Origin of the sequence: Arthrobacter gallicola, from assembly GCF_014836775.1 — a bacterium.
GTDB lineage: Bacteria > Actinomycetota > Actinomycetes > Actinomycetales > Micrococcaceae > Arthrobacter_B > Arthrobacter_B gallicola.
This window is the reverse complement of record NZ_JACSQD010000006.1, coordinates 285405-333536: the sequence shown is the minus strand read 5'-3', so window position 1 is coordinate 333536 and position 48132 is coordinate 285405. Positions and strand designations below refer to the sequence as shown.

The window sequence follows — 48132 nt, the reverse complement described above, 5'->3', positions numbered from 1 at the left end:
CGCAGCGCCGATGGTACTGCACCTGGGAGGGTGTGGGAGAGTAGGTCACCGCCGGACAATCATTAGAAGACCAGGTTCCTTCCTGGCCCGTTTCAGGCCCCGCACCTTTGGTGCGGGGCCTGAAGTGTTTAACACCCAAAACGCCCGCGGGCCCGGTACCAGGGCGGTTGGCGGACCTTGCCCTCGGCCGACCTTCGATGTGCAGCTATGGCGGGCTCCAGACAATTTAGGTCACCATACCTGCACATCCAGCGCGGGCGAGAGCCGCGGAAGCCGCCATACCTGCACATCCAGCGCGGGGCCTGCCGGCTGTCGCCGCCATACTTGCACTTCGCACAGTGCAACCGGCTCTGCAGTGTCCTATGCGGCCCTACGTCAGGACGATGGTCCGATTACCCTGAAGGAAGACACGCCCTTCGCAGTGCCATCGGACTGCGTTGGAAAGCGCTTTGCATTCCGTGTCTCGGCCAGCGGCCACCAGGTCCTCAGGGCCGAAGGTATGGTCCACTTCCACGACCTGTTGGCTAATGATCGGACCCTCATCAAGCTCAGCATTCACGTAGTGGGCCGTAGCCCCAACAGTCTTGACCCCGCGGACGTGGGCCTGATGGTACGGGCGGGCGCCTTTAAAGCTAGGTAGGAAAGAGTGGTGAATATTGATGGCACGGCCGTCCAGACGGCGGGTGAGATCATCACTGAAGACCTGCATGTACCGGGCCAGCACCACGAGCTCGACGTCGAACCGGTCAAGGATAGCCATCAAGTTCGCCTCCGCCTCCGGTTTCGTTGCAGCCGTGACGGGCACATGGAAGAACGGAATCCCGTGCCACTCCACGATCCCCCTGTGGTCTGTATGGTTCGAGACCACACCAACAATTTCTATGGGCAACTCGCCGATTCTGGCACGGAAAAGAAGGTCGTTGAGGCAGTGTTCGAACTTCGAGACCATGATCAGGACCCGGTGTTTCGTGCCGTGTGCCCTCATTTGCCACTGCATCCCATAGGTCTCGGCGACTGGTAGGAATGCGCCCTGCAGCTTGGCCAACTCCGCCGGTTCGCCGGCGGGCGCACCTGCAGGCTCACCTACCGGCTCTTCCCTCACAGGGTCGACCGCGGCAAAATGGATCCGCATAAAGAAATGGCCATCGAGCCTGGAACCGAATTGCTTGCTGTCCAGGATGTCGCAGCCCTGGTCCAGGAGGAAGCCGGTCACCGCATGGACGATGCCCTGTGTTTCGGGACACGCGAGGGTTAGGACGTATTCGCTGGGGTTCGTGTCCATGGCTCCACTCCCGATGGCATTCACTGACAGGCCTCCGAGGGAGGTTTCGTTGTACTCGGTTTTCATATCTGCTCCTGTCTGAGGCGACGTGCTCAGGGGACCTCGTCGGACGCGTACTCACGCATGGCGTCCAGGAGCCAGCGGCCCAGGAACTGTGAGAACGACGCCCGCGGAAGAATGCGGTAGGTTTCCTCGTCGGTCTTCCACAGAATGGCCGGAATGCCGCCAATCTCGGTCGACAGAGCTGTCCCGGTGTTGAAGACCCGGGAATGGAGGTCCAGGGAGCACCCCTTTTCAAGAACGGATCGCGCCCGGCGGCCGGAGAGTTCGAACGTAGTTCGATTGGCGGACAGATCAACAACCTGCCCTGCGCCGGATCCGAGGGTATCGATCAGTGCGCGGGGAAATTCGCCCCCCAGGCTGTCATGGGATTCCGGGGCTGCCACCAGGAGGAACTCTGCCGGTCCCAGCCAGAGGACGGAAGTGTCGCCGCTGGTTCGGACTATTCCGGATGCGGCGGGCAAGCCACCCGTGAAGGTGCCCAGATCCATCCCGGCAGCGGAGGCGGGATCGACCCGGATCCCCACCATGGTCAGGAACGGCAATTCGCGCAGCTCCACGGTCCCGGCAACGGACCCGGCATCAAAAGCGGCAGACAGAAGGGCTGCGGGACTCTGCCGGAGGGTTTGGATTTCGGCGGTGCTGAGTGCTGCTGTATCAGCCATCTTTACGGGCTCCTTCTGGGTCGAAAAGCACTGTCTCTGCCACGACTACGTCCAGCAGCTGATCGCCGACGGCGGCGAGCAGGGTTTCGCCGAGCCGGTTTCGGCCGTTCTGGATCAGCGCCAGGGCGAACGAGCGCCCCAACGCCGCACTGTGATAGCTCGAGGTGACGAATCCCTGCATGGGAACCGGGCTCAGCGCTGGATTGATGCTGATGCCCTTTTCCACCAGCTGGGTGCCTTCGGGAAGGCGGAGGCTTCCGTCCGCGGGGAGGATGCTGACCAGGTGTTTGCGGTCGGTGCGGCTGGCGTCCCAGCGCAGGTAGGAGCGTTTGCCGATGAAGTCCTTGACCTTGGACACGACCCATTCCATGCCGGCATCCTGCGGAGTGACCGTGCCGTCGGTGTCCTGGCCGATGATCGGGTAGCCCTTTTCCGCCCGCAGCACGTGCATGGTTTCGGTGCCGTACGGGGTGATGTTGAATTCGGCGCCGGCTTCCGCCACGGCTTCCCAGACCGTGAGACCGTACCAGGATGGAACATTGATTTCGTACGCCAGTTCACCGGAGAAGGAGATCCGGCAGATCCGCGCTTGGATCCCGGAGGCGAGAGCCGTTTCGCGGAAGGTCATAAAGGGGAACGCCTCGGCATCGAGGCCTCCGTCCGCGGCTAGGTCCGGGGCCAGCTTTGCGACGACGGCCCGGGCTTTCGGACCGACGACGGCGATGGTGGACCACTGCTCGGTGACGGAGGTGCAGTGCACATCCAGTTCCGGCCATTCGGTCTGCAACCATTCCTCCAGCCAGTCCAGGACGTTGGCTGCCCCGCCGGTGGTAGTGGTCATGAAGAAGCGGTCCTCGTCCAGGCGCAGGGTCACGCCGTCGTCGAAAATCATCCCATCGGGGGTGCACATGACGCCGTAGCGGGCCGATCCGGGGGCCAGTTTCTTGAATGCGTTGGTATATACGCGGTTCAGGAATTCACCGGCGTCCTTACCCCGGATTTCGATTTTGCCCAGAGTGGTGGCGTCCATGAAACCGACCGAGTTTCGGACTGCGGCGCATTCCCGCAGGACGGCGGCGTCCATATCCTCCTGGCCCTGCGGGTAGAACCAGGGCCGTTTCCACTGCCCAACGTCCTCGAATAACGCGCCGTGGGCGACGTGCCAGGGGTGAATGGAGGTAAGGCGGGCAGGGTCGAAAAGCTCTCCGCGCTGCCGTCCGGCCAGGGCTGCGAACGCCACAGGCGTGAATGGCGCACGATACGAGGTGGTGCCGATGTCACCGACATCCGTGTGTTTGAGGGCTGTGGCTATGACGCCGATCGCGTTCACGCCGGAGGTTTTGCCTTGATCGTTCGCGGTGCTGATTGAGGTGTAGCGCTTGACGTGTTCAACGGAGCGCATGCCGGCGCCGGTGGCACGCAGGACGTCGGCCACGGACTGATCACGTTGAAAATCAACAAAGTGGTGGTGCCAGTCTTCTGCGCTGCCCTGCTGACCGGGGACCAGCCAGAGCTGCCGGGTCGGTGCAGCGGCCACGGGTTCTCCGGGCGCAACCGGTGCCACATCAGATTCGAAACCCGCAGCGATGACCGCCGCGGCACCGGCGGAAATTCCCTCCTCTACGCAATCCGGAAGCCGAAAACTGCCGCGTCCCGCTCCGATCACCTGCTGGTTGGGGACCACGCTGCTGGGCACAAATGCTGCCAGGTTCTCATCCCAGCGCAGCCTGCCTTGCCGCTGCGAGTGCAGATGCACCACGGGGGACCAGCCGCCAGAGACAGCCAGCAGGTCACAGGGCAGGTGTTCGACGTCGGCGGTGAGGTTTCCGCCGTCGTCGATGCCGCGGATGGAAACGCCGAGAATCCCTTCCTCGCCGGAGGTTCCAGCTACGGTGCTGCCGGTCAACACCCGCGTTCCGGCCGCTGCTGCCGTGGCAGCGGTGTCACTAAGCTGTGGGCGGGCGTCCACGACTGCTTCGATGCTGATGCCGGCGGCGCGGAGGTCTGCGGCGAGCAGATAGGCGCTGTCGTTGGTGGTGGTGATGACGACTTTGGACCCGGCAGCCACGGCGTACCGGTTGAGATAGCTGCGGACCGCGGAGGCGAGCATGATCCCGGGCCGGTCGTTATTCTCGAAGACCAGTGGGCGTTCGTGGGCTCCTGGAGCGAGGATGACCTGGGCGGCGCGGATGTGCCAGATCCGCTGCCGGGACACACCGGGTGCCGCGGGCGCTGGGAGATGGTCCGTCCGGTTCTGCGCTGCGAGGACGTAGTTGGAGTCATAGGCACCGAAGGCCGTGGTGCGGTTCAGCACGGTGCACTCCGCAGCGGAGATCAGTTCGGCTTCAACCGCTGCCACCCATTCCAGGGCCGGCAGGCACTCGATGGTATCTGCGAGGTCCGGATGCGGGGAACTGGACAAGAGCGAGCCGCCAAGCTCTGGCTGGTCGTCGATAAGAATGACCCGGGCACCCGAGCGCACGGATTGCCGGGCCGCTGCCAGGCCGGCAGGTCCGCCGCCAACGATAAGGACGTCAGCATGAACGTATTTCTTGTCGTATTCGGCGTGGTCCTCGTTCGGGTCCAATCGGCCCAGGCCGTTGAGAAGCTCGGCGTCGAGGCCATCCACCAGCGAGACAGTGGTCGCCGGGAGCATGGACTCCGCCACATGGCCCGGGAACCTGGCCGCGATTTTGACGAGGGCGTTGGGTTCCTCCACACCGGCGGACATTATGCCGCGCGGCCGGTCCTCGTAGAGGGAATTGCCGGCACGCACCCGCCCGTTGGCCAGCATGGCGGAGGCAAGGGTGTCCCCGGGGTGGCCTGTGTATTCCTGGCCGTCCACCGTGAAGCGCAAGGTCACGCTGCGGTCGATGCGTCCTCCGCTGCTGAGGCGGGCGGATTGCCGTTGCACGCTCACTTGACTGCTCCTTCCGGGGAAACGGGGGTGGGGAGTATCGGGGCTGTCGGGCCCGCCGCGGGGCGGAGCTGACCCATCGGATAAACGGCCTGGATCTCGTAGGTGGAGGTGTCCCGGAGCATGTTGAACCACTGCCGGCAGCTGGTGCTGTGCAGCCAGCGCTCAGCGAACGCGCCTTTGGGATTGTCACGGTAAAACAGATACTCGGCCCATTCCCGGTCGCTGAGTTCCGCCGGATTTTCGGGGTAGGCAACGTGGGCCTGTCCGCCATAGCGGAATTCGGTTTCGTCTCGGGGCCCGCAGTTCGGGCAGGGAATCAGGAGCATGTCCTTAACTCTTTCTAGTGGGCCACGGCAGCGGCGCCGTGTTCATCGATCAGGGCACCGGTTTCGAAGCGCTCGAGGGCAAACGGTTTGTTGAGCTCGTGGGGTACTCCGGTGGCGATGGTGTGGGCAAACGTCAGGCCGGCTGCCGGAGTGCCCTTGAACCCGCCCGTGCCCCAGCCGCAGTTGACGTACATGTTCTCCACGGGAGCCGCCCCAATGATGGGCGAGGCATCGAGAGTGGTGTCCACAATCCCGCCCCAGGTCCGCAGCACATGTGCCCGGGCAAAGATCGGAAAGAGTTCAACGGCGGCTGCCATCTGCTGCTCGATCACGTGGAAGGAACCGCGCTGGCCGTAGCCGTTGTAGGAGTCCACCCCCGCTCCCATCACCAGTTCGCCCTTATGTGCCTGGGAAACGTAGACGTGGACGTGGTTGGACATGACCACCGTCGGGTGTACGGGCTCGTGGAGTTCGGAGACCAGCGCCTGCAGGGGGTGGGACTGGATGGGAAGCCGGAAACCCGCCATTTCCGCGAGCACCGAGCTGTGTCCGGCGGCACACAGCCCGACCTTTTCGGTGTGGATGGTGCCCAGGTTGGTCTTGACCCCGACGACGCGGTTTCCGCCCTTAAGGAACCCGGTGACCTCGCAGTTCTGGATAATGTCCACGCCGAGCTCATCGCATTTCCTAGCGAACGCCCACGCGACGTGGTCGTGCTTGGCTATCCCTGCGCGCGGCTGGTAAGTGGCACCCATAACGGGATAGCGGATGTTATCGCTGATGTTCAGGATGGGGCAAAGGTCCTTGACCTGGCCGGGGTCCAGCCATTCGGCGTCGACGCCGTTGAGCCTATTGGCACCCACCCGGCGCATGCTCTCGCGGACATCGCCCAGCGTGTGGGCCAGGTTCATGACTCCACGCTGGCTGAACAGGAAGTCGTACTCGAGTTCTTCGGGGAGGAGCTCCCACAGCTTCAGGGATTGCTCGTAGATCGCGGCGCTTTCGTCCCAGAGATAGTTGGAACGGATGATGGTGGTGTTGCGGGCCATGTTGCCGCCGGCCAGCCAGCCCTTTTCAAGAACGGCGATGTTGGTCATGCCGTGGTTCTTGGCGAGGTAGTAGGCAGTGGCGAGACCATGGCCTCCGCCGCCAACAATCACGGCGTCGTAGGAGGACTTGGGCTCAGGGTTGCGCCAAAGGAAGTCCGGGTGCTCCGGAAGCTGTTCCGCGCTCATTTTGCTGCTCCAATCAGTTCTGCCTCGGGCCTGCCCGGGCAACCGCCGGTGTACTTGTTCGTCAGGACGGAGCCCTGAGCTTCCATATCGGAGGCCGGGGATGACCGTCAGGGCAGTCTCTTTTCTTCAAGAAATCGATGCAACGGAGTTGCGCTGGCTGCAACTCTAAGCTCACATTGGGGGTGCGTCAATCACCCTTTGCCGAATTTGTAACGCACATGTTAATTCCATTTAAAGGGCCGATTTCGCCCTTGACTGTGGCCTGGGCCACCCATAATCTGATGCAACCGCGTTGCGTTCAATGCAACCCCAAATTTCATTGGTGGACATATGAGTAACGAAGTAAATACGGCGGCCGCTGGTCCCGAAGCGGGAGGAAGCCCCGGCCCCAACAGCGGAACCCCGGTTGACAAGGAGACCCGCCGAAAGGTCCTGGCTGCAAGCTTCATCGGCAACTTCGTCGAGTGGTTTGATTACGCCGTCTACGGGTATCTGGCCGCAACCATAGCCGCGGTGTTCTTCCCGGAGTCCGACCCGCAAACCGGGCTGCTGCTGACTTTTGCACTGTTTGCGATTTCGTTCCTCGTCCGTCCGATTGGAGGCTTCGTTTGGGGCCACATCGGTGACCGGGTTGGTCGCCGGACCGCTCTCTCCCTGTCCATCCTGATCATGTCCGGCGCAACGTTCTGCATCGCGCTTATTCCCAGTTACGACACCATCGGCATCGCGGCGCCCCTCCTGCTGCTGGCGTTCCGTGTACTCCAGGGATTCTCCGCGTCCGGTGAATATGCCGGAGCCTCAGCGTTCCTGGTGGAGTATGCACCCGCCAACCGGCGTGGTCTTTATGCGGCAGTGGTGCCCGCAAGTACGGCCACCGGACTCTTGCTCGGTTCACTGCTTGCCGGCGTGATGACCGCCCTGCTCAGCACCGAAGCCATGGAAAGCTGGGGGTGGCGCCTGCCCTTCCTTCTCGCCGCTCCGATGGGGCTGATTGGACGCTACATCCGCACCAAACTGGAGGACACCCCGGTCTTCCGTGAACTGGCCGCAGAAGATCAAGCGGTCAAGGCTCCTGCCTTCAGCCTCTTCCGGACTCATTGGAGGCTCCTGGTTAAGGCCTCTGGGGCCGTGCTTCTCAATGCCGTGGGTTTTTACGTGATCCTGAGCTACATGCCGACGTACTTGTCGACAGAACTGGGCCTCGGAGCCACCGAGTCCTTTATGGCAACCACTATCGCGTTGCTGACCTACATCGGCTTCATCTTCATCACCGGCATGCTCTCGGACCGCTACGGCCGCAAGAAGGTGCTGATGTCCGCGTCCGTCAGCTTCATCGTGCTGACGGTTCCGGCCTTCGCGCTGCTGGGGACCGGGGACTTCCTGATCATCGTCCTGGTCCAGATTCTGCTGGGTGCCATGCTCACGCTCAACGACGGTACGCTCCCCAGTTTCCTCGCCGAAATGTTCCCCACCCGGGTCCGTTACAGCGGCTTTGCCGTCAGTTTCAATCTCTCCAACGCGATCTTTGGCGGAACAGCCCCCTTCATGGCGACCCTCCTGATTGCCTCCACGGGCAACGACCTGGCGCCCGCCTGGTACCTCGCCGGTGCCGCCCTGGTCTCCCTCATCGCCGTCGCACTTTCCCGCGAAACGTGCAAGGAGTCCCTGCGCCACGAGTAGGCCGGCCATATTGAATTCTTCTTCGATTTTCTCCCGAATTTCTCCGTCAAGGCGGCACATCAGAAAGGCAATAACAATATGACCAGTGCGGCAATCCCCATGGCCACCTCTATCTCGGAATTGGAACGGCTGAAAATCCTGCACAATGGACAAAAGGAGAAGCTGACTTTCACGGATGCGGAATTCGAGCGCCGGCTTAGCGGTCTTCGGCGCATCATGGCGGAAAAGGAGCTCGACGCCGTCGTCCTGACCAGCTACCACTCCATCAAGTACTTTTCCGACTTCCTCTTCACCTACTTCGGCCGCTCCTACGCCATGGTCGTCACCAGCGAGGACACCGTCACCATCACCGCGAACATCGACGCCGGAATGCCCTGGCGCCGCAGCTATGGCGACAATGTGGTCTACACAGATTGGCGCCGAGACAATTTCCTCTTTGCCCTCCAGGAAGCGCTGCGCAGCCGCGGCGTCAATCCCCAGCGGATCGGCGTCGAAGACGATGTCCTCGCGCTGGACAACCGCAACAGGATCCAGGCTGCGTTCGAATCGGCCACCCTTGTTGATATTGGGCAGGCCGCTATGCGGCAGCGCATGATCAAGTCAGCCGAAGAGATCGCTGTGATCAAGCACGGCGCCCGGATCGGCGACTTGGGCGGCGAAGCCATCCGCAGCGCCATCACGGCCGGAATCACTGAATACGAAGTTGCCCTGGTCGGCACCGAGGCCATGGTCCACGAAATCGCCCGGACCTTCCCGGACTCCGAAATCAGGGATACCTGGGTCTGGTTCCAGTCCGGCATCAACACCGACGGTGCCCACAACTGGGCTACAACCCGCAAAATCCGGGAACACGACATCCTGTCCCTGAACTGCTTTCCCATGATCTCCGGGTATTACACCGCACTGGAGCGCACCCTCTTCTATGGAGAGCCGGACGAACGGTCCCTGGAGCTTTGGAACATCAACGTCGAAGTCCACAGACGCGGCATCGAACTCATCAAGCCTGGCGCGGTATGCCGGGACATTGCCGCCGAGCTGAATGAAATCTATGTTGGGCACGGCCTGCTCGCAAACCGCACTTTTGGCTATGGACACTCCTTCGGAGTCCTCAGCCACTACTACGGACGGGAAGCGGGACTGGAGCTCCGGGAGGACATAGACACGGTGCTGGAGCCGGGAATGGTGGTCTCCATGGAGCCCATGATCACGGTTATGGATGGGCAGCCGGGCGCCGGCGGCTACCGGGAGCACGACATCCTGGTGGTCGGAGAGGACGGAGCGGAGAACATCACAAAGTTCCCCTTCGGTGCGGAACACAACATCGTGGGAGTCTGACCACTTTGTATGCGGCGGCAGCGGCGCCACGGAGCAAGTGGCGCCGCTTTCCCGCCCAGTACGGAATGATGATGAACATCATGAGCGAAACTACCGAGATCAACCGAAGCGGTGACGCCAAGGGGGCGTCCGTCATCGTCAACGCGATCGCCGTCCTCCGGACCTTCACGGCCGGCGAGCCGCTGCTCGGAGTCACCGAGATAGCCAACCGGGTCGGGCTGCATAAAAGTACCGTTTCCCGGATTCTGGCCACTCTGGAGCAGGAACGCCTGGTGGAACGGGATGCTGAGACCCGGCGTTTCCGTCTCGGCCTCGGCCTGATCGCCGTCGCCGGTCCGCTGCTCGCCGAGCTCGAGGAACGGCGGGTGGCCTACCCGGTCTTGCAGGAGCTTACGGAACGGACCGGTGAAACCAGTGCCCTGATGGTTTGGAACGGTGCCGAATCCATGTGCGTGGAACAGATACCCAGCCACCAGCAGATCAAGCACACCACCCCATTGGGGGCTCGGTACAAGGACGCCATGAGCGCATCGGTCCAGGTCTTCCTTTCGGAGGCGCCCGCTGAACGCGTTCGTGAGCTGCTGCGCAGCGGCGCCATCACAGCCACGGGGGTGGACGATGCGAGCCTGGACGCCTACCAGACCAGGCTCGACGACGTGGTCCCCCGGGGATGGGCGATCAACTACGGAGAATCATCCCTTGACGAAGTTGGTGTGTCTGCCCCTGTCTATGACCACCGCGGCGCCGTGGTGGCTGCCGTCTTGATCCCGGCTCCACGGTTCAGGGTCTCCTCTGAACGCCTGCAGGTCCTGGGGGAGGCCTGCGCGGCGGCTGCCCGCCAGGTGACAACGCGTTTGGGAGGTCGCCCGCCGAAGCGCGGGGAGCCGTCGCACCGCTAGGGACAACTGCACCACCCACCGCATCGTCGCGTCACCCGGCGCCCGCCTGGCGGGGACGGATGCCGGCGGTTACTCACCCCGCCCGGCCAACGGCCGACCGTCGATGTGCAGATATGGCGACCTCCAGACAATTTTGGTCGCCATACCTGCACGTCCAGCGAGGGCGAGAGCCGCTGAAGTCGCCATGCCTGCACATCCAGCGAGGGCGAGAGCGGTTGGTATCGCCATATCTGCACTTCCAGCGAGGGCGAGAGCGGCTGAAGCCGCCATACCGCACGCGACCACACGCAGAACAGGGCCATTCACGCGCCGGACGCTGGAGTGCGGACAGCGCCTGCCCTACCGTGAATGGTGAAAACACCCCCTCCGGACCGGATGTGGAAGGGCAATGCGATGAGCGATGCGGCAGAGGTCGGCACCCGGACAGGAGGGGTGCTGGCAGCAACCTGCATCTCCACACTGGTGGTCAACGCGAACACATCGGCGGTCAGCATCCTGCTCCCGGCGATATCGGCAGATACGGGGACGTCGGTCACGACGCTGCAATGGGCGGTGACAGGCTACTCCCTGGTCGGAGCGGCGGTGATCGTTACCTCCGGCTCGCTGGGCGACGTTTTCGGCCGGCGGAAGGTCTTTCAGCTCGGGCTGCTCCTTTTCGTCCTGTCCTGCATCTTGATCGCGCTTGCCGGATCCGGAGGAATGGTGATCGCCGGCCGCGTGATCCAGGGAGCGGCCGGCGCGACGATCCTGGCCTGCGGGCTCAGCCTCCTTTCGGTGGCAAACACCGGCGACGCCCAGGTGCGGGCGGTATCCCTCTGGGGTGCTGCGGCGGCAGTGGGCGCCGCGGCTGGCCCGCTGGTCGGCGGCCTGCTGGTCGACGCCACCGGATGGCAGGGGCTTTTCTGGATTGATGCCGGAATCGCGGCCCTGTGCATGGTCCTGACCGCCCTAACCGTTCGCGAATCGAGGGATCCAAACCGCCCGAAAACCATCGATTATGCAGGCACAGTACTGATTGCGCTGGTGCTGACACCGCTCATTCTCGGTGTAACCCAGAGCGGGGAGTGGGGCTGGCTCTCGCTCGCAACGCTCGGCTGCTTCGCAGTCTCGGTGGGAGCCGGGTATGCCTTCATCGCCGTCGAGCGCCGGGTAGCGGTCCCGCTCGTGGACCTTGCCCTCCTGCGCAACCGCGTCCTGGTCGGTTCGACCATCGCCATCCTGATCGGGGCGGGCACAATCAACGCCCTGATGTACCTGCTGAGCCTGTACTTTCAGGATCCGGCCACCCTGGGACTCAGCCCGCTGGAGGCTGGACTGGCCACCCTTCCGGCGACGGTCGGACTGGTGCTGGTGGCTCCGCTGGTGCCCCGGCTGGCGGCAAAGTTCGGTGGCCGGCAGACGATCGGGCTGGGCTTCGCCCTGACTACCGGAGGCTTTGTGATCGTGGCCCTGGTCAACGCGTCGTGGACCTATACCGCGTTTTTGCTGCCGTTGATCGCCATCGCGGTTGGCATGGGACTGTCCAACGGCCCCGCCTCGGCGGGGGCCACGGCGGCGGTGCCGGAAAATCAGGTCGGCGGAGCCTCAGGGATCTCCAACATGGCACGGTACGTTGGCGCCGCGGTGGCCACAGCCCTGGCCGCCACCATCTACGGCAACGTGATCAGTGCCCAGACCGACGACGGCGCCCTGCCGGATGCGGCCCTGGCCTCCGGGCTTTCGGTGGCCTCATGGGTGATGGCAGTCTTCAGTTTTCTCGGCGTCCTCATGGCGTTCGTCATCGCCCGCCACCGTGCAGCGAAGGGAACGCTGGCTGATGCAGCAGCAGCGGCCGCAGCGCAGTCGTTCACGCTTCCTACCTCGGCGACACCCGGCCAGGACGCCCCGGAAAACGTGTAAGCGCCCGGCGCCCCGCCTCGGCGCCCGCAGCGAAGTTCCGGATTTCAGAGGCATTTCCGTCTCCGGGGTTAGCGCAGCGTAGATCGCCGGTTTCATACTTTGTTCACCGCCTGATCATCTGACCCTCGTCGGAGGCACCCATGATTACTGCAGTGCTCCATCGGGAGGCGCCATGAGCGCCGCCGACATTCCGGCAGACGGTGAGGCAGCCGTCCCCGCCGCACGGACCCGCGTGACTAATACCCAGTGGATCTCCTGGATCGCACTGGCGATGATGACCACCAGCTCCGTGGCCAGCCTGCGGGCGGCGCCCACCATGGCTGTGTACGGCCTGGCCTGCGTCTTCCTTTATCTGCTCCCGGCCCTGGTGTTCCTGCTGCCCACGTCACTGGTTTCCGCGGAGCTTGCCTCCGGCTGGACCGGCGGCATCTACAAGTGGGTTTCCGAAGGCATCTCCAAGCCCATGGGCTTTCTGGCAGTCTGGTGCCAGTTCGCGATGACCATCTTTTACTACCCCAGCCTGCTGGGGTTCGTGGCCAGTACGCTCGCCTACGTCATCAATCCCCATCTAGCCAGCAGCGGGGTGTGGACGGCCTGCGTAATTATCGTGGTCTACTGGTCCGGCGTCTGGGTCTCCTCGCGCGGGACCAAGGGAGTCGCGGGCCTCGCCAGCGGCGGCCTGATCATCGGAACGCTGATCCCGGGCGTTGTCCTGGTGACCCTCGGCGTCGTTTTCCTGGGTCAGGGCAACGTATCGGCCGCGCCGATGACGGCGGAGAACCTCCTCCCGGCCTGGGCCGGACTGTCCAGTCTTGTGCTCATCGTCAACAACTTCCTGTCCTACTCAGGGATGGAGATGAACGCCGTCCATGTGTCCTCGCTGAAGAACCCCGCGAAGGAATACCCCAAGGCGATGTTCCTTGCCATGGGCCTGGTTCTGGCGATCTTCATCCTTCCCGCCCTCGCCATCAGCTGGATTGTTCCGGCGGAACAGCTTTCCCTCACGGCCGGTGTAATGCAGGCGTTCGACGCCGTTTTCGCCAACTTTGGATGGCAGTGGCTGACCCCGATCGTCGGGATCATGCTGGTCACCGCTTCGCTCGGCGGCATGCTGACCTGGCTGGCGGGGCCATCCAAGGGGCTGCTCCTCATATCCCGGCAGGAAGGCTACCTCCCCCCGTTCCTGCAGAAGCTCAACAAGAACGGTGTCCAGCAGAACATCCTGGTGGTCCAGGGAATCGTCACCACGGTGATCGGCCTGGCCTACGCGCTGCTGCCGAACGTCTCCAGCGCGTACTGGATCTTCTCGGTCATCACCACCCAGGTGTACCTGATCATGTACCTGCTGATGTTCGTGGCCGCGGTCCGGCTCCGCCAGAAGCACCCGGATCACCCGCGGGGATTCCGGGCCCCCATGCTGCTGGGCCTGTGCGGCGTTGGCTTTGCTGCCTCCCTGGCCGCCCTGCTGGTCGGCTTCGTCCCGCCGTCGCAGTTCGCGTCCGGCAACCCCGGGATCTACGTCCTGATTGTCGGCGGCGGCGCGTTGGGCCTGGGCCTGCTGGTGCCGTTCCTGTTCTACCGGTTCCGTAAGCCCGCTTGGAAGCAGGAAGGGACGGTGGCCCCATGAGTACGCCGGCAGAGCATGAACCCAAACGGGAACGCACCTGGATCTACGTGGTTGCCTGCGTGCTTCTCGCCGGCCTCGCACTGTGGGGGATTCTCGCCTTCGGTGCGGCCAGGAACTCGCAGCAGGCACAGGAGAAGGCCGAACGCTTTATCACGCTGCTTCAGGCGGCCGGGGTAAACCCCCCTGACCAGGATCAGGTCGTACGAGTACTGGGCGACGACGGCGGTGCGGCCTGTGCGAATCCGAACGCAGCGCTCAGCCGGGCAACGCTGAATTCGATGCTGACCAACGGGGCCACCGGTCCCGGCGCCCGGCCGGTCATCTCGGACAAACGGGCGATAAAAGGACAGCTGCTCATCATTGAGGTCTACTGCCCGGATGAACTGGACGACTTCAACGCCTCTATTGAAGACCTCAAGACCGACAGCGTGACGGGAAGCTGATTATGGAGCTGCGAGAGCGCGTAGCCGGCCTTATGCCGCAGGCCCAGAAGGAACTCACCGAGTTGGTGGCCCTGCGGTCCGTGGCGGATCCCCGGCAGTTCCCTCCGGAGGAGTGCCAGCGTGCGGCGGAATGGGTAAGGGAGAAGTTCGCGGAGCTTGGCTTCGCCGATGCCCGCCTGGAACCGACCCCGGATGGAAGCATGGTGGTCATCGGGGCCAGGCCCTGCTCGGATCCCCAGGCCCCCACCGTGCTGCTCTACGCGCATTATGATGTCCAGCCGCCCCTCGACGACGCCGCCTGGCGGACACCGCCCTTTCAGCTGACCGAGGTGGACGGCCGGTGGTACGGGCGTGGAGCGGCCGACTGCAAAGGCAACATCATCATGCACCTGGCTGCGCTCCGCGCCCTCGGCGAAGACCTGCCGGTGAACCTCAAACTGGTGGTGGAAGGTTCGGAGGAGCAGGGTACCGGGGGATTGGAGGCTTTCGTCGAAGCCCATCCGGATCTGCTGCGCGCCGACGCCATCCTGGTCTGCGACACCGGCAACGCCGCAGTGGGCCAGCCGGCGGCCACGGTAAGCCTGCGGGGCATGGTGAACGTCGTCGTCAGCGTGGAGGCCCTCGCCTCCGAAATCCACTCGGGGATGTTCGGCGGCCCGGCGCCTGACGCGCTCGCCGCCCTGGTGGCCATCCTGTCCACCCTCCGCGATGACCAGGGGAACACCACCATCACAGGCCTGGATGCCAGCCGCACCTGGTCCGGCGCGGAGTACCCGCCCGAGCAGTTCCGCTCCGACGCCGGGGTGTTGGAGGGAGTCTCACTGCTGGGGGACGGCACCGTCTCAGACATGCTGTGGGCGCGTCCCGCGGTGACGGTCCTGGGCATCGACGCTCCTCCCGTCGTCGGGTCCACGGCTGCCATCGTTCCGCGGGCAGCCGCCCGGCTCAACCTCCGGATCCCGCCCGGCGTCACCCCGGAAGCTGCCCAATCAGCCTTCGTTGGGCATCTGCAGGCCGCCGCGCCGTGGGGTGTGCACGTCACGGTGGAGGTCGAAGCGGCCGGGTCTCCTTTCGAGGCAGCCACCGACGGTCCCGCCTACGCAGCCATGGCGGAAGCAGCCCAGGAGGCCTACAACAAGCCGATGACGAGACTGGGGCAAGGCGGCTCAATTCCGCTCTGCAACGTATTCGAGCAGACCTACCCTGACGCGGAAATCATCCTGATCGGCGTCGAGGAACCGCTCGCCCTCATCCACGCCCCGAATGAAAGCGTGGATCCCCGGGAAATCGAATCAATGGCCCTCACCGAGTCCATCTTCCTCACCCGCTATCCGGCATCGCGGAGGTCCTCCGCCTGACCCCGGTGGTCGCAGGCCCCCGAATCTTACGTTATGATTAATGAGCATCACCGCCGCAGGCAGGAACAGCTGAAAAGCTGCCAGGCCCGCGGTTAGTGACCCAAGATTTTCCCGTGAAAGCGTGGATATAGGGTTACGGCGGTCATAGCGTGGGGGAAACGCCCGGTCCCATTCCGAACCCGGAAGCTAAGACCCACTGCGCCGATGGTACTGCACTCGGGAGGGTGTGGGAGAGTAGGTCACCGCCGGACATTCTCTGGTGATAAGGACTCGTACAAAGACGTACGGGTCCTTATCTGTTTAACCGCCTCCACCGTGGCCCGCCCGGACAAGGCAGGCCACACTGGCCCTGTGCCGGAGAAACAGAACCCTTTCAGGCGCCGGCTGGATTCCGGGCCGGACCTCGACCGCACCGTGTTCTTCAGCGACGCGGTCTTCGCGATCGCCATGACGCTGCTTGCCGTGGATATCCGGGTTCCCCAGGTTCCCGCCGATCAGCTGGGCCAGGCCGTCCTGGAGCAGCGCCAGGAGTTCTTCGCCTATGCCCTGTCCTTCGCCGTCGCCGGTGCATATTGGCTCAGCCATCACCGGCTTTTCCGGCTGCTGAAGGGCTACACCGGTGGCCTTCAGCGGTTGAACCTGCTGCTGCTGTTCTTCGTGGCGCTGCTGGCCTATGCCACCGACATGCTGGCCCTGCACGATGACCAGCCCCTCGGCGTCGTAATTTATGCCGGAGCTCTAGGCCTGATCGGGACGGTGAACTGGCTGCTCTGGGTTTACTGCGGGTGGCGTGGACTGTTCCGGGACGACGTCGATCCGCGGCTGCTGGCCTACGCCCGGGTCCGCGCGCCCATCACGCCGGTGGTGTTCCTGCTCTCGATCCCCATCGCGTTTCTCAGTCCAAGTGCGGCCGAGCTGTCCTGGCTGTCGATCCTGGTGATCAACCTTGCTGTGCGCGGCTGGGGTCGGGGACACCTGGCCGCGTCCGGGGGTGCGTGAGGTGCCGATTCGGTAATTGAGCCGGTATCCGGTAGTCTTGTATCTGCTCTTGACGAGCAAAGCCTGGAGGATTCGCCTAGCGGCCTATGGCGCACGCCTGGAACGCGTGTTGGGTTAACGCCCTCGGGGGTTCAAATCCCCCATCCTCCGCCAGATGAGAAATCATCAGGGAAATGCCCCGGTCCTCGGACCGGGGCATTTCTGTTTTTCGGCGGAGTTAGGTCCGTTGCGCGGGACGCAGGGCAAACTGGGTGGCCGCCGCGATCGCACCGAGGCCAAGGACAGCAGCTGCGCCGATGAGCGCCAGGAACACCCCCGGTTGGATGGTTGGCAGCGGCTGCCCCGAGACGCTGAGCGCAATGCCCATCAGCGGCGGCAGGGCCAGGACCGTGCCCAGAATAATGGCGGGCACAACAAGCAGCACCGATTCCGCTCCCGTCATACGGCGGAGCTGGGCGTTGGTGGCACCCAGGGTGCGCAGCAGCTCCAGCTCCGGACGCCGTCGTGCCGTGGCCATGATCAGCGTGTTCGCAACCGAGACAGCCAGATAGCCCAGCAGGATCAGCATGGCGATGACGGAAACCCAGGACTGGGCGTTCCGTTCGCCGGCGCCGGCGGCGCCGAAGTCCTCCCGGTCCAGAACGGTCAGCCCCAGTCCGTGCAGGGCTGCCGCCACCGCTCCGGCATCGGCACCCGGTTCCACCGTGAGCAGCAGATAGTCGTTCAGGCCCGAGGTAGTGTGCTGGAGCAGCGTCCCGTTATCCACAGCGACGTCGCCGAATCCCAGCCCGCGCTCGTAGGTGGCGACGACGACGGCGGCCGCTTCCGTTCCGTCCCCGTAGGAGAACCGGAAGTCATCCCCCGGTTCCACGCCGGCTTCGTGGGCCAAAGCAGTGCTCAGGGCGACGGTTCCGGGCTCGGACAATCGGTCTAGGGAACCCTTCCGGACGGCCAGGTCCAGCGCCCCGTCCAGGGTCCCGGCGGGGAGGCCCTGAACGGCGTAGGGCTGCACCTCGTCCTCCAACCCCAGGAAACGGGTAGTGGTCAGGACACTGGAGCGGGCCACCGGAGCTGCGGTTTCCACGCCGGACAGGGCAGCAACCCGGCCGGCCAGATCAGTGGAAATGCCGCCGGGCCCGCTGACCAGATAATCGGCCACGACGCCGTCGCGGGACTGCTGTGCCGCCTCGGCTTCCACGGTGGTCGGCATAAAGAACTGCACCGACCCCAGCGCGATGGCCAGCGCCAGGGGAACCATCCCCGCGGCCAGCCGGCGGGGAAAGGCGGACGCGTTGGCGTCCGCGAGCACCAGCGGCGCCGAGGTGCTGCGGCGCAGGACCGGCCGGGCGAATCGGAGGACAGCCGTCACCAGCAGCGGGCCAAGGACCCCGGCACCGATGACCAGAAGCAGAATGCTTGAGCCTGCCGCGGCCAGGCCACCGTTACCCGGCACAACCACCGGCAGGACGGCGGTCAGGGCGCCCGCGCCCAGGAGCGCCAAACCGGTAATGATCCGGCCGCGGCCCAGCTGCGGTGCTTCGGTCACCGCCCCGCGCAACGCCGTCGTCGGGGCCGTGCGCACCGTTCCGCGGGCTGCGGTGAGTGAGGCACCCACCGCTGCACCAACGCTGATCAGGACGGCGGCCAGTGCGGGCAGCGGGCTGAAAGCCAGTTGGAAGTTCCCGGGGATAACACCGGCCCCGGCAAACTGGCCGCCCAGGAACCCTGCCAGCCAGAAACCGGGTACCGCTCCCAGCACTGCCGCGGCGGCCGAGACCAGGAGGACTTCGCGGACCACCAGGCCCAGGGTCTGGTTGGCTCCGGCTCCAACCGCACGCAGCACCGCGAACTCGCGCCGGCGGGACAGGATGGACAGGGACAGGGTCCCCGCGGTCACAAAGACGGCGGTCATCACGGCCACGCCGGCGAGTGAACTGCTGAGCAGCAGCAGCATGGACCGTGCTCCGGCTCCGCCAAGGTTTTCCACGTCCCCGCGCCGGTCACCGGTATAGCCGACGACGCCGGCCACGCTGGCCTCGATGTCGGCTGCCAGTTGGTCCGGGTTCACCCCGGGCCCGGCGATGACGCCCACAACGGCGACCGTGTCACCGTGCGGCCAGAGCGCGCCGGCGCCGGCGGTGGAGAGGAAGACCGCGGGAGCCGCTGCTTCGCCTGTGGCCGCGGAGGCGGTCGCTGCAACGCCGGACACGGTGTATTCGGCCGGCACGCCGCCGTGGCTCAGGACGATCCGATCGCCCGGTGCGGCCGCGAAGGACTCATCCACCACCACATCCGAGGCGCTGCGCGGCGGCGCACCGGACATGAGGGTGTAGGGGGTCAGGGCCGCGGACTCCCAGGCCGCGGCCGGGACGCTCCGGCCATCCGCTGCGGCCAGCGGAATGCTGATGCTGCCAATGGCGCGTTCCACCCCCGGCACGGCTGCGATGTCAGCCACGGCCGAGGCGGGCAGCAGGACCCGTTCCGTAAAGGGAACGGCAAGGTCCTCGGGCACCGGCAGCTCCTGGGGTGCGCCCACCACGACGTCGGCGCCCTGCAGCCGCTGCGGGGCGGTACCGCCGCGCAGCCCCGATTCGATGAGGACGCCCATGGCGGTGATCAGCGCGGCACACAGGAACACGGCCACGAACACTCCGGCGAATCCGCCGCGGTGGTGCCGGATGGAGGCTTTGGCGAGGCTCAGCATGTCAGCGCTCCCCGAGGTAGGCCATGCGGTCGGCGACATCGCGGGAACTCGCGTTGCCCAGGCTGCCGTCCAGCTGTCCGTCGGCCAGGAAGATCACGCTGTCCGCGTGGCTGGCAGCAATCGGATCGTGGGTCACCATCACCACGGTCTGGTTCAGGGCTGAGACGGTGTGCCGCAGCAGGTCCAGGACCTGGCGTGCGGTTCCGGAGTCCAGCGCACCGGTGGGTTCATCAGCGAAGACAACGTCGGGGCGGGTGATCAGTGCCCGGGCGATGGCGGCCCGCTGCTGCTGCCCGCCGGAGAGCTCCTGCGGTTTTCGTTCGCCGAGCCCGGCCAGGCCGACAGCTTCCAGCACATAGTCCAGCCATTCGTGATCCGTTTCCCGTCCGGCCAGCAGCAGCGGCAGGGTGGTGTTTGCTGCCACGGTCAGCTGCGGCAGCAGGTTGTAGGACTGGAACACAAAGCCCACGTGGTCGCGGCGGAACCGGGTCAGGGCGCTGCTGCGCAGACGGGAGATCTCGGTGTTTCCGAGCAGGACCTTGCCGCTGTCCGGGGAGTCCAGACCGGCAGCGCACTGCAGCAGCGTGCTTTTCCCGGAGCCCGACGGGCCCATCACCGCGGTAAACGTGCCGGCCGGCACGGCCAGGGACACGTCGCGAAGAGCAGGAACAGCGGTGCTGCCGGAGCGGTAGCTTTTCGAGATGCCCTGCAGCTGCAGGGCAGCGGAGCCGGGAAATTCAGCGGCATTCGAGTACATTGTTTTTCCTTAGAACGAGGCGGTGAAGATGCTTTCTTCGACGCTACGGATTCGGAAAAACGGACGACATACAGCCAATAACCCAATTCAAGGTATAGCTGGCTATACCGACTGGCGTTCCGGCGTCGGGCATAATTCAACGGGTGAGAGCCCCCAGCCGAACCAGCCTGGCAGCCCGTGCCCGGGATGCGGCGTTCCTCCTGCGTGAGGGCGGCTACTGGGCGGCGTCGCTGGGCGTGCTGGTGGCCGGGCTCGCGCTGCTGCCGTTCCTGCCGCTGGGTGTGGGGTTATACGCAGTTCCGAAGCTGCTGGAAAGCGTGAACCTGCTGGCCGCGAAGGCGCAGGCCCGGTCTGCGACGTTCGCTTCCGCGGTGATCCCCTTTGACCGGCGCCGGCTCGCCGGCCGGTATTCCTTCACGGAACTGGCCGCGCTGCTGAGCGCTCCCGAAACCAAGCGGGACCTCTCCTGGCTCCTGTTTCACACCGCCTTCGCGCTGCTGGCCGGCGCCGTTGCCCTGGTGCTGCCGCTGGGCGCCGTGCTGTATGTGGTGGCGTCCCCGCTGTGGCCGCTCTTTCCGCCCGAAACGCCGCTGGAAATGACCATTGCGATCACCAGCTGGAGCGATGCGGCCTTCACCATGGTCCTGGGCGTGGCCTACGGTGTGCTGGCCTGGTTCCTGCTGCCGTGGCTGGCGCGGCGGATCAGCGAGGGCACGCTCGGCATCCTCTCGCCCCGGAGGTATGCGGAGCTCTCCCGCCGGATCCAGGACCTGTCCGCCGCCCGCGCCAATGCGCTCGCCGCCCACGCGGCCGAGCTGCGCCGGATCGAACGGGAACTGCACGACGGCGCGCAGAACCGCCTGGTGGGTGTTGTGATGATGCTTGGCCTGGCCCAGCGGGCGGCCGAAACCGACCCGGCCGCTGCGGTTCCGTTTATTGGCCGGGCGCAGGACGCGGCGTCCGAGGCCCTGGCCGGCCTCCGCGCCGCGGTCCATGATATTTATCCGCCGGTCCTGGACGAGCTGGGCCTGGGCGGAGCCGCCTCGGCGCTGACCAGCAGGTCACCGGTTCCGTGTTCCCTCGACGTCGAGGGGCTGCAGCGGGCCCCCGCAGCCGTGGAGTCGGCCGCGTATTTTGTGCTCGCTGAAGCCCTCACGAATGCGGCCAAGCACTCCAGCGCCTCCCGGATCGAGGTGGTTCTGCGGACCGAATCGACCCCGCGGGAGGATGTGCTGGTGATCGAGGTGGCGGACGACGGCCGCGGCGGGGCCGAGGTGCCTTCGCGGGCCAGCGTCACCGCCGGGAGCGCCACCGCTGCAGGCACCGATGCGGGCGCAGGCACGGTCACGGCGGCCGTCGACGTCGGAACCGGCACCGGCCTTGCCGGAATCGCCCGGCGGGCCGCTGCATTCGGCGGCAGATTGATACTGGTGAGTCCGGCGGGCGGACCGACAAAGCTAAGGGTGGAACTGCCATGCGCCTTCTAATCGCGGAGGATGATGCCCTGCTGCGGGCCGGCCTGGAGCTGCTGCTCAAGAGTGAGGGCTTTGAGGTGGCGGGCTCCTGGGACAACGCGGACGATCTCCTGGCCGCCTTCGAACCCGGCAGCGCGGACGCCGCGGTGCTCGACGTCCGGATGCCGCCCACCTTCACCAATGAAGGCCTGCGGGCCGCGCTGGAACTCCGCTCCCGGGTACCTGATTTCCCGGTGCTGGTCCTCTCTGCCTATGTGGAGGACCGCTATGCCACCCGGCTGCTGGCCTCCGGTGCCCAGGGTGTGGGATACCTGTTGAAGGAGCGCGTGGGTAACGTCGGCGAGTTCGTGGACGGTCTGCGGCGCGTGGCGGCCGGCGGAACGGTCATGGATCCGGAGGTCATAGCCCAGCTGTTCAGCCGCCGCGGAACCCAGGATCCCATCCGGTCGCTGACCCCGCGCGAGTTTGAGGTGCTGGGCCTAGTCGCCGAGGGCCTGGGGAACACCGCCATCGCGACGTCGATTTCCGTGTCGGAAACCGCGGTGAGCAAACACATCGGCAACATTTTCGCGAAGCTGGGGCTCGCGCCGTCGGACAGCGGACACCGCCGGGTGCTGGCAACCCTGGCGTACCTGCGCTCCTAGCCTCCCTTCCCCCGCACTGCCCGCCGTCCCTTCCCGGAAGCCAACGCGGAACCGCAGACGTGTCCGGGCACCCTTGACGCACGCACCCCGCAGGATCAGGATTTACGGACCAAGGGGGTCCGTTGCACACCGGCCGAATCCGGCCCTAACAACGGCTCCGCGCGGCTTCCGGACCTCCCGGTCCGGACCGCAGCCCGAATCGAGACGCCGGCGCCGCGTACACGGTGCGGAAGGTTGCCCGTGGAACACGACGGCAAGATTGCCCTGATCACCGGAGCCTCGCGCGGCATTGGCCGCCGGATCGCGGAGCGGCTCGCGGCGCAGGGAGCGCAGGTGGTGGTTGGCTACCGCAGGAACGCGGACCTCGCGAAGGAAACGGTCGCCGAGCTGCAGCGGCTCGGCGGCGGCGGGCTGGCGGTGCAGGCGGACATCGAAAACCCTGAGGACATCATCAAACTGTTCGACGCGGCCGCCGCCGAATACGGGCGGCTGGACTACTACGTCAACAATGCTGCGGCCGCCGCGTTCAAGAAGGTCGTTGACCTCAAGACCCACCATTTGGACCGCGCCTATGCCGTGAACGTCCGGCCGTTCGTCCTGGGCTCGCAGGAGGCGGTCAAACTGATGGACGACGGCGGCAGGATCGTCGCGCTGACTTCCTACGGCAGCGTCCGGGCCTTCCCCACCTACGCGGCGCTGGGCTCCTACAAGGCCGCCGTCGAGTCCTTTGTCCGGTTTATGGCCGTGGAGTTCGCCGGTTACGGGATCAACGTCAACGCGGTCAACGGCGGCCTGATCGATTCCGATTCGCTGGAGTACTTCTACACCATGGACGGCATGGCACCGATGGACAGTGTGATCTCCCGGATCCCGAAGGGCCGCCCGGGAACCGTGGATGAGATGGCCGCCGCCGTGGAATTCCTGCTCTCACCCGGCGCCGAGTACATTACCGGGCAGTCGCTGGCCGTGGATGGGGGTCTGTCCGTGATTGCCCCGCCGTTCTTCAGCGAAACCACGGACCCGGTGGCCCTTCCCGACCGGCCGCAGCGGCGGCAGGATTCCTGAGAAAGGATGAGCTGCAATGCAGTACGATCCAGGGCGGTTCAAGGAATACTTCGAGCACCAGATGACCTACGCGGCCGGGTTCCGGCGCAACGTCGCGCGCTACCGGAACTCAGTGGCCCTGATCGATCCGCCCAGCGGCCGGACCTGGACCTACGCGGAGCTGGGGGCCGACGTCGAGCGCTGCGCTGCGCTGCTGGCCGCCCGGGGTGTAGGGCGCGGGGACCGGGTGATGTACCAGCTGTTCAACGGGCCCGAGTTCGCGCTGCTCTACCTGGCCACCCAGCGGCTTGGCGCTATCAGCGTGCCCGTGAACTACCGGCTCGCGCCCGGAGAGACCGCGCACATCCTCCGCGATAGCGAGCCGCGGGTGCTGATTGTCGACGCCGAGTGCGCGGCCGCCGCTGCGCAGGCACTGGAATCCGCAGATGTCCGCCCGGCGCTGCTGGCGGTCGGGGCGGCGGAGGTCCCAGCGGGCTGGGAGGACTTTGCCGAGGGCCTGGCGCAGGCTGCCGGAACCCCGCCGGCGCTGCCGACGGACTTCTCCATCTATGAGGAGACCACCCGCCTGTATACCTCCGGCACCACCGGCATGCCCAAGGGGGTGGCGCTGCCGTCGATCGCCGAGGTGATGAGCGCGCACGACGTGATCATGCACTTCCCGCTGTCTCCCACCGACCGGACGCTGAACATGACGCCGTGGTTCCACCGCGGCGGACTGCACTCGGGCGGGCCCACCCCGGCCTTCTATATCGGGGCAGGCGTGGTGCCGCTGCGCAGCTTTTCCCCGGGAACGGTGCTGGACTGGGTGGGGGAGTACGGGCTGACCTTCCTGATCGGCGCCCCGACCACACTGGAGATGATCGCCGCGGAGCAGGAGAAACAGCCGCGGGATCTGGGCACGCTCAAGGGCATTGTCACTATGGGCGCACCGCTGGACCGGGCCGCAGCGCTGCGGTACCAGGAGCTGCTGACGCCGCGGATCTTCAATGGGTACGGCACCACCGAGGCTTTCTGGAACACGTTCCTGCGCCCGGAGGACCTGCCGGAACGCGCCGGCACCGCGGGGCGGTCCTGCACGGATGACGACGTCGCCGTCGTGAAGGTCTTTCCGGACCGGCGGGGACGGCCGGAGGAACTGGCGGCGCAGGACGGCACGGAGGCCGGAGAGGTCATCATGCGCTCGCCGAAATCCGGGTACAGCTACGTCAACCTCCCGGCGGTGGAGGAGGAGAAGTTCCACGACGGCTGGCTCTATCCCGGGGACATGGCCACCTGGGACGAGGACGGGTTTGTCACCATCCTGGGCCGCAAGGACGACATGATCATTTCCGGCGGCGAGAACATCCACCCGGTGCAGGTGGAAGGGGTCCTCGCCGAGCATCCGGGCGTCCTGGATGCCGTGGTGGTCGGTGTCCCGGATGACCAGTGGGGCCAGCGGGTGGTGGCGTACGTGATCCGCAGCGGGGACGCCGACGCCGGCAGCCTGGACGCGTTCTGCCTGGCGCATCCCGGGTTGGCGGACTTCAAACGCCCGCGCGCCTACCGGTTTGTCGACGAGGTCCCCGTGACGGCCACCGGCAAGAAGATGCACTTCAAGCTGGCGGAGACCGCGGTGCAGGACCTGGCAGCCGGAAACTTCACGGCACCAGGAGCGGTACCGGGGGCGGACGCGGCCGTAACAACGGAACGAACGGCGGCAGCGGAATGAAGGTGGTCTGGTAGTGAGCACCGAACGCGTAGTCATCACCGGGATGGGGGCGCAGACCCCGCTGGGCGGATCCTGGCCGCTGACCTGGGAGGCACTGAAGCAGGGCAAAAGCGGGATCGACCGGATCACGGCGTTCGACGCGTCGGACTTCCCCACCCGGATCGCCGGGGAAGTGAAGGGCTTCGACCCCGCGGCGTGGCTGCCGGTCAAACGGATCAACCGGTCCTCCCGGGCCTCGCAGCTGGCCGTCGCCGCGGCCCGGGAAGCGGTGACCGACGCCGGCCTGGGCCCCTCGCTGGAGGAGACGGACGCCGCCGTCGTCATTAACAGTGCCGTGTCCGGGTATCCGGAGATCCAGGACGCTACGACATTGTTCGAAGCCAGTGGGATCCGGCCGATCAGTCCGAGTTTCGTCGCGTCCTCGCTGACCAACATGCCCGCCTGCGAGGTGGCGATCGACCTGGCCGTGCACGGTCCGGTTAATGCCAGCGCGCTCGCCTGCGCCAGCGGTACGCACGCCCTGCTCGAGGCGCGGCGGCTACTGCTGGCGGGGGACGCCGACGTCGTGATTGCGGGCGGAACCGACGCCGCGATCACCTCGGTGATGTTCGCGGGACTGACGGCGATGCGCGGGCTCTCGCGGAACAATGACGTGCCGCAGGAGGCCAGCCGCCCGTTCGACGCCGACCGCGACGGTTTCGTCTTCGGCGAGGGCGCGGTGGTGTGCACGATGGAGACGCTCGCGCATGCCCGGGCACGCGGGGCGCGGGTGTATGCGGAGGTGCTGGGCGGGGCGATGACGTCGGACGCGTTCCACATTGTGGCGCCGGAACCCAGCGGCACGTACGCTGCCCGGGCGATTTCCCGGACGCTGGAGCAGTCCCGGCTGGATCCGGCGGACGTGGACCTGGTGTGTGCGCACGGAACGTCCACCAAGGCCAACGACCGCACGGAAACCATGGCCCTGCACACGGTCTTTGGCGCGCATGCCCCGGAGCTGGCGGTAACCGCACCGAAGTCGATGACCGGGCACCTGATCGGTGCGGCCGGGACCCTGGCGTCGCTGCTGTGCGCGATGTCGATCGTGGAGGGCGTCATTCCGCCGACCATCAACTACGCCACCCCGGACCCGGAATGCGACCTCGACTATGTGCCCAACACTGCCCGGGAGCAGGACGTGCGGTACGCCGTGACCAATGCGTTTGGCTTTGGCGGGCAGAACTGCGTGGTGGCGTTTGGCCGGGTGTAGCCGGCTAGGCCGTCTTCAAAAGGCGTCCGCCTTCACGGCCGCCTGTCCTTAGAGGGCTCGCGGCCCTCGACAGCGGGTCGCGACATTTAGAAGAGCGCGTCACCGAAAGAGGGCGCGTCACCGAAAGGGGACGCGCCCTCAGCCCGAGGCCGGTGTCAGTTGGCGACGGCCTCGTCCAGCGGTTCCTGGAGTTCGGCGTAGTCCACCGATTTCAGCTGCAGCATCTGGCCGTCCAGGATCAGGGTGGGGGTGCCTTTGACCTGCAGTGCCTTGGCATCTGCCAGGTCCTTCGCCACGCGGGCCTTGATGGCCTCGGAGGAGTAGTCGGCGCGGAACTTCTCCACGTCCAGGCCCAGATCTTCGGCGTACTGGGCAAAGATGTCATCCGGGTCGATCTCCGCGGCCCAGTCCTCCTGATGCTCGAAGATGGTTGCCGCCATGTCCTGCAGCGCGCCCTGCTCCGCGGCGGCTTCCACGGCCTGGGCAGCCGGCTCCGCGTTCAGGTGCTTGGACAGCGGGTAGTTCCGCACGAGGATGCGGACCTCGTCCCCGTAGTCTTCTGCGGCCTGCTGGATCAGTGCGTCCATCTTGGCGCAGTAGGGGCACTCGTAGTCGGTGAAGAGGACCAGGGTGGCCTTGGGATCTGCCGGGTTGGTGATCGCCCGGGCGTCCGCCGGCGCCACGATGTCCAGCTGCTCCGCTGAGAAGGAGGGTGCTGCCGATGCCGTGGCGGTCGTTTCGGGTGCCGATTCCGGTGCCGCGCAGGAGGCGACACCGCCCAAGGCGAGTATTGAAGCGATAACCAGGGAAGGGACAGTCCTGCGCATAGTTCCTTTCTGTGAAGGGAAGGCTGCTTAGCGGATTTATTTACAATTCTTCCACCGGATTCCGGGGGATCGGAAGCCCGTTTCCGTGTGATTTCGGTCAGGCAGGGGTGTGGCCGGGGCTACGGCTGGGTCCCTGCTGCTTCGGCTGCTGGGCGCCCTGCTGCAACCGCCGGCCAGTCTCCTGCCCGGAAGCCTGGCGCTGGGCGGCTTCCAACCGGGCGATGCGCTCGCGGGCGGATCGTTCGGACGGGCCCATGTTTCCGAGTCCGAACCGGATCACCCGCAGCACCAGTTTCACCGGGCCGTGCACCGGCAGCTTGAAGGGGCCGATCCTGGGCTCCTTCAGCCCCAGCAGTTCGCGGTGCCGCGGTTCCAGGGAGGCGACGGCGCCGGCGAACAGGACGCGGTAGCCGATGAGCTGGTTCTTCGGCAGTGGAGGGTGGCGAAGAAAATGCACCACCTCTTCGACGGTGGGGCTGGAACGCAGCTCGGGATCGAACGCTGCCATCTGCTTCCGCAGACCGGCCAGGTCCCGGGGCGGGTTCTCGATCTGCATCAGTTCACCGGCGGCGGCCCACTCGGCCACGTACTGGTCCGGTCCGCCGGGAATGGGCCCGCCGAACTCCATGTGCGAGGTCAGGAACGCGTCGGTGAAGGCCAGATGGACCCAGCGGGCGAGCTCGGGATCGTTCGCCGAGTACGGCCGTACGGTGCCGGCGGCGTCTTCGTATGTGCCCTGAACCCGTTCGTGCAGCCGCAGCACCCAGTTCGAGGCGCTGCGGGCCGCCGTCGTATCCCCGTAGGTGACGGTGAAGATCCAGCGGATGGTGCCCGCCAGCCGGCCGAGCGGGTCTTCTTTGTAATTGGAGTAGTCGCGCACTCCGGCCATCGCTCCCGGGTGCAGGGCCTGCAGCAGCAGGGCGCGGATTCCGGCGATGATCGTGGTCATGGATCCGTGCACGGCCCAGACCGCCGAGTCCGGTCCGTAGTAACCCGGATCGGTGCCGTTGGCGAGCTCGAGTTCCCATTCCGGGATGGTCTCGGAGTTGTTGCTGAACGTGCCGACGAGCTGCCGCCGCCAGGAAGAAAGAAGCTTGCCCATTTGTCCAGTATGGTCCCGGAGGCTGGAGGTGTCAGCACGGGGTTCGCCGGGCGGCGCCAGCCGACGGCGGCACCTAGCGCGGGGAGAGAACAGCTGCGGCGCGCTCCAAGGCGCCAGGGACAATGGAGTAGTACGCCCAGACACCGCGCTTTTCACGGTGCAGGATCCCGGCGTCCACAAGGATCTTCAGGTGATGCGAGACGGTGGGCTGACCCAGGCCAACCGGTTCTGTCAGGTCGCAGACGCAGGCCTCCTTGTTGTCCTGGGCGGCAATCAGGGAGACCAGACGCAGCCGGGTCGGCTCTGCCACAGCTTTGAGTAACTGGGCAAAGCGCTGGGCCTCCTCTGCGCTGATGGCCTCCTGAGTCACTGGTGTGCAGCACACCTCGGCAACAGGAGCGGAAGCTGGCTGGAGGGTCTTCATTCCTCCATTATGCACAGATTGACATCCGTCGATGCCTGACGGAATACTCGGGAGGGACGGATATCGACATTGATCGATACCTAATCGCAGATCACCGGAGGAGTTAAGTGAGCAATCCCGCTACGCCGGCGGAAGCTGGCCAGGTTCCGGCCAGGCTGTCGACCCTGGACCGGTTCCTGCCCGTCTGGATCCTTGCCGCGATGGGCGCGGGCCTGCTGCTGGGCCGGGTGGTGCCGGGCATCGGTCCCGCACTGGATTCGCTGAAGGTAGCCAACGTGTCGCTGCCCATCGCCGTCGGCCTGCTGGTGATGATGTATCCGGTGCTGGCCAAGGTCCGCTACAACGAGACCCGGGCAGTGGTGACGGACCGGAAGCTGATGATCACTTCCCTGGTGCTGAACTGGCTGGCCGCACCGGCGTTTATGTTCGCGCTCGCCTGGATCTTCCTCCCGGGCCTGCCCGAATACCGCACCGGGCTGATCATCGTGGGCCTGGCCCGCTGTATCGCGATGGTGATGATCTGGAACGACCTCGCCTGTGGCGACCGGGAGGCTGCCGCCGTGCTGGTGGCCATCAACTCCGTCTTCCAGGTCCTGGCCTTCGGCGCACTGGGCTGGTTCTACCTGCAGGTCCTGCCGGGGTGGCTGGGACTGCAGACCACGAGCGTGGAGTTCTCCTTCTGGGCCATCACCAGCAGCGTCCTGATCTTCCTGGGCATCCCGCTGCTGGCTGGCTTCCTCACCCGCACCGTCGGGGAGAAAGCCCGGGGCCGCGACTGGTACGAGGGCACGTTCCTGCCCAAACTCGGCCCGTGGGCCCTGTACGGGCTGCTGTTCACGATCGTGCTGCTGTTCGCCCTCCAGGGGGATGAAATCACCTCCAACCCGCTCGACGTCGTGCGGATCGCGCTGCCGCTGCTGCTCTACTTCGTCGTGGTGTTCGGCATCGGCATGCTGCTGGGCAGGCTCCTGAACCTGGGTTACCCCCGCACCACCACGCTGGCGTTTACCGCGGCGGGCAACAACTTTGAACTGGCCATCGCTGTGGCCATCGGTACCTACGGGGTGACCTCCGGGCAGGCGCTGGCCGGCGTCGTTGGTCCGCTGATTGAAGTACCCGTCCTGGTGGCTCTCGTTTACGTTGCCCTCTGGGCGCGGAGGAAATACTGGCCCGCTGCCGAACCCGTCCTTACCTCCTCCACGGGAAAGACGAATCGATGAGTTCAGGCACTGAAAAGCCCTCCGTCCTGTTCGTCTGCGTGCACAACGCCGGCCGGTCCCAGATGGCGGCTGCCTACCTGCGGGCCCTTGGCCAGGGGCGGATTGAGGTCCGCTCCGCGGGCTCCGCACCCGCAGACGCCGTCAACCCCGCCGCCGTGGCAGCCATGGCGGAGGACGGCATCGATATGTCCGCGGAGCTGCCAAAGGTGCTGACCGTCGAAGCAGTCCGGGAGTCCGACGTCGTGATCACCATGGGCTGCGGCGATGCCTGCCCCATCTTCCCCGGCAAACGCTACGAGGACTGGAAGCTTGAGGATCCCGCAGGCCAGGGGCTGGACGCCGTACGGCCCATCCGCGACGAGATCAAGGTCCGCACTCAGGCGCTCATCGCCGATCTGCTTCCGGCCGACTAATACCCAACCAAAGGAAACCTTTTTATGTCTACCGACACCCCCGCTGAGCTTCCCGTCGCCGTGATTGGTGCCGGCCCCGTGGGCCTGGCCGCCGCGGCCGAGCTGCTGGAACGTGGCCTGACGCCGATCATCTTCGAATCCGGGCAGACGCCCGCGGCCGCCGTCGCTTCCTGGGGCCACATCCGGCTGTTCTCGCCGTGGCAGTACGACGTCGACGCCGCCGCCCGCCGCCTGCTCGCGTCCACCGGATGGCAGGAGCCTGACGGCGAGACGCTGCCTACCGGTGCCGAACTCCTGGAGCAGTACCTGCGGCCGCTGGCCGCCGTTCCGGCTATTGCCGCGGCGCTGCACACCTCCACCCGGGTCCTGTCCGTCAGCCGCGAAGGGCTGGACAAGACCCGCACTTCAGGGCGCGAGACGACGCCGTTCCTGGTCCGGGTGCGCAACGACGAGGGCACGGTCACCGATTACCGGGCCCGGGCAGTTATTGATGCTTCGGGTACCTGGTCCACACCGAACCCGCTGGGCCAGGCGGGGCTGCCTGCCGTTGGTGAAGTGGAGGCTTTCGAGGCCGGGCTGATCACCGGGCCGCTGCCTGATGTCACCGGGCGGGACCGGGACCGGTTCGCGGGCAAACACGTGCTGGTGGTGGGTGCCGGGCACTCGGCAGCCAACACCCTGCTGGAACTGGGGGAACTTGCGGCGCAGGCCCGAGGCACCAGGATCAGCTGGGCCATCCGCAATGCTTCCCCGGCCGGGGTCTACGGCGGCGGTGACCTGGACGGCCTGCCTGCCCGCGGAGCACTGGGCAGCCGGCTGCGCACCCTGGTGGAGGAAGGGCGCATCGAACTGCACACCTCCTTCACCATCACCGGTTTCAAACCCTCGGACACCCTGGCCGTCATCGGCAGCACCCCGGCAGGGGAGCAGCAGCTGGACGTGGACCTGCTGGTCCCGGCACCGGTTTCCGCCCGGACCTGGACATGCTGCGCGAAATCCGGCTGGACCTTGACCCGGCAGTGGAGGCACCGCGGGAACTCGGTCCGCTGATCGACCCCGAGTTCCACAGCTGCGGCACCGTGGCACCCCACGGCGCCAAAATGCTGTCCCACCCGGAGAAGGACTTCTACATTGTGGGCATGAAGTCCTATGGGCGGGCCCCCACGTTCCTGATGGCCACCGGCTATGAGCAGGTCCGCTCCATTGCCGCAGCCCTGGCCGGAGACCAGCAGGCCGCCAACGACGTGCAGCTGGTCCTGCCCGAAACGGGCGTCTGCTCCACCGATCTCGGCAGCAGCTGCGACGCGCCTGCTGCCGAAGGCCCAGCGGAGTCCTGCTGCGGGACCTCTGCGGCCCCTGAATCGGAGCCTGCGGCGTCGTCGTGCTGTGGAACGGACACCGCACCGGAATCGCAGTTCCTGGGTATTCCTACCGGACTGGCCCACGGCCGTTCAGCGCAGCGGGGCAGTTAATTCTGCACTGTGGCAGCGGGAACTGACTGTTCCAGCGCCGGGCCAGCGGGCACGGGGTCGCCTGCGGGCAGAAAGAATAGGGCACCCAACAGCGTGATGGTCAGCGACGCAGCGCTGATGAGGATAGGCAGCCAATCCACCGCACGACGGCGCGAGGACCCTCGCGGGAACGTCACCAACCCGGCAACCAGGGCTCCGAAAGCAAGCGGAACAGCCACAAAGGGCAGGATGAAGACCAGAATCAAGCTCAGGAACGCAGCCACCGTGGCGGCCACATTTCCCCACGTCGCAGTACGAGACTCCGGTTCCGCAGCGCTTCCAGAGGCTTCGCGGGCGATCCGCTCCACGGGTCCCAACTCGTGCAGGATTGTTCGGACTGCTTCTGGAGCATGTTGTCCGGCGTCCAGCGCGTCAATGATGTGTTCACGCACCGATGCGACGATTTCCTCCCGGTCCGCCGAATGGGCCAGCGCGTGCTCAAGGTCGGCGAGGTACGCAGCAACGAGCGGTGAATCGGGCAGCGGCTTCTTTATTGCATCGGCGTTCACTCTTCGGCCTCCTTTAAAGCTGAGGTGACTGCTGCGGTGAAGGGTCCCCAGGCATCCTGGAAGGACGCCAGGGCAGCCTCCCCCTGCTGGGTGAGTTTGTAATATCGCCGCGGCGGCCCCGAGGCGGATTCCTGCCAGGTGGTTTCGACCATTCCCTGTTTGCGAAGCCGGGCGAGGAGCGGATAGAGAGTTCCTTCGCTGGCGAATAAGGCCGGAAAACGGGAGAGATCCGTGGCCAGTTGCAGACCATAGGATGGCGCACGAAGCAGCTGCGCCATGACGCAGTATTCAAGTACGCCCTTGCGGAGCTGGACGAGAATGGCTTCCTGCTGGGTATCCACACGCCACACCCTAGCGGTATCTTGCATCAATAGGTAGCCCCTATTGACGGGCGATTTCCGGCTGACGCTGCTGCGCACCAAGAAGCCCTCTGGGCTGGGGGAACCGTTGTGGGGAGTGGGTTACCCGCCCACCGGATCGTGCTCCGCAATCTCGCGGAGGATCATGAGGTTGTTCCGGAGTGCTTCGTTGCCGGCCTCCGTGCTGGCGATCCACGTTCGCATCTGACGACCGTACTGGCGTTTTTCGATCGTGATGAATCCTGCGTCGTCGAGCCGGGTGAGGTTTTGGGAGAGGCTGGAATCTGAGAGATCGACGGCGTCCCGCAGGATGGAGAACTCGCACTCATCCACCGAGCCGAGATAGCACATGATCGAAAAGCGCACGGGGGAGTGGATCAGCGCGTTCAGCTCATGACGGGGGTGTCTCATCGTGGCAGCGTCTGATCGGCAGGATGACGCGCAGCGGGGGAGTAGTTCTTGTTGGCGGAATCAATCACGCAAGCAGTTTACGGACCGTAAAGCACTTGTCTAGAAGTTTTTTCTGCAGAGAGTGTCCGGGTGCGTGCGGGTGCCGGGTGCGAGGTGCCCAGGTGCGGACGTGGACAGTGCCAAGCTACGGAGGGGTTGGCACCGTCGTTGAATGACGGGCATGGGCCGACGGGCCAGGGCGGGCGCCCGCCCGCCGGCGCCCGCCCTGGCCAGCCCCAACCCTTACCGCAGCAGAATGTCCACAGCCCGCGAGCCCCCAGAAGACGACCCCACCGGAACCCGCTCCAGCGTGCCGGACCGGTTGGCGGCGTCGTCGCGCAGGATTTCCGTGACCGACCCCAGGAAGCGGGACAAGTCCACCTTGTCCTCGGGAGCGGCGAGCAGCAGCTGGAAGCCGAACTCGTGCAGCGCGTTGATGGACGCCTCGGCGAAGGACAGCGACGACTTCACGAACGCCTCATCCATCATTACCGTGCCGTAGGTGCTGAAGCCCTGGGACACGATGCCCAGCTGGTACGCCAGCGCCGACGCCATGATGAACGCCGTGAACCGCTGCCCCTCGCCGCCGGACATCAGCGACGCCTGCAGGTTGGTGAACGACTGCCCGTTCGCGAGCTTGTTGGTGCAGGTGATGGTCACGTGCGCGCGGACGTCCAGGACCTCGGCCCGCCAGCGGCGCTCCTGCGGGTCCTTCAGCTTCTCCACCAGGCCCTCGAGCGCGGCGTAGCGGGCGTCCATGTCCGCCTTGTCCTGCCGCACGCCCATCATCGGCAGGGCGTTCTTCAGCTCCATGCGGAACTTGTGCGCGTCGTCCGGGACGGTGGTTTTCACCTCGATCTCCAGGTTGCTGTCCACGTGGTACGGCACGCGGCGCAGCACGGAGTTCAGCGGCAGCAGGCGGGAGGAGATGCTGCGGCGTTCCTCATCGAGCAGCTGCAGCAGGTCGCTGAACCGCTCGTAGGTGCGGTTGTTGAAGTATTCGCGGAACTCCGCCTCGTGCTGCGGCAGGCCCTCGGTGACAATGTCCTCGTACCGGCGCACGTACTCTTCGGCGGAGTCCACGCCGGTGCCGAAGTCCGAGCCCCACTTGTCGCTGTACGTCTCGAACGTGCGCTCCAGCCGGGTGCGGGTTTCCAGCAGCGTCTTGTCCAGCCGCGCGGCGTCGGTGAGCAGGTTCCGCTCCACCTGCCCGGCGGCGTCGTTCAGGTGCACGACGTCGGTGATCTCACCGAAGGGGGCGAACAGCTCATCGAGCTGCGCGCGCAGGTCCTCCGCCAGGGCATCCGGGCCGCGGCCGGCCAGCGTGTCCCGGCGTTCGGTGGCGGCGGTCAGCTCGGCCTCGAGCCGGGCCAGGTCGCCCTTGAGCACACCGATCTTCTCGGTCGCGGCGGTCAGGTCCAGCTCGGCGGTGTCCAGCTCGAAACGGATCTGCTCCAGGTCAGCGTTGGCATCGCGGGCCGAATCCAGGCGCTCGACGGCGGCAGTCACCGCGGCGCGCTGCTCCTCGGCGCTGATTTCCTCGAAGTCCCGGGTGTCCGCGGCGACCTTGCGGACGGCGGCGAGCCGGCGGATCAGGTCGTCCTGCTCCGAGGCGTGCTTGCGGGAGACGACGTCGGCCTCTTCGAAACTGGCGCGCAGGGCGAGCAGTTCCGCGGCGAGGGCGGCGATCTTGTCCTTGTTGTCGAAGCCCAGCACGTGGTCCGAGGCCTTGGTGTGCCGGTCGTCCTTCTCCGTGGTGGAGGAGTTCCGCTTCACGGCACCGCCCAGGCTGACGCCGCGGGACACGTATGCGAGATCGTCCGGGTTTTCGACGCATTCGAAGTCGTAGTGCGCGGTGATCTTCCGGGCCACCCAGTCGCCCATGGCGGAGTCGTAGGTGCTGAGCCTGGTGATCAGGTCACGCGGCCCGGGCTCGGACGGACCGTCCACCGGAATGCTGACGTCGATGCAGCGCAGGAACCCGCGCAGGTTGGTTTCGCTGAGGTAGCGGGTGACGGCGGCCATGTGCTCACCGGGAACCAGCAGGGCGGTGGAGAGCGGGCGGAGCACCCGTTCGGCGGCGGCCCGCCACTGCGTGTGTTCGGCCGGAACGTCGATCAGTTCGCCGGCAAAGGGCATCTCGGCCTCGTCGATGCCGGTGGCTTCACAGATCCGGGCACGCTGTTCCAGGCTTTCCGGGCGGATGTTGCTGCGCCGGCGGCGGAAGGACGCGATCTCGGTTTCCAGCTTCGCGATGGAACCCTTCAGGGCCCACGCCTCGCCGTGCGCGTCGGAGCTGCGCTCGCGGGCGGCGTCGACGTCGGCGTTCAGGGTCTTGATCAGCTCATTGGCGCGGCTGCGGGCGGTGACCAGCCCGGCGGGGGAGAGGTCCGTGTCGATGCCGGCGGCGCGCAGGTCGGCGCGGAACGCGTTCTCTACGGTTTCACGGGAAACCAGCTGCGCCTGTGCTGCGGCGACTTCGCGTTCCAGGGTGGCGATCGCGCCGCCGCCCTCCTGCGTGTAGCGGGCGGTGAGCTCGGCGACCTGCTTCTTGAGCTTGGTGCGCTGCTTCTCGGCGGCCTTCAGCGCCTCGCGGCCGGTGGCGGCGGCGGAGGTGAGTCGGTCGACGTCGCGTTCGTGGCTGGCCAGCGCCAGACGACGGCGGTAGGCGGGCAGGCCGTCGGCGGTGAGGGCTCGGACGCGGTCCAGTTCGGCCTTGGTGGTGAGGAACAGGCGGTGCTGGTCCGGGACGTTGGCCAGGTGGTCGCGCTGCTGGCGGGCACGTTCGAGCTGGCGGCGGATGCTGCGCAGGTGGCTGAAGTCCTCCACGGCCTCGTCGGCGGCGGTGAGGGTTTTGGGGGTGTCCAGGACGTGGTTGCGGAAGAAGTCGTTGACCGTGCCGCCCAGGCCCTTGCCGGTCTGCAGAATGCGCAGCAGGCCGAACGCCTTCTCGTCCTCCACACCCAGGGCGGTGCGGTACCGCTCGGCGAAGAGTTTGTGCGAATCGAAGATCTGCGCGCCCGGCAGCAGGGATTCCAGGGCACCCTTGGTGAACCGGCCGCGCATGCCGGTTTCGAGGGAGGTGATGTCCAGTGGACGGTTGTGCACGGCGTAGAACCGGCCGACGTGGTGTTCGGTGCCGGTCGCGGGCAGGTCCATGAGCACGGACAGGCTGGTGATTTGGCCCAGTCCGTTGTCGAAGGTGAGGCAGACGGCGGACCAGGTGGCGCCGGGGCGCTGGTAGGCGGTGCCGTCGCCGGCTTCCATGCCCTGGGTGCCGAGCCGGCCGCGCATGTAGGAGAAGGCGGTGCGCTTTTCCTCGGCTGCGGTGCCGCCGTTGTTCTGGGCTGCCTCATTCATCTTGGGACGGGCGTCCATGACCTGCAGGATCGCGTCGAAGATGGTGGACTTGCCGACGCCGGAGTCACCGGTGAGCAGCGTGCCGGCGCGGTCCACGTGGATGGTGTGCGCGCCGTCGAACGTTCCCCAGTTCACGATCTGGATCCGGGAGAGCCGGTTCTGGCCGGGGTTGATCAGGTCCCCCATGGGAAGGGTGGTTTCGATGCTCATGCCGGCTCCTCGCCGTCGTGCTCTGTTTCAGTGACTGCGTCTTCGGCGGGCTCAGCGTTTTCAGCAGTGTCCTGTTCCGCCGGGGCCTCGGTCAGCGAGTTCATGTAGGTGATGATGTCGCCGATGTGCTCGTACGGCAGGGCCAGCGGCAGGGCGTTGGAGATGACCCAGACGTCGTCCAGCTCGGTGGGCAGCAGCAGCCGGCGTTCGGTGACGAGCTTGCGGATGGCGGCGTCGGCCAGGTCTTCCACGCCCTTGGCGTCGTGTGCCTGCGGGTCCACGTACTGCTCGAGGACGTCGAGAATGTCCTGCCGGGCGATGGTGGCTTCGTTGCCGGTGCCCGAGTGGCGGTCCAGGACCAGGCGCATGCGCAGCAGCAGCAGGGTTTCCTCGCGGGTCATTTCGCGCTGGCGCTGCAGGGCGGTGGTGTGCGGTTCGGCCATCTCGACCGGGCGCAGCAGTGCGACCTTGTGGTCCTCGTCCACGACCAGTTCCAGGAACAGTTCGCTGAGCCGGACGCGCAGCTGCTCCTGGTTATCCACGACGGTGTTGTAGACGTTGTCGGAGGAGTTGGCGTCCAGGTAGGGGCCGCGCAGCAGCCGGATGAGGGCCTGGCGCAGCTTCAGGGGCAGGGTACCGGTGTCCCCGGGGAACAGTTCCGGGCCGTCGATGAGGACGTCGCGGGCGGGCTGGGGGTAGTCGTCAAACTGAGCGTCCTCGTCGAGCTCGTCGTACGCTTCGGTTTCGGCGGTGGGGTTTTCGGTCATGGCTGGGGGCTTTCGGCGACGGTGAGGACGGGCAGCACTGCGGTGCGGGTACTGCCGTCGATCTGGAGGAACGGGATGGATTCGCTGGCTGCCGCCGTCGTTCCGTTGCTGCCCTCGGTGGGAACGGCGGAAGCGAGGAGCGCGCGGATGCTGTTGAGGTGGCGGTGTTCGGCGGGCAGCTCGGCGAAGATTTCCGCGACGGTGGCGCGGCCGCGGCGGCTGCCGGCCCGGGTGATCGCGTCGCGCAGCACGCGGCGGTCGGCCTTGGGTGTGCGTGCGGCGCGGTGGATATCCGCTTCGGTGAACGACGGCGGTTCGGGCAGCTTCCGCGGTGCGGCGTGCTCGGCGGGATCGTACGTGCGGACCATGCTGAGCGATTCGAACGCGGACGCGTAGAGCCGCGGCGCGGGGACGACGGCGGCGCGGCGGCGACCGCGCGGTGCCTTGTGGATGGCGGTTTCGGCGGCGCGGATGAGTTTGCGCAGCTGGACCGATTCCCGGTACTCGTCGCTCTGGACGTAGGTGTGCAGGGATTCGGAGAGCCGGCCGTAGATCCGCTGGATTTCGGCGGCCTGTTCGCGCATGTCGCTGATCATCCGGTACAGGGCCTGCCGGTCGCCGGGGGTCATGGCGTCGGCAAAGTCGCGTTCCAGGACCTGCGCGATGGCGTGCCGGAAGCGTCCCTGCTGGTCGGCGTCGTTCAGGAAGGCGGTGAAGCCTTCGTAGGTGCGGCCTTCGCTGGTGCTGCGCAGGCGTTTGTCCGCTTCCAGGATTTCGCCCATGGTCAGGCCCTTCGAGGCCTGCGATTCGACCATTTCCTGGCGCAGGGTGTGCAGCATCTTTTCGAGGCCGTCGCGCATGCGCTTGAAGTCAGCGGGCAGGGCGGCGGCGAGGTCAAGGATGTCGCGGGCGGCTTCGATGGCGGTGTCGTTGTCCAGGGGCGGGGGTGCGTCTCCGGCGCGGAGGGACCGGATGAGGTCTTCGCGGCGGGCGATCTCTTCTTCGAGGACGGCGATGCGTGCTTCCGGGTCCGGATTGGATTCGTGCGCCAGGGTTTCCACGCTGGAGAGCAGGGTGTTCAGGCGGGAGGAGTTCAGGCTGGTGGTGTCCCCGGTGAAGCCGTCCAGGTAGGAGAGGAACCGGACGGCGGGTTCGGTGAGTTCGTAGACGAAACGGCCGTCGGCGCGGGGGCGGGCCAGGAAGCGGCGGGCCACCCAGTCATCGGCGTAGTTCTTGCCGGTCCAGTCTTCGCGCAGGCTCTGCCCGTTGAGCCGAAGCTGCTGCAGGAAGGAGTCGGTGAGGCCGTGGAATTCGTCCAGGGGGATGCGCGGGCGGGCGCGGGTGAAGGCCTCGCGGAACAGGGCCAGGACCCAGGGGTTCGCGTTGGTGAGTTTCCAGCCGGGCGAGGCCTGTAGCCGCTGCAGCTCCGCCCAGCGGGCTACGGCGTTTTCTGTGAAGGACATGCTGCGCTTTCCGCCCGGAACGAAGGGGTAAAACGGGCCTGTCTGATTTTAGCTGAGGCGGAGGTAGGGAAGGCGCGCGCGGTTGATCCAGGTGCATCCAAGAAGGGGGGAGGGTGTCCTTGGGCGGATTGCCTTCTGGGGCATCCTGCTTCGGTTTGGTTCCAGCTCCCCAGACACTCTGCTGGACTGTTCAATGCGCCGTTTGAGTGAGTTGAATACGCTTAATCATCGCTTCTCACAATGTCTGGTCGTGCAGAGCCGAGCGAACGATGCAAAGACAGTTAAGGTGAGAGCATGAGTGTATCGAAAGAAGGGCGGACTGACCGTTTTCGCGTGGAAGCTGACATGCTTGCTCCGATTGCTGCGGCGTCTACCCTTCTGGCCGAGACGCCTCTGGTCCTTTTCGAAATCCCCTGCGCCGCAGGTGTGCCGGATATCGTGCTTCTCGAATTAGACGAGACGGCTATGGCGGAGCGGAGCGGAACTGAAGTTCTGTCTGAGCCAACCGACGTACGAGTGTTGCTGGCCATGGCTTCTGCCCCGTCCACACAACGGTGGACCGCGGAGAGTCTAGCGAGCAGCGTCGGAGTAAGCGCCTCTCATCTGAAGAGGACGATCTTGCCCCGGCTCGTAGACTCCAAGCACCTCAACGTCGATGGAAACTGCTGGGGACCAGCCTACAGATACCGGTCCTTGGCCCACCGTGTCGTCACCATCGAGGCTAAGCTGCGTGATTGGAGACGAGCCGTTGCGCAGGCGTCGCGTCACACATCTGTCTCAGACGCATCCTGGGTTGCACTCGATTCTCACGCCGCGGTAACTGCAGCCCGCTATCCAGAATGGTTCCGCACGTATGGTGTGGGCTTGTTGACAGTTTCAGTGTCGGGTTCGGTCGACCGCGTACTTTCCCCCGAGGTTTCGCGTCCACGCGCAGCGGACAGAGAGTTGTTGGTGGAACGAGGGGTCGCTCTACACCTCCGAGGTGAGGTTTCCGGACCGTTGCAGAAGGTATTCGGGAACAGGCTTGTAGCATCTACAGGAGCTGATCCCAGACTGGTAGGTGCTGGGGCGAGCTGATGCCAGCAAGAGGCTGGGAGCCTGCGGCCGCTGTGGCAGCTCTGACAGTTCTGCGCACTGCGGACGACAAGGACCGGCCGGTTAGCGTTCCCAGACCTGCAAGTTTCCCCATGGAATACAGGTGGTGAAGCCGCGCGAGCTCGTGATTCCATACTGCTGTGTTCGACGCCAAGAGCGCGGGACAGTAGGGGCAGTCGCACGCAACATAATCATCGTGTCTGCTCATAGCGTCGTGCACAGTTTTTTCCACCGAGTGCAGAAGGGTCGGCTCGAAATAACGCGCCACCGGTTCCTGACCGCCACCACCGCCTTGGCTGTGTTCCTTGAACGCTTGACCTGCTCCAAAAGGGCCAGCGCCGAAGCCGGATGAACCGAAGGCTAGTTGCAGCCATCCCGTGAGACCGGTTTGTGGGAGTAAAAGAACTCGATCCTCGTCCTCGGCCAGCTGAGAGAGACGTTTATACCCAAGCAGAAGGTCCCTGCTTAGGGGCTGATGCAACGCCCTTAACCCGGAAGGCCACTGCACACGGACGTACCACACAGCGAACTGTTCCTGGTCTAACAATTGGTCAAACAAGGCCTCACGCAGTGCAGGGCGGCTGAGCCATTGCTCTGACATGGTTAGGTTCAGTGCCATCCGTTCGTTCGCGGCAAGGTTTGAGAGTGCCTCGTCGGCTTCTGCAAAGACTGTATCCAGCGTTCGTTGAACATCTGACGAATCCAGGGCCCGGCCGGGAGAGAGGAGGAGATTGGCCCCTGCATCTCTTTGAGCTTGTAGAACCTCATTAACATCGAACGGAGCCTGCCCCAGGTAAGGCATATAGCGCAGTGATCTATCACTTATTGGCTTTACTCGAAGAAGGTCGCTGTCTAAGAGGTAGCCATGAGGATCTGCGATTCTCACGGAAGCTGCCTTACAACTATCCAACCACTCTTTATGTGACTGCGCTGTCGCACTGGGCAGAGCAACAGCCGCTCCGAGACCCACGGCTCCGTTTGTAGCCACAAACAGATTGCCCAACAGGCCAGGGATAGTGGTTCCGCGTTGGTGAGGGCGGTGGACGATCATCAATGGCGTGCCGGGTTCGAGAGCTTCGTCACGTGTTCTGAGGGTGTAGGGGACATCAGATAGACCCGACACTTCGTCCGGGCTAGCTATGACTGTTGTTCCCGCTCCCGGGCCCTGCACAATGAGGGAACCTTCGCCGCCTGGCATCGGGGCAGACACCGCGGGGCCATGTGTGGAGGAAAGCTGGCGCACTGCCTCAGCTTCCTGTTCTGCGTCCCGGGAAGCCGCCGTCATCTCAGCCCAATCAAATAGGTCGCCGTTCTCTTCGTCGTCCCATTGGCTGGTCATGCTTCGATCCCCATCCGTCGCAGATTACTTGTGGCGCTGCCGCGCTCAAACTGTGCCTCGCTGACCAAGAGGTCAAGGACGTTTTGAATGTTCTCGGGAAGTTCACCAGGTAAGGGGAGCGGACCTGCCTTTACACGTTCCACCGCCTCGTCGTACGTGTAGTCCAAGGTGGGGTCGTAGAAGGGGTGAACACCTGCATAGGCATGCCGTACAGTCACGCCGACTGAGAATAGGTCGGAGGCTTTTCGGGCCCGTTTCCCCTTGAGCTGTTCGGGCGACATATAGGGCGGCGTGCCCACAGCGCCGGGATAGAGAGTCAACGTCGTTTCCGTTGCTGATTTAGCGAGACCGAGATCAAGAAGTACAGGTGCTTCCCAATTGCCATTCCGAAGGGCAATATTGGCGGGTTTTATGTCTCTATGAATAGTCCCATCGGCGGCGTGGAGATCGCGCACGGCGGTCAACATGCCGGCGAGGAGCGCTTCAGTCTCTGCAGGCGTCGGCCGTTGGGCTCTTTCAATTCTGTCCTGGATGTCCCCACCCTCGACGTACTCGAAGTAAAGGGCTGGACGGACACTTCCCTCAAGGACGATTTTGTCGGCTTTGTGCAGTCGAACGACATATTGACTGTTTACACGAGACAAGCCATTTACCTCGCGTGCTACACGTTCGGGCGGATATCCATCGACGCATATGACTTTTATAGCCTGATCGCCCACACGCCATGTGTCCCCGAACGTTCCCCCACCCAAGAAGAGAGCGTCAGTCACTCCCAAAGCAGCAGCGACGGCCGCTGGATCATGTCGTGGGGCGCTTAGCATGCCGTCATGAGTTCAGTGACGCCTAACAATTGATTCCCCCATGGTCCCTGAATGTTTCGGTGTAGCCTATATCACTCATCGGGATTGGGGCAACGGGAGCTGGGAAGGCTATGCTCCGCGGATAAAGCTGATGTGTCAGCGCCGAGGGGCTTCTTCGGGGCACGTGGGTAACCTAATCGTTTGTGAGATGTCGGCGCGGCGTCACCCATTGACGTCTCCCGTGCACTAGGAGGCATAACACGGGTCAGGGAAAACTGCAACCCTTCGGACATTATTGCTTCCTCATACTCCCATTCTTCGGAATGGCTTTGGTGTCTGTTACGTGCTGGAACCTGAGTAGGCTTCTCCCATGGGGAAACATAGTGAAAACGCCACGGTAGTCCACGCTGAAGGGGCCAATCCGCGGAATGCAGTTCTATTTGACGTGATCGTTTGTGGCGTAGCCGTCGGTGCAGCTGTCGGATCCTGTGCTCTTATATGGTCCCAAGGTGGTGGAAACCTAGAACAGGCCTTATTAAATGCCATTGGATGCGTTGGTGTCGTCATCTCGCTTGTCGGCGTTCTGTTGGCGTATCTAATCTTTCGACGGCAGAACAGGGCTGCGAGGAGCGCAGATCTTCACCAGCGGGAGGTGTTGGGGGAACTTAGACAAGCGCTCTGGAGCGTGGATGAGAAAGTTTCGAATCTTTCCATTCGACAGGCGAGTGACAGTGTGTCGGACGAAGACGCCAATGAGGGGAGCGAAGAACCTGTCGATCTCTGGGCGGCATTTACACCGGAGGAAGATCAAAGCGAGGTCTACCTTACGAGCCCTTCAGGTAAAAGGCGACGTGTTTTCCTCCCTTCTGCTATACCGTTAGCCGTGGTTGGTGCATTGGTTCGGAAATGGACTGAAGATGGTTTGACGGGTCGCTGGACTCTCGGTGAGCTCAGGGGAGCTTTTCGCGCCGAAGGTAAGGGTAACCATCCTTGGTATCTGGTCTTTGTCCCGCCAAATGATGACAACCCGATTGTTTGGAAGGTCACACGTGGCCCTGGCGGAACCGATCACGCAGTACAGGTGCGGGATAACAAAGACTTTCGGTAGCGCGCCCTTGATGCTGTGTCGTTGGCCGTAACCCCCAAATCGATAATGATTCTGGCGGCATGCGAGGGGCTTCGATGTCGGCGTTCATGCTAAAGGAGTCCTCTGCATCCTCGGGCTCGATAGCGATAGCGGTGGAGATAGGGGAAGTGGGGGTTGGGCGCCGTCGTTATCTGCCCGGTGAGCGTGAGTTCGTCAGCGAGGAGGTTCAGCGGCGGCATCAGGCCTCAGGCATGGCGCAGGTTGCCGGCAGCGTCGACCGGCTGCCCCCGATCACGCGGTCGGCCGATCCGGGCGATTCTCGCCGGCTTCCGCACCCGCAGCACCTCGGCGGCATCTGCATCGTCATCGTCGACAAGTCCGTCGCCGTCCCCATTGACTTCCTCGATGTCGTAGGCCTCGACCGCCGCTCTGAACGTAGCTCCAGTGGACGTCCGCGCAGTGCATCTCCGCACACATGGCTAGCCTGGAACATCGCAAATAACTTGATATTCTCAGCGTTTGAACTGTTCCGGACACGCGGGTGGCGTCGGCGTCGCGTCTCGGGAGCGTGGCAGAGCACAACTTTCGGCGTGAACACCATTGACGACCGGCGGCCGTCCCTTCCTGTCCATCAGGGCAACAAACGACCACCCCACGAGCCCCACCGCCGCCCAGAAAACACCTACGCTCGAGGCCATCAACCAGGGAGCAGGAATCTGCGAGTCGAGATTGGGCGGTCCCATGAGGAACCCAATGGATTGGGCGACAGCAGAAAGACCACAACACCGGAGACCAGCAGGCCCATACCCCAGCGCCGTCCCCGCCGACGTGAAATCCCCCAGGTTGCGGACCAGGAAGGCAAGGAAAAGAGGCACCCACACCCAGTGGTGCGACCAGGACACGGGCGAGATAAGCAGCATCAGCAGCGCCGTCGCCGCGACCGCGGGCAGCTCCTCGCCGCGCCCGGAGGCCCGCCGAATAAGGACTGCCGTCACCCCAACCACCGCAACAGACAGCACGAGCCAGGGCAGACCCACGGCAAAGTCCGATCCAGCAAAATGCAGGATCGCGCCCTTGAAGCTCAGGTTGTCCACGTACCCGGCGCCGCCAATCCGTGAGGTGTCCGGCAGCAGCTCCAGCCAGTAGGTCCGCGACTCGGCCGGAAGGATCAGGAAACCAAGTCCGACGCTGGCAACGAAACCGGCCGCCATGTTCCGCACCCGCGCCAGTCCCTGCGGACCACAGGCCAAAGACCAGCGGCGTGAGTTTGATACCCGCAGCGATCCCGGTCAGGAAGCCGGTGGGCCAGGCGTTCCGTTTGATCAGAAAGTCGGACATGATCAGGCCGAACAGCAGGATGTTGATCTGCCCGAAGCTCATCGTCTCCCGCCACGGTCCAAGCAGCATCACAAAGCCGACGCCGGCGGCAGCCAGTGCGCGCAGCCCCGGATGCCTCAGCATGGCCGCAACCGAGGGCTGCCGGAACATATACGCCACGGCCGCCAGCGAAGTCGCCGCGGCGATCAGCAGCGACAAAGCAGTGAAGAAATAGAGCCCCCACGTCACCCCCGACGGGGCAAGCACGGCGAAAACCAGTGCGGCAAACGGGGGATAGGTGAAGAGCAGGCTGCTGCCTTCACGGTAAACGAGTTCCTTGGTGTACAGCTCCCCGCGGGCGTCCAGGACACTTTGTCCGCCGCTGAGATAGACGCTGAAATCCAGTCCGTGAAGAGGGGAAACCCGGAACGCCAGGGCGGTCATGGCCACCCCGGCAACAACCGCGCTGAGTGTCAGTGCCAGTGTGCGGAGTCTGAGCGGGCAGGAATTGTCGATGGTGCCGGGTACGTCGCTGAGTGTTGCTTCTTTCGCAGGTAAGCCAATGTGCGGCATACAGGTGGAATGGTCAGGCCGGGTTCAGCCGCGGGTCCCAGCTAACCTTCCCCCGTGGCCCCGGATAGGACCGGGCACTCCGGACCGGCGTCGGGCGGGCATTGTGGGGCTGGCGGGATCGTTAGGAGCGGCGTCCGCACCCGCAGAAACCCGCAGACCGCCGTCGGGCCGTGCCGTGACGGTGAGGGTTCCGTCGTGGGCCTGGACGATGCTCCGAACGATGGCCAGTCCCAAACCGGCGCCCGCCTGGTCCGAGCGCACCCGGTCCGTGCCGCGCTGGAACGGTTCGGTAAGGTGAGTGCACAGGACAGGGCGCGCTAACCACCCACCCGGGCGGGCAAAACCGTGGAAAGCATGACGGACATCAAGATCACCGAACGCCCCGAGCAGGCGACGGCTGCCATTCGCGGGCAGGTGCCGATGGCCGGACTGGCAGACTTTTTCGCGCACGCGTTCTCCGACATCATGGCGGCTCTGCAGAAACAGGGTGTGCAGCCTGTGGGCCCGCCGTTCGGCAAGTACTACGGGCAGCCCGGAGCCCTGGTCAACGTCGAAGCAGGGTTCCCGGTTCCCGGCATCATCGATCCTGCCGGGAACGTTGTGCCGGGGCATCTTCCGGCAGGAAGGGTTGTCGAGGCGACGCACGTTGGTTCGTTTGACACTTTGGCAAACACCTACGCGGATGTTGAGAGCTTCTTCACTGATCACAAGCTCAAACCGCGCGAAGTGATGTGGGAGAACTACCTTGCAGATCCCGAGACCGAGCAGAGCCCGGAGAACGCGCGCACCCAGATCTGCTGGCCGGTCGACTGAATCCGGAACCTTTCCACCGGGTGCCGGCTAGGAGCCGTTGCCCCGGCGCTGCGGGCGAAGGAGCATAACACCCGTTCCCAGCGCAGCAGTGAGCAATCCGAGCCCTGCGGCGAGCCAGAGCTGCCCTGGTCCGGGCGATCCGAAAAGCGCCGGAATGCTCAGGACGAGGGCTGCTGCCGCCAGCGACATCGCGAGCAGCAAACCAATGAAGATCCGGTTCGGTTTGTTTTGCATCAATGATCCTTTTGTTGTGGCCGAATTGTGCGGGCCTAGTTCACAAGGGAAAGTCAGTGCCTGACGGCGGCAGCGGAGCCAGGCTTTTCGCGCTGCAGCCCGTGCCATGCGAGCAGCACTACCGCAAGGATGGGAAGGGCTGCACGAAAGGCGGACTTCATTGTTTCCTCCTGGCCGGTGGTAGCTGTCCGGCCACCCTAGACGGCGACGGAACAGACCTCAAACGGTGCTTCCTTCGGCCCATCCGTTTCGGGATGTGTCATTTAGAGGCGCGGCTCGTCAGCCTTGTACCGGTACTCGTGCCGGAGGCGCTTCACGAAAACCTCTCCGACGCAGATGGAAAGCCCCGGGCCCGCCTGCTAGCTGCAATACTCCACAGATGACCGTTTCCTTCGAATGCGCCACCCGGACCACCATGCCCAGTGCCGAGTTGTTCGACCGTGCGCGGAACATCGACGCCCACAAAGACTCGATGGCCCGGTCCCGCGAAGAGGCGGTCGCGGGTGTGACTACGGGCCTCATTTCCCTGGGCGAGGACGTCACCTGGCGGGCTTGGCACTTCGGTGTCCCGCTCAGGATGACGAGTCGCATCACCGGCATGGAAGCCCCCGACTACTTCGTCGATGAGCAGGTCAAAGGACCGTTCAAGCGGTTCCGGCATGAGCACGAATTCAAAGAGGATTCGGCCGGCACGGTCATGATCGACCGCATCGAGTTTGAAGCTCCCTTCGGCCCGCTTGGCCGACTGGTGGAGAAACTGGTGCTGGGCCGTTACATGCAGAACCTCATCGATTCCCGCAACAGATTCCTTGTCATGGAACCGAATCAAGACCAAACTCCAGCGCCATAGGAAATCCCCAGGTGGGCCACAGCCATCCGGTAGCATTCCCTTTCTAATCGACAAAAATGGGGGACATCATGCCGCACTATGTAGTTCTGCAAGTAATTCTGAAAGAGAAATTCATGGGGTCCGGATCAGGAAATCTGACGTCCCTGGAACAGGCCATCAACGAGCAGGCTGCGAAGGGGTACCGGCTCCACACGGTGACCACCGCGAGCAGCGGCAGCAAGGGTTTTGGCGGTGGAGACCGGATCCAGGCGACGATGGTTTTCGAAAGTCTCGGCTAACTGCGGTGGAAGATGGCATGAGCCAGGGGAAGACTTCGGTTCCTCCCGCAACAGACCCCCAAAGGACACGTTTCAGTGGGGCGGCCATAACGGGGATGCTCCTCGTGACGATCGTCTGGGTGATCATCACCGGTCCGCTCATCAGCATGCTGGGCCGGGGAGGCTCCGGCGACCCCACCTTGGACTTCATTGTCTTGTCCGGCCTGATTGTCCTGCTCGGAGGGGTAGCGGGATTCATCGTGGCACTCATCAGCGGAAACAAGAGACGCGCCGCCCGCCTGTACATCATTCCGTCCCTGATCTGGCAGGGAACGGTCCTGGCCGCTGTTGTTTGGCTGGTGGTCGCTCTGGCCAATTACGATCCCTACGGAGGATAAGGAGACCCTAGCTAAAACAGTGGCCAGGGAACGGCAGGCATCCCGCCGCTCGGGCCGGGGAACACCGCCGTCGTGCGCAGCCGCACACAGCGCGCGGCAAGCGCCTCGATTTCCTCGGCGGTCAGCAGCTCAGCCAGCTTCTCGCCAAGCTCACCCTCCAAAGCAGTGAGAACCCGGTCAATTCCTTCAAGTTCCTCGTCGGTCAGCTTCTCGCCGATCCATCCCCAGAGCACGGTCCGCAGCTTGTGCTCGGCGTGGAGGGTGACCCCGTGGTCCACGCCGTACCGGTGCCCGCCGGGCATAGCCAGGACGTGATTGCCTTTGCGGTCGGCATTGTTGACGACGACGTCGAACACCGCCATCCGCCGCAGCACCGCAGTGTCTTCATGAATCAGGGCGACGATCTGCCCGGCCTGGTCCTCGC

At 64.9% G+C, this 48132-nt stretch carries 42 protein-coding genes, 1 tRNA gene, 1 rRNA gene and 2 pseudogenes (1 of these 46 cut by a window edge); 23 read left to right on the top strand and 23 right to left on the bottom strand.

All coding sequences use genetic code 11. The features are described from left to right. Positions 1 to 370: 370 nt before the first annotated feature. From purU to H9639_RS14055, 5 genes are all read right to left on the bottom strand, one after another. On the bottom strand, positions 371 to 1282 hold the full coding sequence (gene purU / locus H9639_RS14075; RefSeq protein ID WP_191808712.1) for a formyltetrahydrofolate deformylase: 912 nt from the start codon (positions 1280 to 1282) through the stop codon (positions 371 to 373). Between the two features lie 92 nt (positions 1283 to 1374). After that, positions 1375 to 2007 (bottom strand): sarcosine oxidase subunit gamma, encoded by a 633-nt coding sequence (locus H9639_RS14070; RefSeq protein ID WP_191808688.1) that lies wholly within the window; start codon positions 2005 to 2007, stop codon positions 1375 to 1377. Further along, a complete protein-coding gene (locus tag H9639_RS14065) occupies positions 2000 to 4921 on the bottom strand; it encodes a 2Fe-2S iron-sulfur cluster-binding protein (protein ID WP_191808711.1) in 2922 nt (973 codons plus the stop codon). Before H9639_RS14065 ends, H9639_RS14070 begins: the two co-directional genes overlap by 8 nt. Positions 4922 to 4923: 2 nt before the next feature. Continuing rightward, positions 4924 to 5253: a sarcosine oxidase subunit delta gene (locus H9639_RS14060; RefSeq protein ID WP_191808687.1), complete on the bottom strand. Its 330-nt coding sequence runs from the start codon at positions 5251 to 5253 to the stop codon at positions 4924 to 4926. Positions 5254 to 5267: 14 nt separating this feature from the next. Next, a complete protein-coding gene (locus H9639_RS14055; RefSeq protein WP_191808686.1) occupies positions 5268 to 6488 on the bottom strand; it encodes a sarcosine oxidase subunit beta family protein in 1221 nt (406 codons plus the stop codon). 330 nt (positions 6489 to 6818) lie between these two features. Here H9639_RS14055 and H9639_RS14050 point away from each other — a divergent pair, with 330 nt between their 5' ends. The 10 genes from H9639_RS14050 (at position 6819) to H9639_RS14005 (ending at position 16881) form a co-directional block, all read left to right on the top strand. After that, positions 6819 to 8168: an MFS transporter gene (locus H9639_RS14050; protein WP_191749143.1), complete on the top strand. Its 1350-nt coding sequence runs from the start codon at positions 6819 to 6821 to the stop codon at positions 8166 to 8168. Between the two features lie 78 nt (positions 8169 to 8246). Further along, positions 8247 to 9503 (top strand): aminopeptidase P family protein, encoded by a 1257-nt coding sequence (locus H9639_RS14045; protein WP_191808685.1) that lies wholly within the window; start codon positions 8247 to 8249, stop codon positions 9501 to 9503. 80 nt (positions 9504 to 9583) lie between these two features. After that, complete coding sequence (locus H9639_RS14040; protein ID WP_225219597.1) at positions 9584 to 10402, top strand: IclR family transcriptional regulator; 819 nt, start codon at positions 9584 to 9586, stop codon at positions 10400 to 10402. 393 nt (positions 10403 to 10795) lie between these two features. Beyond that, positions 10796 to 12301 (top strand): MFS transporter, encoded by a 1506-nt coding sequence (locus tag H9639_RS14035; protein ID WP_191808684.1) that lies wholly within the window; start codon positions 10796 to 10798, stop codon positions 12299 to 12301. 172 nt (positions 12302 to 12473) lie between these two features. After that, a complete protein-coding gene (locus H9639_RS14030) occupies positions 12474 to 13928 on the top strand; it encodes an APC family permease (protein ID WP_191808683.1) in 1455 nt (484 codons plus the stop codon). Next, complete coding sequence (locus H9639_RS14025; RefSeq protein WP_191808682.1) at positions 13925 to 14371, top strand: hypothetical protein; 447 nt, start codon at positions 13925 to 13927, stop codon at positions 14369 to 14371. The genes H9639_RS14030 and H9639_RS14025 overlap by 4 nt, the downstream gene beginning before the upstream one ends. 2 nt (positions 14372 to 14373) lie before the next feature. Next, positions 14374 to 15729, top strand: a complete 1356-nt coding sequence (locus H9639_RS14020; protein WP_191808681.1) for a dipeptidase — start codon at positions 14374 to 14376, stop codon at positions 15727 to 15729. Between the two features lie 134 nt (positions 15730 to 15863). Then, positions 15864 to 15980 (top strand): 5S ribosomal RNA (rrf, locus tag H9639_RS14015). 100 nt (positions 15981 to 16080) lie between these two features. After that, positions 16081 to 16728, top strand: coding sequence for a TMEM175 family protein (locus H9639_RS14010; RefSeq protein WP_191808680.1), 648 nt, complete (start codon positions 16081 to 16083; stop codon positions 16726 to 16728). A gap of 65 nt (positions 16729 to 16793) precedes the next feature. Beyond that, positions 16794 to 16881: transfer RNA gene (locus H9639_RS14005), tRNA-Ser, on the top strand. Between the two features lie 64 nt (positions 16882 to 16945). On the opposite strand, the gene H9639_RS14000 is transcribed toward H9639_RS14005, so the two are convergent. Both H9639_RS14000 and H9639_RS13995 read right to left on the bottom strand, forming a co-directional pair. Next, complete coding sequence (locus H9639_RS14000) at positions 16946 to 19432, bottom strand: ABC transporter permease (protein ID WP_191808679.1); 2487 nt, start codon at positions 19430 to 19432, stop codon at positions 16946 to 16948. Between the two features lies 1 nt (position 19433). Further along, positions 19434 to 20189, bottom strand: coding sequence for an ABC transporter ATP-binding protein (locus tag H9639_RS13995; protein ID WP_191808678.1), 756 nt, complete (start codon positions 20187 to 20189; stop codon positions 19434 to 19436). A gap of 143 nt (positions 20190 to 20332) precedes the next feature. Between H9639_RS13995 and H9639_RS13990 the strand changes: the two genes are divergently transcribed. The 5 genes from H9639_RS13990 to H9639_RS13970 all read left to right on the top strand — a co-directional run bounded on the left by H9639_RS13990 (position 20333) and on the right by H9639_RS13970 (position 26330). Continuing rightward, positions 20333 to 21676, top strand: a complete 1344-nt coding sequence (locus H9639_RS13990) for a sensor histidine kinase (RefSeq protein ID WP_191808677.1) — start codon at positions 20333 to 20335, stop codon at positions 21674 to 21676. Beyond that, a complete protein-coding gene (locus H9639_RS13985; RefSeq protein WP_191808676.1) occupies positions 21664 to 22308 on the top strand; it encodes a response regulator in 645 nt (214 codons plus the stop codon). Before H9639_RS13990 ends, H9639_RS13985 begins: the two co-directional genes overlap by 13 nt. 240 nt (positions 22309 to 22548) lie before the next feature. Then, positions 22549 to 23373 carry an SDR family oxidoreductase gene (locus tag H9639_RS13980; RefSeq protein ID WP_318242099.1) on the top strand — a complete coding sequence of 275 codons (825 nt, stop codon included), beginning with the start codon at positions 22549 to 22551 and terminating at the stop codon, positions 23371 to 23373. Between the two features lie 16 nt (positions 23374 to 23389). Then, positions 23390 to 25081 carry a class I adenylate-forming enzyme family protein gene (locus H9639_RS13975; protein ID WP_191808674.1) on the top strand — a complete coding sequence of 564 codons (1692 nt, stop codon included), beginning with the start codon at positions 23390 to 23392 and terminating at the stop codon, positions 25079 to 25081. A 13-nt stretch (positions 25082 to 25094) separates the two neighbouring features. After that, complete coding sequence (locus tag H9639_RS13970; RefSeq protein ID WP_318242098.1) at positions 25095 to 26330, top strand: beta-ketoacyl-[acyl-carrier-protein] synthase family protein; 1236 nt, start codon at positions 25095 to 25097, stop codon at positions 26328 to 26330. A gap of 155 nt (positions 26331 to 26485) precedes the next feature. Here the strand turns inward: H9639_RS13970 and H9639_RS13965 are convergent, their stop codons facing one another. The 3 genes from H9639_RS13965 to H9639_RS13955 form a co-directional block, all read right to left on the bottom strand. Next, entirely contained in the window at positions 26486 to 27157 is a 672-nt protein-coding gene (locus H9639_RS13965; protein WP_191808673.1) for a DsbA family protein, read from the bottom strand. Positions 27158 to 27254: 97 nt separating this feature from the next. Then, positions 27255 to 28259 (bottom strand): oxygenase MpaB family protein, encoded by a 1005-nt coding sequence (locus H9639_RS13960; RefSeq protein WP_191808672.1) that lies wholly within the window; start codon positions 28257 to 28259, stop codon positions 27255 to 27257. Positions 28260 to 28332: 73 nt separating this feature from the next. Beyond that, complete coding sequence (locus H9639_RS13955) at positions 28333 to 28683, bottom strand: ArsR/SmtB family transcription factor (RefSeq protein ID WP_191749171.1); 351 nt, start codon at positions 28681 to 28683, stop codon at positions 28333 to 28335. 107 nt (positions 28684 to 28790) lie between these two features. Between H9639_RS13955 and arsB the strand changes: the two genes are divergently transcribed. From arsB to H9639_RS13940, 3 genes and pseudogenes are all read left to right on the top strand, one after another. Then, complete coding sequence (arsB, locus tag H9639_RS13950; protein WP_191749173.1) at positions 28791 to 29903, top strand: ACR3 family arsenite efflux transporter; 1113 nt, start codon at positions 28791 to 28793, stop codon at positions 29901 to 29903. Then, on the top strand, positions 29900 to 30316 hold the full coding sequence (locus H9639_RS13945) for an arsenate reductase ArsC (protein ID WP_191749175.1): 417 nt from the start codon (positions 29900 to 29902) through the stop codon (positions 30314 to 30316). The genes arsB and H9639_RS13945 overlap by 4 nt, the downstream gene beginning before the upstream one ends. 24 nt (positions 30317 to 30340) lie before the next feature. Then, positions 30341 to 31788, top strand: a pseudogene (locus tag H9639_RS13940) (FAD-dependent oxidoreductase). On the opposite strand, the gene H9639_RS13935 reads toward H9639_RS13940, so the two are convergent. From H9639_RS13935 to H9639_RS13905, 7 genes are all read right to left on the bottom strand, one after another. Continuing rightward, the gene (locus H9639_RS13935) at positions 31785 to 32336 is read right to left on the bottom strand and encodes an HAAS signaling domain-containing protein (protein ID WP_191749179.1); all 552 of its coding nucleotides are present in this window, start codon (positions 32334 to 32336) and stop codon (positions 31785 to 31787) included. The pseudogene H9639_RS13940 and the gene H9639_RS13935 overlap by 4 nt on opposite strands. Continuing rightward, on the bottom strand, positions 32333 to 32677 hold the full coding sequence (locus H9639_RS13930) for a PadR family transcriptional regulator (RefSeq protein ID WP_318241914.1): 345 nt from the start codon (positions 32675 to 32677) through the stop codon (positions 32333 to 32335). The genes H9639_RS13935 and H9639_RS13930 overlap by 4 nt, the downstream gene beginning before the upstream one ends. A 120-nt stretch (positions 32678 to 32797) precedes the next feature. Beyond that, the gene (locus H9639_RS13925; protein WP_191749182.1) at positions 32798 to 33106 is read right to left on the bottom strand and encodes a transcriptional regulator; all 309 of its coding nucleotides are present in this window, start codon (positions 33104 to 33106) and stop codon (positions 32798 to 32800) included. Between the two features lie 282 nt (positions 33107 to 33388). Next, on the bottom strand, positions 33389 to 36715 hold the full coding sequence (locus tag H9639_RS13920; protein ID WP_191808671.1) for an ATP-binding protein: 3327 nt from the start codon (positions 36713 to 36715) through the stop codon (positions 33389 to 33391). Then, positions 36712 to 37482, bottom strand: a complete 771-nt coding sequence (locus tag H9639_RS13915) for a DUF4194 domain-containing protein (protein WP_191808670.1) — start codon at positions 37480 to 37482, stop codon at positions 36712 to 36714. Before H9639_RS13915 ends, H9639_RS13920 begins: the two co-directional genes overlap by 4 nt. Next, entirely contained in the window at positions 37479 to 38945 is a 1467-nt protein-coding gene (locus tag H9639_RS13910) for a DUF3375 domain-containing protein (RefSeq protein ID WP_191808669.1), read from the bottom strand. Before H9639_RS13910 ends, H9639_RS13915 begins: the two co-directional genes overlap by 4 nt. A gap of 2430 nt (positions 38946 to 41375) precedes the next feature. Beyond that, positions 41376 to 42200 (bottom strand): serine/threonine-protein kinase, encoded by an 825-nt coding sequence (locus tag H9639_RS13905; protein WP_191808668.1) that lies wholly within the window; start codon positions 42198 to 42200, stop codon positions 41376 to 41378. Between the two features lie 664 nt (positions 42201 to 42864). Here H9639_RS13905 and H9639_RS13900 point away from each other — a divergent pair. Next, positions 42865 to 43287, top strand: coding sequence for a hypothetical protein (locus H9639_RS13900; RefSeq protein ID WP_191808667.1), 423 nt, complete (start codon positions 42865 to 42867; stop codon positions 43285 to 43287). A 224-nt stretch (positions 43288 to 43511) separates the two neighbouring features. Here the strand turns inward: H9639_RS13900 and H9639_RS13895 are convergent, their stop codons facing one another. The 4 genes and pseudogenes from H9639_RS13895 to H9639_RS17295 form a co-directional block, all read right to left on the bottom strand. Continuing rightward, positions 43512 to 43739 (bottom strand): hypothetical protein, encoded by a 228-nt coding sequence (locus tag H9639_RS13895; RefSeq protein WP_191808666.1) that lies wholly within the window; start codon positions 43737 to 43739, stop codon positions 43512 to 43514. A 39-nt stretch (positions 43740 to 43778) separates the two neighbouring features. After that, positions 43779 to 44477, bottom strand: a complete 699-nt coding sequence (locus tag H9639_RS17090) for a glycosyltransferase 87 family protein (protein WP_191808665.1) — start codon at positions 44475 to 44477, stop codon at positions 43779 to 43781. A 76-nt stretch (positions 44478 to 44553) separates the two neighbouring features. Continuing rightward, a pseudogene (locus tag H9639_RS17300) lies at positions 44554 to 45027 on the bottom strand (glycosyltransferase 87 family protein); the annotation flags it as partial. Between the two features lie 153 nt (positions 45028 to 45180). After that, a complete protein-coding gene (locus H9639_RS17295) occupies positions 45181 to 45606 on the bottom strand; it encodes an ATP-binding protein (RefSeq protein WP_404799760.1) in 426 nt (141 codons plus the stop codon). On the opposite strand from H9639_RS17295, the gene H9639_RS13880 reads away from it, so the two are divergent. Beyond that, complete coding sequence (locus H9639_RS13880; RefSeq protein ID WP_191808664.1) at positions 45511 to 45969, top strand: GyrI-like domain-containing protein; 459 nt, start codon at positions 45511 to 45513, stop codon at positions 45967 to 45969. The genes H9639_RS17295 and H9639_RS13880 overlap by 96 nt on opposite strands. 27 nt (positions 45970 to 45996) lie before the next feature. Here H9639_RS13880 and H9639_RS13875 read toward each other — a convergent pair whose 3' ends face one another. Further along, complete coding sequence (locus H9639_RS13875) at positions 45997 to 46203, bottom strand: hypothetical protein (RefSeq protein WP_191808663.1); 207 nt, start codon at positions 46201 to 46203, stop codon at positions 45997 to 45999. Positions 46204 to 46582: 379 nt separating this feature from the next. Between H9639_RS13875 and H9639_RS13870 the strand changes: the two genes are divergently transcribed. The 3 genes from H9639_RS13870 (at position 46583) to H9639_RS13860 (ending at position 47708) form a co-directional block, all read left to right on the top strand. Continuing rightward, positions 46583 to 47053: an SRPBCC family protein gene (locus tag H9639_RS13870; RefSeq protein ID WP_191808662.1), complete on the top strand. Its 471-nt coding sequence runs from the start codon at positions 46583 to 46585 to the stop codon at positions 47051 to 47053. 56 nt (positions 47054 to 47109) lie between these two features. Further along, entirely contained in the window at positions 47110 to 47331 is a 222-nt protein-coding gene (locus H9639_RS13865; protein ID WP_318242096.1) for a DUF4177 domain-containing protein, read from the top strand. Between the two features lie 104 nt (positions 47332 to 47435). Continuing rightward, entirely contained in the window at positions 47436 to 47708 is a 273-nt protein-coding gene (locus tag H9639_RS13860; protein WP_191808660.1) for a hypothetical protein, read from the top strand. An 11-nt stretch (positions 47709 to 47719) separates the two neighbouring features. Here the strand turns inward: H9639_RS13860 and H9639_RS13855 are convergent, their stop codons facing one another. Continuing rightward, positions 47720 to 48132, bottom strand: partial view of an SCO1664 family protein gene (locus H9639_RS13855; RefSeq protein WP_191808659.1) — the 3' portion only. The gene runs 355 nt beyond the window's last position; 413 of the gene's 768 nt are visible here — the last part of the coding sequence; the start codon falls outside the window, past its right edge; its stop codon occupies positions 47720 to 47722.

Coding starts and splice junctions, on each gene's coding strand:
- purU (WP_191808712.1), bottom strand. CDS start 1,282: ATGGACACGAACCCCAGCGAATACGTCCTAACCCTCGCGTGTCCCGAA.
- H9639_RS17090 (WP_191808665.1), bottom strand. CDS start 44,477: ATGGCGGCCGGTTTCGTTGCCAGCGTCGGACTTGGTTTCCTGATCCTT.
- H9639_RS13920 (WP_191808671.1), bottom strand. CDS start 36,715: ATGAGCATCGAAACCACCCTTCCCATGGGGGACCTGATCAACCCCGGC.
- H9639_RS13905 (WP_191808668.1), bottom strand. CDS start 42,200: ATGCTAAGCGCCCCACGACATGATCCAGCGGCCGTCGCTGCTGCTTTG.
- H9639_RS14050 (WP_191749143.1), top strand. CDS start 6,819: ATGAGTAACGAAGTAAATACGGCGGCCGCTGGTCCCGAAGCGGGAGGA.
- H9639_RS14025 (WP_191808682.1), top strand. CDS start 13,925: ATGAGTACGCCGGCAGAGCATGAACCCAAACGGGAACGCACCTGGATC.
- H9639_RS13975 (WP_191808674.1), top strand. CDS start 23,390: ATGCAGTACGATCCAGGGCGGTTCAAGGAATACTTCGAGCACCAGATG.
- H9639_RS14055 (WP_191808686.1), bottom strand. CDS start 6,488: ATGAGCGCGGAACAGCTTCCGGAGCACCCGGACTTCCTTTGGCGCAAC.
- H9639_RS13910 (WP_191808669.1), bottom strand. CDS start 38,945: ATGTCCTTCACAGAAAACGCCGTAGCCCGCTGGGCGGAGCTGCAGCGG.
- H9639_RS14030 (WP_191808683.1), top strand. CDS start 12,474: ATGAGCGCCGCCGACATTCCGGCAGACGGTGAGGCAGCCGTCCCCGCC.
- H9639_RS14040 (WP_225219597.1), top strand. CDS start 9,584: ATGAGCGAAACTACCGAGATCAACCGAAGCGGTGACGCCAAGGGGGCG.
- H9639_RS14060 (WP_191808687.1), bottom strand. CDS start 5,253: ATGCTCCTGATTCCCTGCCCGAACTGCGGGCCCCGAGACGAAACCGAA.
- H9639_RS13925 (WP_191749182.1), bottom strand. CDS start 33,106: ATGAGACACCCCCGTCATGAGCTGAACGCGCTGATCCACTCCCCCGTG.
- H9639_RS13960 (WP_191808672.1), bottom strand. CDS start 28,259: ATGGGCAAGCTTCTTTCTTCCTGGCGGCGGCAGCTCGTCGGCACGTTC.
- H9639_RS13915 (WP_191808670.1), bottom strand. CDS start 37,482: ATGACCGAAAACCCCACCGCCGAAACCGAAGCGTACGACGAGCTCGAC.
- H9639_RS13985 (WP_191808676.1), top strand. CDS start 21,664: ATGCGCCTTCTAATCGCGGAGGATGATGCCCTGCTGCGGGCCGGCCTG.
- H9639_RS13965 (WP_191808673.1), bottom strand. CDS start 27,157: ATGCGCAGGACTGTCCCTTCCCTGGTTATCGCTTCAATACTCGCCTTG.
- H9639_RS13955 (WP_191749171.1), bottom strand. CDS start 28,683: ATGAAGACCCTCCAGCCAGCTTCCGCTCCTGTTGCCGAGGTGTGCTGC.
- H9639_RS13870 (WP_191808662.1), top strand. CDS start 46,583: ATGACCGTTTCCTTCGAATGCGCCACCCGGACCACCATGCCCAGTGCC.
- H9639_RS14045 (WP_191808685.1), top strand. CDS start 8,247: ATGACCAGTGCGGCAATCCCCATGGCCACCTCTATCTCGGAATTGGAA.
- H9639_RS13995 (WP_191808678.1), bottom strand. CDS start 20,189: ATGTACTCGAATGCCGCTGAATTTCCCGGCTCCGCTGCCCTGCAGCTG.
- H9639_RS13945 (WP_191749175.1), top strand. CDS start 29,900: ATGAGTTCAGGCACTGAAAAGCCCTCCGTCCTGTTCGTCTGCGTGCAC.
- H9639_RS13875 (WP_191808663.1), bottom strand. CDS start 46,203: ATGCAAAACAAACCGAACCGGATCTTCATTGGTTTGCTGCTCGCGATG.
- H9639_RS14070 (WP_191808688.1), bottom strand. CDS start 2,007: ATGGCTGATACAGCAGCACTCAGCACCGCCGAAATCCAAACCCTCCGG.
- H9639_RS14035 (WP_191808684.1), top strand. CDS start 10,796: ATGAGCGATGCGGCAGAGGTCGGCACCCGGACAGGAGGGGTGCTGGCA.
- H9639_RS14020 (WP_191808681.1), top strand. CDS start 14,374: ATGGAGCTGCGAGAGCGCGTAGCCGGCCTTATGCCGCAGGCCCAGAAG.
- H9639_RS13865 (WP_318242096.1), top strand. CDS start 47,110: ATGGGGGACATCATGCCGCACTATGTAGTTCTGCAAGTAATTCTGAAA.
- H9639_RS13880 (WP_191808664.1), top strand. CDS start 45,511: ATGACGGACATCAAGATCACCGAACGCCCCGAGCAGGCGACGGCTGCC.
- H9639_RS14000 (WP_191808679.1), bottom strand. CDS start 19,432: ATGCTGAGCCTCGCCAAAGCCTCCATCCGGCACCACCGCGGCGGATTC.